Consider the following 55,389-nt stretch of genomic DNA (forward strand, 5'->3'; position numbering starts at 1 on the left):
ACCGGCACGGCGGCACGGGCAAGGCGCGTGTGGGCCAGCTGCCGGTCTGTTACGACCCCGACCGGGAGGCGGCGGTGGAGCGGGCGCACTCGCAGTTCCGCTGGTTCGGCAGCGGCTGGAAGGTGAACGCCGAACTGCCGCACCCGGACTCCTTCGAGGGGGCGACCCAGTTCGTCAGGCCCGACGACGTCTCCGCGGCGATCCCCTGCGGCGACGACCCAGAAGCCTTCGTGGAGGCCGTACGCCCTTACGCGGAGGCCGGGTTCACCGAGGTCGCCCTGGTGCAGATCGGCGGCGACTCGCAGCCGGCGTATTTGGACTGGTCGGAGAAGACGCTGCTGCCGGCGCTGCGCGACGCGTTCGGATGACGTCACCGGCCCCCCGCCGGGACGGGCGGGGGGCCGGACGAGGCTCGTGGCGTCAGTGCTCAGTGCTCAGTGCTCAGTGCTCAGTGCTCAGCGTTCAGCCAGCCCTCGGCGCTCAGCGCGAGGAGTAGCGGTGCCGTGTCCACATCGGCACGCCGAACCAGAACAGCAGGTACCACAGGACCACGGCGCTGACGAGGTAGGGCACGAAGCCGTCGTGGGTCGCCACCCTGAGGATCAGCAGCAGTGACGAGGTCATGGTCGCGAGCAGCAGCACCAGCCCGACGAAGGTCATCCGGGAGGCCCAGGCGACGGCCTGCGGCTTGACCTGACGGCCGGAGACGAGCCGGTGCAGGGAGACCGGGCCTATCAGGGCCCCGGTGGCGCAGGCGCCGAGGACGACCGTCACGATGTAGATCACCTGGTCCGTGTCGGCCAGCTGCGCGTAGCGCGGGGTGAACACGACCGTGAGCAGGAAGCCGAAGAGGATCTGGACGCCGGTCTGGGCGACGCGGACCTCCTGGATCAGCTCCCCCCACTTCCGGTCCGCTCTCTCCTCCTCGGTCTCGTCGCGCCCTCTGCGCCGCTCGACCCCCGCTGCCGTGTCCGTCACCTGTTCCTCCCCGGATGTTCGTATGACCGTTCGGTCTCCTGTCCGGCGAGTACCCCCTGATCGGCGTTTTCTTCCGCCGGGTTCTCCGGCGGCCGGGACGGGGCGCGGTGCGGGGGACGCGACGGTCGCAGCGGGGGCGGCGCGGCTACCAGCGTCCTTCGACGTGCTGCCTGATCCGGCGTTCGTACAGTTCCCGGATCGCCGCGAGCGTCTCGCCGGGGAGATCGGGCAGCTTGGCGGCGGCCGCGTTGGCGCGGGCCTGCTCGGGTGAGCGGGCGCCGGGGATCACGGTGGTCACGCCGGGCTGCTGGACGATCCAGCGCAGGGCCAGCTGGGCCGGAGTCCAGCCGTCGGGGGCGAGGGCGGCGAACTCGGCGGCGGCGCGCACCCCGGTGTCGTAGTCGACGCCGGAGAAGGTCTCGCCCTGGTCGAAGGCCTCGCCGTGCCGGTTGTAGGTGCGGTGGTCGTTCTCCGGGAAGACGGTGGCCTCGGTGTACTTGCCGGACAGCAGCCCGGAGGCGAGCGGGACGCGGGCGACGACGCCGACGCCGGCCTCCCGGGCGGCGGGGAGCACCTCGTACAGGGGCTTCATCCGGAACGGGTTGAGGATGATCTGGACGCTGGCCACGCCCGGGCGGGCGATCGCCGTGAGGGCCTCGGCGCAGGTCTCCACGCTGACGCCGTACGCGGCGACGCGCTCCTCCTCGACGAGGGTGTCGAGGGCGTCGAAGACCTCGTCACGGGAGTAGACGGGGGTGGGCGGGCAGTGCAGTTGGACCAGGTCGACACGGTCGACGCCGAGGTTGCGGCGGGAACGGTCGTTCCAGGCGCGGAAGTTGTCCAGGACGTAGTTCTGGGGGATCTGTTCGACGCGGCGGCCCATCTTCGTGGCGACCAGCACGTGCAGGTCGGGCCGGCCGCTCAGGAAGGCGGCGATGGTCTGCTCGCTGCGTCCGTCGCCGTAGACGTCGGCGGTGTCGAAGAAGGTCACCCCCGACTCGGCCGCCGCCTCCAGAACGGTGAGGGCCTCCTTGTCGTCGACGTCACCCCAGTCGGCGCCGAGCTGCCAGGTGCCGAGACCGACGACGGATGCGTGCTGATGAGACCTGCCGAATTCGCGCTCGTCCATGGCGCAAGTCTGTCACCCGCGCTCCCCCGGCGCGGACCGGCCGCGGCAGGGGGCGCGTACGAGGGGGCGCGTACGGAGGCCGCGTACCCGGAGGTCACTCGCGTGAGGCGAGTTCGCGGGCGTGCGCCGTGCGGGCGAGCCGGGGGCCGAGCCACCGCTTGAGGCGGCGCAGCGACTCCATCTGTCCGGCGGCCCGGTCGAGCCGGTAGTACAGCTGGGGCGGGACGTGGGGCAGCAGGGGCGAATGGCGCTGGCCGAGCAGGGCGAACATCCGCTCCGGGGGGAGGCCGATGTAGCGGTCCAGGTTCTCGTACCACTGGGCGCTGTAGCGGGCCGCGCTCTGCGGGGACAGCAGCTCGGACCGGCGTTCGCGCTCGTACCGGGCGAGGGCGTGCGGGAGGTCGGGGCACTCGCGCAGGGCGGCGGCCAGCGCGAAGGCGTCCTCCAGGGCGAGGGTGGTGCCGGCGCCGATGGAGTAGTGGGTGGTGTGGGCGGCGTCGCCGAGGAGCACGAGGTTGCCGCGGTGCCAGGTGCGGTTGGTGAGCGTGCGGAAGGTCAGCCAGGAGGTGCTGCCGTCGGCGGCCGCGCGTCCGGTCAGGGGGTGGCCGTCGAGGATGTGCGCGAAGAGCTTCTCCAGCCGGGCGAGTCCGTCGGCCTCCGCCCTCCCGCCGGGCTCGCAGGCGCGGTCGAGGCCGAGTCCGGCGAGGGTCTCGGGGCCGCACTCGATGACGCAGGTGCTCCGCTCCTCGCTGAAGGGGTAGCCGTAGCACCAGATCCAGCCGTGGTCGGTCTCGACGAAGGCGAAGGTGAAGGAGTCGAAGACCTTGGTGGTGCCGAGCCAGACGTAGGGGTTGCGGCCGGGCGTGAGTTCGGTGCCGAAGTGCCCGGCGTGGTGGGTGCGCAGGGCGCTGTGGACGCCGTCGGCGGCCACGACGAGGTCGGCGTCGGGGACGTTCGCCGCGGTGATCTCGTGGTCGAACTCCAGGCGTACGCCGAGGGCGCGGGCCCGTTCGGCGAGGATCTCCAGCAGCCTGTGGCGGCCGATGCCGTGCCCGGCGTCACCGGGCTGACGGGTCGACAGTCCCCTTACGTGAGCGACGCCTTGGGTCCAGCGGACGGAGCTCTCCTCGACGGCGCGGGCCGACTCGGGGTCGTGCGCGTGCAGCCGGTCCAGGAGGGCCCGCCAGTAGGTGACGCCCCAACCGTAGGTGGATCCTTCCGGGTTGCGTTCGTAGACGGTGATGTCGTGGGACGGGTCCTGCCGTTTGAGCAGGATCGAGAGATACAGGCCGGCGGGCCCGCCGCCGACACAGGCGACCTTCACGCACACCCCTAGGTATTACCGGACGCGTTCAGTTGACGACGCAGGGTAGCAACGCCCGGGCGGTGCCCTGGAGGGCCCGACTGCCGGATTCCGTCAGTTTCCCCACGTGAGCCACACCACCGCCGGTGCCACGCCGCGCCAAAAGTCCCCCGAAAGAGTGGTGCGGATGGAAAGGAATTGCCCCTTCCGCCCGTCGCCGCAGCCACTCGGCGGCAAGATCATCTTCATTCAAGATTGCACGACATGTGATTGATTGTCCTGATCGCAGCCAACCGATCTTGAGGGATTACCCCGGTTCCAGGACCTGCGGATAGGCATGCGGAGTCCCCACCGCGACACACCTCAGGAGGTCCCGCATGCCCGAACTCAGCCGTCGCCGCGCGCTCACCGCCGCGGCCGCCCTCGCCGCGACCGCCGGCGCCCAGACCGTGGCCCGCGCCGCCACCCCCGCCACGGCGGGCGACGGCCACGCCACAGGATCCGCCTCCGCCGCCGGTTCCCCCGCCGCCTTCGACGAGGTCTACAAGGGCCGCCGGATACAGGGCCGTCCGACGGCCGGGGGCGGTCACCACGGCGGCGGCCACGGCGGCGGTCACCACGACTCCGGTTACGCCGTGTTCGTCGACGGCGTCGAACTGCACGTGATGAGCAACGCCGACGGCAGCTGGATCAGCGTCGTCAGTCACTACGACCCGGTGGCGACCCCGCGCGCCGCCGCCCGGGCCGCCGTGGACGAGCTGCGGGGCGCCCCGCTGCTGCCGTTCCCCGCCAACTGACCGTCCGTCCCGCATCTCTGGAGCCTTCGCACATGACCGTCCGCAAGAACCAGGCGTCCCTCACCGCCGACGAGAAGCGCCGCTTCGTCGCCGCCGTCCTCGAACTCAAGCGCAGCGGCCGCTACGACGCGTTCGTCACCACGCACAACGCCTTCATCGTCGGCGACACCGACAACGGCGAACGCACCGGCCACCGTTCACCGTCGTTCCTGCCCTGGCACCGCAGATTCCTGCTCGAGTTCGAGAGGGCGCTCCAGGCGGTCGACGCCTCGGTCGCCCTGCCCTACTGGGACTGGTCCGCGGACCGCACGGCCCGCGCCTCGCTGTGGGCGCCGGACTTCCTCGGCGGCACCGGGCGCAGCGTCGACGGCCGGGTGACGGACGGGCCGTTCGCCGCGTCCACCGGCGACTGGCCGATCTCGGTGCGGGTCGACGGGCGGACGTATCTGCGGCGCGCGCTGGGGGCCGGCGGGCGCTCCCTGCCCACGCGGGCCGAGGTGGACTCGGTGCTGGCGATGTCGACGTACGACATGGCGCCGTGGAACAGCGGCTCCGACGGCTTCCGCAACCATCTGGAGGGGTGGCGGGGCGTGAACCTGCACAACCGCGTCCATGTGTGGGTCGGCGGGCAGATGGCGACCGGGGTCTCCCCCAACGACCCGGTGTTCTGGCTGCACCACGCCTACATCGACAAGCTGTGGGCGCAGTGGCAGCGCAGGCACCCGGGGTCGTCGTACGTCCCGGCCGCGGGGACGCCGAACGTCGTCGACCTCCACGAGACCATGAAGCCCTGGAACGACACCTCCCCCGCCGACCTCCTCGACCACACCCGGCACTACACCTTCGACACGGACTGACCTTCGACGCGAGGTGATCGCGGACGCGTGGTTTGCCGCGCAGGGCACGGGTACCCGGGCGACACGTACCCGCAAGCGAGCGAAGGAGGAGACGACCGTGACGCAGGTCGAGGAATCCATCGAGGTCAGCGTGCCCGTGCACACGGCCTACAACCAGTGGACGCAGTTCGAGACGTTCCCCGAGTTCATGAGCGGGGTGGAGCGCATCGAGCAGCGCACCGACACGCTCACGCACTGGGTGACGGACGTGAACGGCGTGCACCGCGAGTTCGACGCCGAGATCACCGAGCAGATCCCGGACGAGCGAGTCGCGTGGACCACGGTCGCCGGGGAGTCCCGGCAGGCCGGCGTGGTGACCTTCCACCGCCTCGACGACGAGCACACCAAGGTGATGCTCCAGCTCGACTTCGAGCCGGAGGGCCTGACCGAGACCCTCGGCGACAAGCTGGGCTTCGTCAAGCGGCAGACCAAGGGCGACCTGTCGCGCTTCAAGGAGTACATCGAGGAGCGCGGCCGCGAGTCGGGCGGCTGGCGCGGCGTGGTCAGCTGACCGGCGCCGCGACGCCCACCCGGCGTGCTCAACCCGCGGCAGCGGTACGGCACTCCGGGTGGCCCCAGCCCTGATCGTTCTTCGCGATCGGCTCCCCCGCCGCGTACGCACGCCCGCACATACAGCGGCCGGGGAACTTGGCCTTGATGGTGCGGGCGGACGAACCGCCGGGCCGTCGGGGGGACTTCCCCCCGGCGGCCTTTCGGCGTGCGCCGCCGCCGGCCGCCGGGGTGTCGGGAGAGGGCGGCGGCTCGGGTGAGCCGAGTTCGCTGCCCGCGGCCTGCTGGGCGCTCGCCGCCTGGCTGGCCGCCCGGTCGGCGAAGTCGTTCAGCGGGTCGCCGTCGACCTGGTGGGCGGGCACATAGCGGAAGTCGACGGCGCGGCCGTCGAGCAGTTCGTCGATACGGACGACGAGTTCCTGGTTGGCGACCGGCTTGCCGGCGGAGGTCTTCCAGCCGTTGCGCTTCCAGCCGGGCAGCCAGGTGGTGACGGCCTTCATGGCGTACTGCGAGTCCATCCGGACCTCGAGCGGAACATCCGGGTCGGTCGACGCCAACAGGCGCTCCAGCGCCGTGAGTTCGGCGACGTTGTTGGTGGCCCTGCCGAGCGGGCCCGCCTCCCAGCGGACCGGCGTCCCCGAGTCGTCGGACACCACCCACGCCCACGCCGCCGGTCCAGGGTTCCCCTTCGAAGCCCCGTCGCACGCGGCCACCACACGTTCACGCATGCGCACGATCATGCCATGGTCCGGCGCCCGCCCTCCCCCGCGCCCGGCCCTCAGGACACCTCGGTGGTTCGCGGGGGCTCGCCCTCGGTGGTGGTGACATCGATCACCGACAGGTTCGCGCCCTGCGGGTCGCTGAGGGCGGCGAACCGGCCGAACGGGGTGGTCATCGGGCCGAACCGCAGGACGCCGCCGAGCTTGGTCGCCCTGGCGACGGCGTCGTCGCAGTCGGCGACGGTGAAGTAGACGTTGACGTAGGAGGGGACCTCGGGCGGGAACTCGTCCCCCATCCTCATCCGGCCGAGCAGCGGGCGCTCGCCGAGGTCGTAGAGGCGGAAGTCCATCTCCTCGCCCTCCATGCGCTGTTGCCGGTAGCCGAAGACCGCGGAGAAGAACGCGTCGGCCTTCTCCGGTTCGCGGGTGAAGACCTCGCTCCAGGCGTACGCGCCGGGCGTGGCCATCGACTCGAAGCCCTCGTGGGCGCCCGCCTGCCACACCCCGAAGACGGCGCCGCTGGGCTCGCGGGCCAGGCACATGCTGCCGAACTCGCCGACCCGCATCGGCTCCATCAGCAGCTCCCCGCCGTTCTCACGGATCTTCGCGGCGGTGGCCGTGGCGTCCTCGGCGGCGAGGTAGAGGCACCACTGCGACTGCCCCTCCTGTCCGGGCATGGGCGGGACGACGGCGGCGACCGCCTTGCCGTCGGCGTATGCCTGCGTGTAGTTGCCGTACTCCGACGACGACTCGCCGAAGGTCCAGCCGAGGACCTCGGCGTAGAAGCTCTTGGCTCCTTCGATGTCACTGAACATCGCGTCGGCCCAGCAGGGCGCTCCCTCAGGTTGCACGGCCATGGCGCGGCCCTTCCACGAGGTGGATCGTCTGTTTCCTCACGCTATCCACCCGCCTGCCGCCCCGCGCGCCGAACGGCTGAAGGGTGGGGCGGCGGGCGGCGGGCGGCGGGTCGGCTATCGGCCTTCGTAGGCCTTCTCCAGGGCGGCGATGTCGAGCTTGCCCATGGAGAACATGGCCTTCATGGCGCGGGCGGCCTTCTCGCCGGGGCCGTCGATCATCTCCTGGAGCCGGCGGGGGACGACCTGCCAGGACACGCCGTACTTGTCCTTGAGCCAGCCGCACGGGCCGGGCTCGCCGCCGCCGTCCAGCAGCCTGCTCCAGTAGTGGTCGACCTCCGCCTGGTCGGCGCAGTCGATCTGGAAGGAGACCGCCTCGTTGAACTTGAACTCCGGGCCGCCGTTGAGGGCGACGAACCTCTGGCCGTTCGCGGTGAACTCGACGGTGAGCACGGTGCCGGGGACGCCCGGACCGGCCTCGCTGTAGCGGGTGACGCGGCCGACGCCGGAGTTCTCGAAGATCGACGCGTAGTGGTGGGCCGCTTCCTCGGCCTGGCCGTCGAACCAGAGGCACGTGGTGAATCCGTCGGTGGTCATGGGGTCCTCCTGGAAGGGGGCGGGCGCGGAGCGCGGTCATCAGTGTCGACCGGTCCGCGCGCCGGAACTCATCGGCCGCGCCGCGCGCCGCCCCCGAACGGGTCAGGCGGCCAGGGCGAGCCCCCGGTACGGCGCGGCGCTCGTCGCCGACGGAGCCGACCGCCTCGACGGCGCGGCCGCCGGGCGTGCGGGGCGACAGCGGTGACTGTCGAGGCGGGCCGGCGCCGCGGCGGGCGGCGGCGCCAGTTCGCGCTGCGCCCGGGCCAGGAGGTCGCCGAGGCCGAGGCCCAGGGCGTGGGCGGCGGCCGCGAGGACCTCCGAGGAGGCCTCCTTGCGGCCGCGCTCCACCTCCGACAGATAGGGCACGGAAACGCGGGCCGCGTCGGAGACGTCCTTCAGCGTGCGGCCCTGGGCCCGGCGCTCGCGGCGCAGGACCTCGCCGACGAGGTCACGCCAGAGGGGCTCGGCAGAGGTGCGCAGCGGGATCACACGGTCCGTGTTCGGCGCTTGATTGTTCACCCTCACAGCCTAGAATCGTCTCTCGCCGGGGACAGGTCCCGGCGTTCCGCCCAGAGGGGAAACGGAGCGCGGGCCACCGCCCCGGCCGGTGTTCCGGTCCGTTCCGGAACCAGTTGGGCATGGGTCGGCGAAGTCGGGGTATCCGCTCCGCAAGCAGGCCCTCGGCGTCCCGGCCCCCTCCCGGACCGGGCACAGCACACATCGAACCGTGACTACGTGACATTCGTGGGAGAGGCAATGCACACCGCCGTGATCGGGTCGCAGGCACAGGTCGTCGAGGACACCGCCCAGGCCGGCACGGGCTGTGCGCCGCTCCCGGAGGTCGACGACCCCCGCGCCGTGGCCCCCCGCGACGCGCGGGAGCTCTCCCGCCAGTTCTTCCGCCGGCTGGCGGAGCTGGAGGAGGGCACGCCCGAGCGCCAGTACGCGCGCAACACCCTCATCGAGATGAACATGTCGCTGGTGCGCTTCGCGGCCGGGCGCTTCCGGGGCCGGGGCGACGACATGGAGGACGTCGTCCAGACCGGCATGATCGGCCTGATCAAGGCCATCGACCGGTTCGAGCTCTCCCGTGAGGTGGAGTTCACGTCCTTCGCGCTGCCGTACATCGTCGGCGAGATCAAGCGTTTCTTCCGGGACACCACCTGGGCGGTGCACGTGCCGCGGCGGCTTCAGGAGCTGCGCGTGGAGCTGGCGAAGGCGCGCGACGAGCTCGCCGGCCGCCTGGACCGGGAGCCGACGGTCGCCGAGCTGGCCACGCTGATGAACCTCCCGGAGAAGGAGGTCGTCGAGACGCAGATCGCCTCCAACGGCTACAGCTCTTCCTCTCTGGACGCGGCGCTGACCGGTGACGGCCCCGAGCACGGCGAGGCGGTCCTGGCCGACTTCATCGGCGTGGAGGAGGACGGGCTGCGGCTCGTGGAGGACTTCCAGTCGCTCGCCCCGCTGATGGCGGAGCTCAGCGAGCGGGACCGGGAGATCCTGCACATGCGGTTCGTGGAGGAGGCCACCCAGGCGGAGATCGGCGAGCGGCTCGGCTGCTCCCAGATGCACGTCTCCCGTCTGATCAAGCGGATCATCGCGCGGCTGCGCCGCGGCATGCTCGGCGAGCTGGGCTGCGCCTGAGCGGGGCGGCCGCGGGAGCGGCCGCGAGGGTCACCCGCCGAGCGTGAGCCGGGCGCGTACCCGCTTGCCGACCGGCACCCGTTCGGCGGTGACCTCCGCGGCGACCGCGTGGACGATCTCCAGGCCGTGCTGGCCGATGCGCTGGGGGTCCTTGGGGTAGCGCAGGGGCAGCGCGTCGCTGCTGTCGTAGACGGCCACCGAGACGACGGCGTCCGTGCCCTCCAGCTCCAGGATGTACGGGCCGTTGCTGTGCCGTTCGGCGTTGGTGACGAGTTCGCTGACGACCAGCATGAGTTCGCCGTTGAGCCGCTCGTCGACGGCGGCGCACCATTCCGTGCGGAGCTTGTCGACGAAGTGGGCGGCGAACTCGCGCGCCTCGGCGATGCAACCGGGCTCGCCGGTGTAGTGCGCCGCTCGCCGGAGCGGTTCCACGGGTACGTCGAAACCAGTCGGTATCACTGCCCCGTCCAGGTGCTCGATCATGCGTTTCTCTCTAGGAGGCCGGACTGGCCGGACGCTGCTGCACCACTGCTCGTACCCCGTGCCGTGCGACGCAGTCCACCCGTTCGTGCGGCGCCGGCATGGAGTGGCTCACAGCGTGGGCTCGCCGGTCGCGGAGCCCGGGGGCACTCGGGGAGTCACGCCGTGTTCCGCCGAGGAGGGCGCCGAGTCGCTGGGCGCCTCGGTCTGCGGCGGCGGCTCGGGCTGTGGTTCCTCGGTCTCCGGCGCGCTCTCCGGTGCGCTCTCGGGCTCGCGCGTCACTTCGGTGGACGGGGGCGGCTCGGAGGGCGGCGATTCGGGCTTCTTGGGCGATTCCGATGCGGGGCCGGGCGGGGAGGGGGCGGTGGACGGCGAACCCGGGCCTTCGGACGGGGAGTCGCTCGGCGCGAGGGTGCTCGGTGACGGTTTCGGCGTGGTCGCCGGGGGCTCGGCGGGGCGGTCCTTGTCACCGGTGTCGCCGCGGTCCCGGGTGAACCAGGCGTGGGCGGCGGGGTCGTAGAGCACGAACGCCTCGACGGCCTTCGCCGCCGGTGTGATCACGACGACGTTCGAGGCGTCGTATCCGGGCCAGGGCTCGCCGGTGGTGCGGGGCGTGGTCCGCTGGGCGACGGGCGGGGTGAGCGGGTTGCCGCAGGCGCAGCGCACCCGGGGCACGCCGCGCGCGTCGACGAGGACGGCGGTGCCGCTCTGCAGGACGGCCTGGTAGGGGGTGGCTTCGCCGTCGCGGTAGCCGTGGTTGGTGACGCGGGTGTCCATGCGCAGCCGTACGGGGGTGAGCGAGCGCAGATAGGCGGGGACGGCGGCGGGTCCGACGCCGGCGACGGAGGCGAACGCGCTGTTCTTGGCGGGCTCCGCCTTGAGCGCGTCGATCTGTTTCTCCACGTCGCACGCGGCGACGTTGCGGGTGCCGCCGTACAGGCCCGGGGTCGCGCCGTCGACGCCCCGCAGGGTGTTGGCGGGCGCGGAAGCCTTGCCGGACGGTGGAGCGGAGGCGGTGGGGGCGGGGGTGGGCGAGGAGCTGCCGGTGGCGGTGGACTCGGTGAACGGGTTCGGGCCGGTCTCCCCCGCCGCCTGGAGGAACACCTCGCCCTGGCTCGCGGGGGCGCCGCCGCCACCGCCGCCACCCCGGGTCAGGGTCACCACGAGGGCGACGACCACCGCGACGACGAGGGCGGCGGCGAGCAGGGCGGTGCGCGACGCGGCCTTCCACCAGGGGCGGTGCGGTCCGGGGCCGTCGGCCGACGGGGCGCCGCCCGACGAACCGCCGGGAGGGCCGCCGGGAGGGCCGCCACCGAAGTCGCCGGGCGGGGCGGGCGGGGGCTGGGACGGGCCGGACAGGGGGCCCGACGGCGGGCCGGTGGGGCGGGACCCCGCCCGGCCGTCCGGGGGTTCGACGCTCACGAGCACTCCCCACCCGCGCGGTTGCCCTGCGCGCTGTCTGCGGCGGCACTGTCGTCCATGGCGGCACTGTCGGGCGAAATGCGCCGTTTTGATCCACAACATCCCCATTGTGTGCTCCGGTCGTGCGCCGCCCGCAAGCGGACGGCGCCCCCGGAGGGAGGCCGAGGGGCGCAGACGGCTCTCCTTGACGCGCGCGGGTCCGTCGGCGTGCTTAGCGTGGCAGGGTGAGCCGGCCCACCCCCTCCCACCAGGCAGTCGCCCGTCGTCACGGCTGGCTGCAGGCGCTCGGCGCGGCCCTGGCCACGCTGGCCGTCATGGGCGTCGTGGCCTCGCTCGGGCTGTGGGCGGCGGGGGCGGCGGATCTGCCCGACGGGGCCTTCCCCCGGGTGGTCGCGGCGACCGTCGTGACGGCCGTGGGCGGCACGGTCGAGCTGTCCGGGGACGCGGGCGGCATCGCCGACACGCGGGCGGGCCTGACGGTGATGCCGCTTTCGGTGACGCTCGCCGGGGCGCTGGTGGCGGCCGCCGGGTTTCTGCGGCCCTTGCGTCATCGCGCGGTCGCCGGAGCGGCGGAGTTGGCGGGCTGGGCGGCACGCATCGCCGTGGTGTTCCTGCTCGGTCTGCTGGCGGCGGCCCTCGCCGCCCGGCAGACCTTCGCCGTCCCGCTGGGCGACGACACGCTGACCGACCTGGGCGAGGTGTTCGGCGTGGCCCCGCGCGTCGGCTTCACGACGAACGTGCCGCTGACGCTCGTGGTGGGGCTGCTGTGGCTGGCCGGGGTGCTGGTGCTGGCCCTGCTGGTGTCGAGCGGGGCGCCGCTGCCCGGCCGTCTGCTGCGCCGGCGGGAGACGGTGCGGCCGGCGGCGTTCGCGATGGTGGCGCTGCTGCTCGCGTGCGTGGCGTTGGGCGTGCTGGCCGCCCTCGTCGCAGCGGCGAGTCGCGGCCAGCCGGCGCGGACGGCCGCGGTGGTGCTGCTGGGGCTGCCCAACCTGGTGTGGCCGGCGTTCACGGTCGGGCTCGGCGCGAGCTGGGAGGGCCGGGTGCAGGGGCCGTTCGGGCTGCCGATGCCCCCGGTGCTGGACGAGGTGCTGCGGGGTTCGGACACCGCGACGCTGAGTCTGAGCACGCTCGCCGAGCGGGACGGCCGGGTGTGGTGGCTGGTCGTGCTGGACGCGGTGCTGCTGGTGGGTGCGGCGTCTCTGATGGCGGGCCGTTCGCCGGGGCGGACGCCGGTGTGGCGGCTCGCCGTGCGGATGGGCGTCGCGTCGACGGTGACGGTGCTGGCGATCTGCCTGCTGGGGCGGGTCTCGGCGCACTACGGACTGTCGCTGTTCGGGATCAGCGACCTGGGGGGCGGGGGGCTGTCGGGGGACGTGTTCCTGCGGCCCCGGGTGTGGACGGCGTTGGGGCTGGCTCTGCTGTGGGGGGTGGCCGCGGGGTTCCTGGGCGGCCTGGTGGCCCGGGCGGCGCGCCGGCAAGACGGGGCGAGGGCGGATTGACGTCCGGACGGCGGTGCGGGGCCGTCAGTGGCGGGGGACGTCGATGACCGGGGTGGCCCAGGGTGGCGGCGGGGGCGGGGGGTGCGGGCGGGGCTGGGTCGGGGGGTGGGGCGAGGAACGGGAGGCGCCGGCGGTGCGCAGGGCCGCCACGAAGGTGAGGCAGGTGGGGTGGCGGTCCTCGGCCGCCTTGGCGAGGGCCCGGGCGAAGACCTCGTCGACGGGCGGGGGCAGATCGGGGCGCAGCTCGGTCAGCGGGGTCGGCTCGTCGTACTGGTGGGCCCACAGCAGGGCCATGTCGTCGTCGCGCCGGAAGGGCGGCCGGCCCGCGAGGGTCTCGTAGACCACGCAGGCGAACCCGTAGACGTCGCAGCGGCCGTCGACCGGGCGGCCGGAGATCTGCTCGGGGGCGACGTAGTCGAGGGTGCCGACGAACTGGCCGACGCTGGTGAAGCCGGTGAGGGACAGAGACTTCTTCGTCAGGCCGAAGTCGGTGAGGTAGACGTGCTCGGGATGGTCGCTGTCGGTGCCGCGCGCGACGAGGATGTTGCCGGGCTTGACGTCCCGGTGGACGAGCCCGTGCTCGTGCGCCGCGTCGAGCGCGGAGGCCACCTGGGCGGCGATGCGGACCGCGGACGGCAGCGGCAGCGGGCCCCGGCTGTCGATGAGGTGGCGCAGGTCGCTGCCGGGGACGTAGCGCATGGCGATGTAGAGGACGCCGTCGGTCTCGTCGGCCTCGAACACGGGCACGATGTGCGGGTGGTCGATCGCGGCGGCCACCCGGGACTCGTGGGTGAACCGTCTGCGGAAGGTGTCGTTGCGGGCCAGCTCGGGCGCGAGCAGCTTGAGGGCGACCGTGCGGTCCAGGCGCAGGTCGCGGGCGCGGTAGACGACGGCCATGCCGCCGCGCCCGATCTCGGCCTCGATGCGGTAGCTCGCCACCTCCCGGCCGACCAGTTCGGAGGGCCGGCCGGAGAACAGGCTCGACTCGCGGGTCATCGGGGTCCGTTCTTGGGGGTGACGACCCGGGTGGGGGCGTGCCCGAGGTCCTCGGAGGCGGTTGCGGCGTGTCCGGCGTCCTCGGGCGGGGCGGGCGGTTCGTCGGCGGCGTAGGTGCTCAGTCCGGTGCCGTCGCCGTACGCCCAGCGCTCCTCGGCCGGGTCGTACAGCCACATGGACTCGCCGTCGACGACGACCCCGATGCGCAGTCCGCTGGTGCTGCGGCGGAAGGCCTCCCCGTCGAGGCCGCCGTCGGCGAGTTCCTCGACGGCGGCCCGGTAGCGCGCGAGGGCCTGTTCGGCGCGGCCGAGCAGGGGCCGGGGATCGGCGACGGCGGTGCGGGGGGCGTCCGTGCCGGGCGGGTCCTGGGGTACGGCGATCAGGCGGCGGCCGTCCACCCATGCGGACCAGCCGTTGGCGCACAGCACGTGCCCCCAGTCGCCGCGCCGTTCCGTGAGCCGTACGGGCAGCAGCGCGTCGAGGGAGACGGTCGGCCGGGCGGGGTCGGGGGCCTCCCAGGCGGGCATCCCGTGCGGGGGGACGACATGGGTGGGCAGGAAGCCGGGGGTCGCCATCGCATCGCCTACTTCCGCATCACGGCGGGCTCGTGCCGGCGCAGCAGCCGGGAGACGACGTACCCGAAGACCGCCGACAGGACGACGAGCATGCCGATGTCGAGCAGCCACACGCCCGCGGAGTGCCTGAAGAGCGGGTCGCCGGTCAGGTGGCCGGGGACGATGCGGGCGAGGTCCAGGGTTCCGGCCATGGCGCCGAACGCCCAGCGCGAGGGCACCAGCCACGCGAGCTGCTCCAGGCCCGGCACGCCGTCCAGTTTCAGCAGCGCGCCGCAGAACACCACCTGGACGATGGCGAGCAGCACCAGCAGCGGCATCGTCACCTCTTCTTTGCGCACCAGCGCGGAGACCAGCAGGCCGAGCATCATCGCCGTGAAGGCCAGCAGGGCGACGGCGAGGGTGATCTCGATCAGCGGCGGCATCAGCACGCCTTCACCGCCAGGCGCGTCGAGGTCCGCTCCGAGCAGGGCGACGAGCGTCAGGACGACGGCCTGCACGATCGTGACGGCGCCCAGGACGACGACCTTCGACATCAGGTACATGGATCTGGACAGGCCCACCGCGCGTTCACGCCGGTAGATCGTGCGTTCCTTGACGAGTTCGCGCACGGCGTTGGCCGCGCCGGTGAGGACGCCGCCGACGCACAGGATGAGCAGCGCGTTCATGGCGGTGTCCCGGGTGAGCTGACCGCCGGCGAGGGCGCGGGCCATGGCGCCCATCACGAACGGCAGGGCGATCATGATGATCAGGAAGGTGCGGTCGGCGATCAGCGCGGCCGTGTAGCGGCGGACCAGCGTGCCGAGCTGGGCGATCCGGCTCCGGGGCCGGGGCGGCGGCAGCATGATCACGGGGCCTTCGCGGTCCAGGTGCGGCTGGGCGCTGGAGTTGACGACGTAGTGCCGCCGGAAGGGCGAGTCGCGGTACTCCCCCGCCCAGTCGCGTTCCCGGTCGCGTTCGAAGGCCTCGAACGCCTCGGGCCACTGTGTGAAGCCGAAGAAGGCGAGGGCGTCCTCGGGCGGGCCGTAGTAGGCGACCTTGCCGCCGGGCGCGAGGACGAGGAGCCGGTCGCACACGTCGAGGCTGAGGACGCTGTGGGTGACGACGATGACGGTGCGCCCGTCGTCGGCCAGACCGCGGAGCATGTGCATCACCGAGCGGTCCATGCCCGGGTCGAGTCCCGAGGTCGGCTCGTCGAGGAAGAGCAGCGACGGCTTGGTGAGCAGTTCGAGGGCCACGCTGACGCGTTTGCGCTGGCCGCCGGAGAGACTGTGCACGGGCTGGTCGGCGCGCTGTTCCAACCCGAGTTCGCGCAGGACCTCCTCGACCCGCTCCCGGCGCTCGGCCCTCGCGGTGTCCTGCGGGAAGCGCAGTTCGGCGGCGTAGGCCAGCGCGCTGCGCACGGTCAGCTGGAGGTGCAGGATGTCGTCCTGCGGGACGAGGCCGATGCGCTGGCGCAGTTCGGCGTAGTCGCGGTAGAGGTCGCGGCCGTCGTAGACGACGGTGCCGTGGTCGGCGGGGCGCTGGCCGGTGAGAGCGTTGAGGAGGGTGGACTTGCCGGCGCCGCTGGGGCCGACGACGGCGAGCAGGCACTTCTCCCCCACCGGGAACGACACGTCGTCGAGGAGGACCTTGCGGCCGTGTTCGACGGCGACGGTGAGGTCCTGGACGTCGAGGGAGACCTCGCCGGTGTCGACGTACTCCTGGAGCTCGTCGCCGACCAGGCAGAACGCCCAGTGGCCGATGCCCACGATGTCGCCGGGGCCGATCGGGGCGGCGGTGACGGGCAGGCCGTTGAGGTAGGTGCCGTTGTGGCTCTCGAGGTCGGCTATCTCGTAGCCGCCGTCGGGCAGGGCGTGCAGTTCGGCGTGCCGGCGGGAGACGACCAGGTCGTCGATGACGAGGTCGTTGTCGGGCGCGCGGCCGATGCGGACGGTGCGGGCGGGCAGCGGGCGGACGCTGGTGGGGTGCCGGAAGGTGCCGGTGAGCGCGGGTTCGGACACCGCGGCCGGGCCGGGCGGCTCGGGGGCGGCGGGGGCGGGGTGGCCGGTGAGCAGGACGCTCGGGCCGTCATCGGGGCTGCCGAAGCGCAGGACGCTGCCGGGGCCGATGTCCGAGACGTGGACGCGGTGGCCGTCGGCGTAGGTGCCGTTGGTGCTGTCGGCGTCCTCCACCGTCCAGTGGTCGCCCTCGGGGCGCAGGACCGCGTGGTGCCAGGAGACCCGGGCGTCGTCGAGGACGATGTCGCTGAGCGGGTCGCGGCCGACGTGGTAGTCGCGGCCGGGAAACATCACTGTGGAACCCGTCTCGGTGTTCAGGACGAGTTCGGGAGCCGTCGAGGCGAACGGGCGCTCCACCATGACCGGATTCTATCGATTCGCCACCTGGTGCGCCCATTCGAAGTACGGAATCGAGGCTTTCGTCAGCCGACGGGGAGCACCAGCGCCGGGATGGTGCGCTGCATGCGCAAGGCGTCGACCGACTCGGCGAGCAGTTCGTACTCGGTGGTCTCGTCGCTGACGGCGATCCGCACCAGCCGGCCGCCGGCCAACTCGTCGCCGACCAGTTCCTGCCGGTCCGGATCCGCGCACCAGGCGCGCAGCAGACGGGGCACGTCGGCGACGGTGTCGGCCACCGGGACGAGGGCGCCCGGCGGGAAGGCCTCGTCGTCGGGGCTGGGGTCGAGCCGTTCGGCGATCCAGGAGGCCCGATCCCGCAGCCACCACAGGGCGAGGGCCAGGGTCGGGGCCCGGTAGGTGCCGAGCGGGACGCCGATGCGCCGGCCGGCGCAGACGCCGTATGCGGTGACATGGCACAGGAATTCGTCGTGCACGACCTTCTCCCCCGTCGCTCGCCTGCCGGTGCGGCCTCGCTTTCCGTGCGGCTCCTGTGGGGTGAACTGCCCCTGACCTTCGAGTATGTTCACATCTGAAACACTGTCACCACGACATTCCGGCCAGTCTCCTGGCATATTCCGTGGCGTTCATGGCCGAAAGCGTTTGCCGGTAGCAGACGGGGGAGGTCGTCGGCACCGGGTCGCGCTGCGGGAGTTCGCCGCCGGCCTGCGCGGACGCGCGTGCGGGGCTGGACGGCTGGCCGGGGCGGGGCAGTCGCGGGGGCCGTCGCGGGGCGGAACTTCGTCGACTTCTTACGGCCCCGCGGGCTTGTCAGGACCCGCGGGGCCGTCGGGGGACGCCTGCGACGTCAGCGCACCGTGGCGGCATCGGCGGCGGCGGCGCACTCTGCCGCGGACGGCCGGAGTGGCTCAGCCGTTGATCACCGCGTCGATCCGGGCCAGTTCACCGGCCTCGAAGTCCAGGTTGTCCAGGGCGCCGACGCTGTCCTCGATCTGCCGGGCGCTGCTCGCGCCGACCAGGGCGGAGGTCACGCGCCCGCCGCGCAGGACCCAGGCCAGCGCCATCTGGGCGAGGGACTGGCCACGGGACTTGGCGATCTCGTCCAGGGCGCGCAGCTTGCCGACCAGTTCGCCGGTGAGCTTGTCGGAGTTCAGGAACGGGCTGTCGCTCGCGGCCCGCGAGTCCTCCGGGATGCCGTCGAGATAGCGGCCGGTGAGCACGCCCTGCTCCAGCGGGGAGAAGACGATGGAGCCGATCTGGAGTTCGTCCAGGGCGTCCAGCAGGCCGCCGGTCTCGGGCCGGCGGTCCAGCATCGAGTAGCGCGGCTGGTGGATGAGGAGCGGGGTGCCCAGCTCGCCGAGGATGCGGGCGGCCTCCCGGGTCTGCTCCGCCGAGTAGTTGGACACGCCGACGTAGAGCGCCTTGCCCTGCTGGACGGCGGAGTGCAGCGCGCCCATCGTCTCCTCCAGGGGAGTCTCCGGGTCGGGGCGGTGCGAGTAGAAGACGTCGACGTAGTCCAGGCCCATCCGCTTCAGGCTCTGGTCCAGCGAGGACAGCACGTACTTGCGCGAACCCCACTCGCCGTACGGGCCGGGCCACATCAGGTAGCCGGCCTTGGTGGAGATCACCAGCTCGTCGCGGTAGGCCGCGAAGTCGGACTTCAGGAAGCCGCCCAGCGCGGTCTCGGCGGCGCCGGGCGGCGGGCCGTAGTTGTTGGCGAGGTCGAAGTGCGTCACGCCGAGGTCGAAGGCGCGCCGCAGGATCGCCCGCTGGGTCTCGGCGGACCGGTCCGGGCCGAAGTTGTGCCACAGGCCGAGCGACAGTGCGGGGAGCTTCAGGCCGCTGCGTCCGGTGCGCCGGTAGGGCATGTCCGCGTAGCGGTCGGGGTGTGCGGTGTACAACGCGACTCCAGGAGAGGTTGGCTCGGACGCCGGGCGTGCCGACGGGGTGTCGGCGTGGTGGGTCCGGGTGGTCGGTTCTCGGGAACGCCCCCGTCCACTCTGTCGCGACCTGCGGGTAGTGGTCCAACAGAAGAATCCGATGGTATTCAGCGGATACGCTTCTCAATCATGGAACTGCGCCACCTCCAGCACTTCGTCGCGGTCGCCGAGGACCAGCATTTCACCCGGGCCGCCGAACGCCTCATGGTGTCCCAGTCGGGCCTGTCGGCGTCGATCCGGGCGCTGGAACGGGAGCTGCGGGCGCCGCTGTTCGTGCGCACGACCCGCCGGGTGACGCTGACGGAGGCGGGGCGCGCGCTGCTGGCCGAGGCGCAGCGGATCCTGGCGCAGGTGCGGGCGGCCCACGAGGCGGTGGCCGCGGTGCAGGGCGTGGTGCGGGGCACGCTCGCGGTGGGCACCGAGCAGTGCATCGCGGGCGTGCACGTGGCGGGGCTGCTGGCGGCGTTCCGGCGGCGGCACCCGGACGTGGAGATCCGGCTGAGGCAGTCCGGCTCGGGCGCGCTCGCCGAGGAGGTCGCCGCCGGGCGGCTGGACCTGGCCTTCGCCTACCGCACCCGGGCCGACAGCGACCAGCTGCGCTCCGTCCCCCTGGCCGGCGAGCCGATGTACGTGCTGTGCCACCCCGACCACCGGCTGACCGGCGGCGCGGCGGCGCTGAGCCCGGCCGACGTCGCCGGGGAGGTGTTCGTCGACTTCCACCCGGACTGGGGGCCGCGCCGGGCCACCGACGCCGCCTTCGCCGCGGCCGGTGTCCGCCGGACGGTCGCCCTGGAGGTCAACGACGTGCACAGTCTGCTGGACCTGGTGGACGAGAACCTCGGCATCGCCGTCGTACCGCGCCACTTCCGGCACAAGCGGACGGCGCTCACCGCGCTGCCGCTGAAGGGCGCGGGCGAGGTGGTGTACGAGACGGTCGCGCTGCTGCCGCCCCCGGAGGCGACCAGCCCCGCGGCGCGGGCGTTGATGGCGCTGCTGGAGACGGGAGGCGGCGAACAGGACGGCGACGGGGGCGGGTGAGCCGGGGCGACCGAAAGGGCCGGATCGGGGGCGGGCGCGGGCGGGGTGCGCGATGGTGGACGTATGCATGCGAAGGACATCCTCATCGACGCCTACGACCGCATCCGGGAAGAGGTCCACGCCGCCGTCGAGGGCCTGGACGCCGACGAGCTCAACGCCCTCCCCACCGCCGAGACCAACTCGGTGGCCTGGCTGGTCTGGCATCTCACCCGCGTCCAGGACGACCACATCGCGGACGCCTTCGGGCTCGACCAGGTCTGGACGGCCCAGGACTGGGAGAAACGGTTCGGCCTGGACCTGCCGCGCCTCGACACCGGTTACGGCCACAGCGCCGGGCAGGTCGTCCGGGTGCGGGTCGACTCACCCGGCCTGCTGACCGGATATCACGACGCCGTCCACGCGCAGACGCTCCAGGCGCTGCGCACGCTGACCGCTGCGGACCTCGGGCGGGTCGTGGACGAGAACTGGGACCCGCCGGTGACGCTGGGCGTACGCCTGGTCAGCGTCCTGTCCGACGACCTCCAGCACGTCGGACAGGCCGCCTATGCGCGCGGGCTGCTTCAGAGCGCGGCGGCGTAAGCCGGCAGGACGACGTCCTCGATCAGGGCGTTGCGCTCGTCGAACGGGACGAACGCGCTCTTGAGGGCGTTGACGGTGACCGTGCGCAGGTCCTCGACCGTCCAGCCCGCCTCCTCCACGAGGAGGGACATCTCCCGGGTCATCGTCGTACCGGAGACCAGGCGGTTGTCGGTGTTGAGGGTGACGCGGAAGCCGAGGTCCTTCAGCGCGGTGATCGGGTGCTCTGCGATGGAGGAGGCGGCGCCGGTCTGCAGGTTGGAGGTGGGGCACATCTCCAGCGCGATCCGGCGGTCGCGCACCCAGCCGGCCAGCCGGCCGAGCTTGCCGCCCGCGAGGTCGGGGATGTCGTCGGTGATGCGCACGCCGTGGCCGATGCGCTGGGCGCCGCACACGTGCAGCGCCTGATGGATGCTGGGCAGGCCGTGGGCCTCGCCGGCGTGGATCGTGAACGGCACGTTCTCGCCGCGCAGGTGCTCGAAGGCGTCGAGGTGGTCGGCCGGCGGGAAGCCGTCCTCGGCTCCGGCGATGTCGAAGCCGACGACGCCCGCGTCCCGGAAGGCGACGGCGAGGTCGGCGGTGGCGCGGGTGCGGTCGAACATGCGCATGCCGCAGAGCAGGGTGCCGACGCGGACCGGCGTGCCGGCGGCGGCCGCCCGGGCCATGCCAGCGGCGAGCCCCTCCTGGACGGTCTCGACGACCTCGGCGAGCGTCAGACCGCCCTTGAGCATCAGCTCGGGGGCGTAGCGCACCTCGCCGTAGACGACGCCGTCGGCGGCCAGGTCGAGGACGTACTCCTCGGCGGTGCGCAGCAGCCCTTCGCGGGTCTGCATCACGGCGAGGGTGTGCTCGAAGGTGGCGATGTAGCGGACCAGGTCACCGGAGTTGGCGGCCTCGACGTACCAGGCGGCCAGCTCTTCCGGGTCGGTGGTGGGCAGCGTGTGGCCGACGGCCTCCGCGAGCTCGACGACGGTGGCGGGGCGCAGTCCGCCGTCGAGGTGGTCGTGCAGGACGGCCTTGGGGAGCCGGCGGATCAGGTCGGTGTCTACGCGCGTAGCGGTCATGGTGTGCGGTTCCTCGGACGTGCGGGAGGGAGGTGGAACGGGAGCAGGAAGGGCGCGGGGGGATCAGCCGGCGGGCTGAAGCAGGTCCCAGCGGTTGCCGTACAGGTCCTGGAAGACGGCGACGGACCCGTAGGGCTCATGGCGGGGCTCCTCCAGGAAGGTCACGCCGGCGGCGCGCATCCGGGCGTGGTCGCCGGCGAAGTCGTCGGTGTGCAGGAAGAAGCCGACGCGGCCGCCGGTCTGGTCGCCGACCCTGGCCCGCTGGGCGTCGTCCTTGGCGCGGGCGAGCAGCAGCCCGACGCCGCCCTGACGCCCACCCGGCCGCACGACGACCCACCGCGACCCGTCGGACCGCGGCTCGTCCTCGACGAGCCGGAAGCCGAGGGCCTCGGTGTAGAAGCGGAGCGCGTCGTCATAGTCGTCGACGACGAGGGTGACCAGGGCGATGTCTGCCATCGGGACCTCTCGGAGGGGCGATTGACGGGAGAGGTTATACGTAAAACCCACTGGACGCCAGTCGGTGGTCCGGGCAGGCGGATGGTGCACGGTGCGGCGGCCGGCAGGCGGGTCTCTCCCGCGCACGCGCGTCGAGCGCGGCGGCGACGGCGGGCTGCGCGGCACGGCTGGCGGGCACCACCTGCCCGTGGGCGGGGACGGGCCGCCGGGGGCCGCGCGTCCCGCCGGGCACCGCCGCGCACCGGCCGGACCCGCCCGGGAGCACGGGCGCCGCGACCCCGGCCCACCGAGCGAGCACGGATCACCGGCAACCCGCGGCCCGCCACGCCACGCCCGCCCCGCCGCGCCACGCCACGCCCGCCACGCCAGGCACCGCCGCGCACCGGCCGGACCCGCCCGGCGGCACGGGCGCCCCGCCCCCGGCCCACCGAGCGAGCACGGATCACCGGCAACCCGCGGCCCGCCACGCCACGCCCCAGCGCCGCAAAGGACCGGTGCACGAGGCCGCTTGGGCGGGGAGAACGCAACTCCGACACGGCTCGCGGAGGCGGCTGCCTTCATCCGGTCCTCGGCGGTCGCCCACGGCCGCACAGGAGTTCCCTCAGGCTGAGCCGGCCGCGACGGGATGAGCGCCGTTCGGGGGTTCCGCGGCTTCCGGCCGCCGCGTTCCGCCGGTCCGGCGGGGCCGGTCAGCTCAGGGGCTTGTCGAGGACCGCCTTGCGGTGGCTGAAGGTCTCCAGGGAGTAGCGGCCGTGGTAGTTGCCCGTGCCGCTCTCCCCCACGCCGCCGAACGGGAGGTCGGAGACGGTGAGGTGGGCCAGCGGGAGGCCGTGGCCGAGGCCGCCGGAGGACGTCTCGGCGGCGACGCGGCGGCGGGTGTCCTCCGACTCGCTGAAGACGTACAGGGCGAGGGGCTTGTCGCGGTCGTTGATGAAGGCGATGGCCCCGTCGAGGCCGGAGACGGTCAGGATCGGCAGGACGGGGCCGAAGATCTCCTCCCGCATGACGGGCGACTCGGGGTCGACGTCGGCGAGGACGGTCGGCGCGATGTACTTGGCGGTGCGGTCGCTGTCGCCGCCCACGACCGTGCGGCCCGAGTCGAGCAGGGCAGTGAGCCGGTCGAAGTGGCGCTCGTTGACGATGCGGCCGTACTCCTCGGAGACCTGCGGGTCCTTGCCGTAGAGCGCCTCGACGGCGGCGGCGAGGGCGGGTTCGAGGGCGGCGGCGGTCTCCGGGTCGGTCAGGACGTAGTCGGGGGCGACGCAGGTCTGGCCGGCGTTGAGGAACTTGCCTCGGGCCAGCCGGTCGGCGACGACCGTCAGGTCGGTGTCGCGGTCGACGAACACCGGTGACTTGCCACCGAGTTCGAGGGTGACCGGGGTGAGGTGCTCGGCGGCGGCGCGCATCACGACGCGGCCGACGGCGCCGTTGCCGGTGTAGAAGATGTGGTCGAAGCGCTCGGCCAGCAGCGCCGTGGTCTCGGGGACGCCGCCCTCGACGACCGCGACGGCGTCGGTGTCCAGGTAGGCGGGCAGCAGCCGGGCCAGCGCGGCGGAGGTGGCGGGCGCCAGCTCGCTGGGCTTGGCGACGACCGCGTTGCCCGCGGCCAGGGCGCCGACCATCGGGGAGAGCAGGAGCTGGGCCGGGTAGTTCCAGGGGGCGATGACGAGGACGACGCCGAGCGGGTCGTACTGCGTCCAGGCGGTGGCGTCGGCTCCGAGGTGGGCGGGGACGGGGGCGGGCTCGGGGCGCAGCCAGTCGTCGAGGCGGTCGAGGGTGTGGTCGATCTCGCGGACGGTGAAGTCGATCTCCGTGCGGTAGGCCTCGGTGCGGCTCTTGCCCAGGTCGGCGTGGAGGGCGGCGGCCAGTTCGGGGCCCTGTTCCGTGAGCATCTCGCGCAGCCGGCGCAGCTGCCGCGTGCGCCATTCGACGGGCTTGGTGCGGCCGGTTCGGAAGGCGGCGCGCAGTCGGGCCACGATCGCCGCGGGCTGCTCGGGGGTGTGGTTCATGGGTGCCTCGCTGGGGTGGTGCGGATCCGGGGCCCGTGGGACGGGCTCCGGCTCGTCGTACGGGTCCGGCTCATCAAATGTGCTTGTCGGATGCGTCCGGCTTATTGGATGTAATGGCCAACCATCTCCGCCTGCCCCGCATTCCCGCTTTCACTCACCGGTCTCCAGGGCTCGGCCGCACCACCGCTCCACCGGCGGCCCCGCATCGGGCGGCCCGCGGCAGGCGCCCCGGGCCGCCGACCGGAAGAATCGTCCGCATGACCGACGTCCCGCACCCCCTCGTGACCGCCGCCCGGCGGCTCGCCGACGATCTCCTCGCCCCGCACGCCGAACGCGTCGACCAGGAGGGCGTACCCCTGAGCCATCTCGCGGAGATCCGGCGCTCGGGACTGCTCGGGATCAACGCCCCTGCTCAGGACGGCGGTTCGGCCGCACCCGCGCCCGTCGTGCGGGAGACGGCGGAGATCCTGGCCGGGGCGTGCTGCTCGACGTGGTTCGTGCAGACGCAGCACCACACACCGGTGCTGACGCTGACGAAAGGCGAAGGCCCCGCGCGCGAGCGCCTGTTGGGCCCGCTGGCCCGCGGGGAACTGCTGTCCGGGGTCGCCTACGCCCATCTGCGGGCGTATCCGAGGACGCCCGTCCGGGCGATCCGTGAGCGCGGCGGCTGGCGCTTCGAGGGAACCGTGCCCTGGTACACGGGGTGGGGTCTGAACGACGTGATGCTGCTGGCCGGCGTGACCGACGCCGACGAGGCGCTGTTCGTGTTCGTCGACGCCCGCGAGCAGCCGGGCCTGACCGCCTCGGAGCCGATGCGGCTCGCCGCGCTGACCGCCGCCCGGACCGTGTCCCTGCGCCTGGACGGGCTGCGGGTGCCGCAGGAGGCGGTCGCGCTGCGGACGCCGTACGAGCGGTGGGCAGCGGCGGACCGTCCGAAGACGGTGAGCGCGAACCCGGCCGTCTTCGGTCTGGCGCGGGCCGCCCTCGCGCTGCTCGACGAGGACACCGCCGCTCCCCTGCGCGCGCGCCTGACCGACGTCCGCCGCCGGGCCTACACCCTGGCCGACCACCCGGACCCGCAAGGGCACCCGGCGGAGCGGCTGGAGCTCAGGACGCGGGCGTACGAGATCCTCCAGGCGGCCACCGTCGCCGCCGTGGTGTCGGGCGGCGGCCGCTCGATGCTGCTGACGAACCGGGCCCAACGGCTGGCGCGGGAAGGCCTGTTCCTCCTGGTCCAGGGGCAGACACGGGAGTCACGGGCTTCCCACCTGCGGGCGCTGGCGAACTGACCTCGTACGGAGGTCAGCTCGCGAACGGCACCTGCGCCGAGGGGGCGGTGTCGGCGCGGAAGGGGTGGCGCCACACGCCCTGCTCGGCGAGGATCGGCAGCACGCCCTCCCCGAACCAGTACGCCTCTTCCAGGTGCGGGTACCCGGACAGCACGAACTCCTCGATGCCCAACTCCGCGTACTCCCGGATCCGTTCGGCGACCTCCGCGTGGCTGCCCACCAGCGCGGTGCCCGCGCCGCCCCGGACCAGTCCGATCCCGGCCCACAGATTGGGGTGGATCTCCAGCCCGTCCCGGCCGCCGCCGTGCAGGGCCAGCATTCGCCGCTGCCCCTCGGACTCGCTGCGGGCCAGCCCGGCCTGGACGCTGCGCACGGTCTCGGGGTCGAACCCGTCGAGCAGCCGCCCTGCCTCCGCCCACGCCGCCTGCGAGGTGTCCCGGGTGATGACGTGCAGCCGGATGCCGAACCGCAGCCGGCGCCCCTGCTGCGCCGCGAGCCCCCTGATCCAGGCGATCTTCTCGGCGACCTGGGCCGGCGGCTCGCCCCAGGTGAGGTAGACGTCGACGTGCCGGGCGGCGACCTCCCCCGCGATCGGCGAGGAGCCGCCGAAGTACACCTCGGGCACCGGGTCGGGCACCCGGGCGAGCCGGGCGTCCTCGACCTGGAGGTGCTCACCGTGGAGGTCGACGGTCTTGCCGTCCCACAACTGCCGCACGATGTCGAGGAATTCGCCGGTGCGGCGGTAGCGGCCGTCCTTGTCGAGGAAGTCGCCGTAGGCCCGCTGCTCATGGTTCTCACCGCCGGTGACGACGTTCAGCAGGAGCCGTCCGCCGGACTGCCGCTGGAACGTGGACGCCATCTGCGCGGCCAGCGTCGGGGAGACCGAGCCGGGCCGGAAGGCGACGAGGAACTTCAGCCGCTCGGTGTTCTGGCTGACCATCGCTGTGGTCAGCCACGCGTCCTCGCACCAGGCGCCGGTCGGGGTGAGCGCGCCGACGAAGCCGAGGTCCTCCGCGGCGCCGGCGATCCGGCTCAGGTAGGCGACCGTCGGCGGGCGGTCCCGTCCGGAAGCGGTGGCGGGGGTGCCGTGGCCGCCTCCGACGACATGGCGGCTGTCGCCGTTGGTGGGCAGGAACCAGTGGAAGGTGAGGGACACGTGGGGTCTCCGATCGGGGGGCCCGCCGGCGGGCGGGGCGTGACGGCTGCAGCAGGGGTCGCCTCAGCTCGCCGCGGCAAGGTGGGGAGTGCGGCCCAGGACGCCGGAGAACTGGTCGAGGACCTGGCCGAGGGCCTCTGCGGCGGCCGGGGCGAGAGTGACCGAGCCGTCCTCGTGGGCGGTGATGTCCTTGTCCAGGGTGAACCAGCCCTGCACGATGTGGGCGGCGCCCATGGAGTTCAGGACGGGCCGCAGCGCGTAGTCGATGGCCAGCACATGGGCGACGGAGCCGCCGGTGGCGAGCGGCAGCACGGTCTTGCCGGCGAGCGCGTACTGCGGCATCAGGTCGAGGAGCGCCTTCAGGACGCCGGAGTAGGACGCCTTGTAGACGGGGGTTCCGACGACGATCCCGTCGGCGCGGGCGAACAGTTCGGTGGCCTCGACGATCGCGGGGTGCCGGAAGTCGGCGCCGAGCAGGGCCTCGGCGGGGACGGTGCGCACGTCGAGGGGGATCACCTCGTGGCCCTGGGCGGCGAGCCGCTGGTCGAGGTGGCGCAGCAGACGGCCGGTGCGGGACGAGGCGGAGGGGCTGCCGGAGACGGACAGGACGGTGGCCATGGGCCCTCTTTTCGGGTGTGGTCAGGCGTGGGCGGGGAGGGAGCGCGGACCCCGTGTCTCTTCGTCCGGGAGCGCGGCCTCCGACTCGCGGACGAGGGACGGGACACGCCTGCCGAAGTACTCGACCTCCTCGTGGTGGTGGAGGAGGCCGGGAATGTTTTCGGGCACGCCGAATTCACATGGTGCGCCGTTCACATGACGCGCGGGCGGCGCGGAAAAGCCCGGGCGGGCACAGGAATGCCCGGACGCGCGGAATTCGGGCGGGAAAAGGGAAAAGCGCGGCGGTTCTCGTCGGAGAGGAGGGAATCAGGCCGCGGTGCGACAGGAGGCGCTGGAGACGCGCGCGAGGTCGACGTGGCGTCGCCGCGTGAGGTCCGGTCGCATCTTCATGCCGTAGAGCCTGGCAGCCGTCCGTCCGGGCCGTCAAGGCAAACCCGACCGGTCTCGTATCGCGGACCATCGAACAGGAACTGCGCCTTTCGCAGCCCGCGTTGAGCGGGACCGCGCGCGATCCGGAGTCTGACTTCGGCGTAGACCTGCGGGGGCATCATGCGCACCGGCTGCTCGGCGGCCGGGGCCCGGCCTTCGCCCGCTCCACCGACGGGGCGGAGACGGGCGAGCTCATGGTCGCCGAGGGGCTGCTGATGCCGGGCCGGCCCCTTCAGCGGCCGGCCCGGCCCGTTCACTCCTCGTCGCCCGCCGGCACCACGACGAGGAACGCGTCCGACTTCAGGTCCATGACGACGGTCGCGGGCTCGCCCTCGGCCCGCCGCCGCGCCGCGTACTCCTCCGCCGGCCACGATCCGCGCGGAGCTCCCGCAGGAAAACGCTCCAACACCTTCGCGCCCATAGCGGCAGACACCTCCAGTTCCGACCCCGACGACTCGCTGTCTCCAGACTTCCTGACTCCGCGTGTGCCCGGGATCGACGCGAGCATGTTCAGGTGCGTGCGGCGAGGTCCGGGCCGCCCGCGTCCGTGGGACCGGCCGGTTTGGCGGGTTCGGCGGCGCGGCTGAGCTGTCCGGGCCACCAGGCGCGACGGCCGATGTCGCGCACCAGGGCGGGCACCAGCAGCGAGCGCACGACCAGCGTGTCGAGCAGGACGCCGAAGGCGACGATGAAGGCGATCTGGGCGAGGAAGGCCAGCGGGATCACGCCGAGCGCGGCGAAGGTCGCGGCGAGCACCACGCCGGCGGAGGTGATGACGCCGCCGGTGGTGACCAGCCCGCGCAGGACGCCTTCGCGCACCCCGTGCCGCAGTGACTCCTCGCGGACCCTCGACATCAGGAAGATGTTGTAGTCGACGCCCAGCGCCACCAGGAAGACGAAGCCGTACAGCGGCACGGAGGGATCGGTTGCGGTGAAGCCGAGGACGTGCTGGAAGACGAGGCTCGAGACGCCCAGCGTGGCGAGGAAGTTCAGGGCCACGGTGGCGACGAGGAGGGCGGGCATCAGCAGCGAGCGCAGCAGTGCGGTCAGGATGAGGAAGATGATCGCGAGGACGGCGGGGACGATGAGGGCGCGGTCGCGTTCCGCCGTGCGCAGGGTGTCGTACTGCTGGGCGGTGTAACCCCCGACGAGGGCGTCCGCGTCGGGCACGGAGTGCAGGGCGGTGCGCAGGCGCGCCACGGTGTCCTTGGCCGCGTCGCTGTCGGCGGCGGCGTCGAGGGTGACGTCGACGCGGACGCGGCCGTCGACGACCAGGGGCGTCCCGCCGGGCCGTCCGGACGCGGCGACCGGCGCGGCGGAGGCGACGCCGTCGGTGGCCTCGGCGGCGGTGACCACGCGCTGGGCGCGTGCGGCGTCGGCGATGACGACCGTGGGGTTGCCGGCGCCGCCGGGGAAGTGCCGGGCGAGCGTGTTCTGGGCGGCGACGGACGGGGCGTCGTCCACGAAGGTCTCGTCGAGGGGCACACCCCGGGAGGCGAGGGTCGGGGAGAACGCGGCGCAGGCGAGCAGGCAGGCCAGGGAGATCGCCCACACCTTGCGGGGCGCCCGGTCGACCAGCGCCGCGATCCGCTGCCACACGCCGGCGCCGGCGCCGGCGCTCGGGCGGGCCGGGCGCGGCGTCGCCGGCCAGTAGGCGGCGCGGCCGAGGAGGACCAGGACGGCGGGCAGGAAGGTCAGGGTGCTGACGACGGCGGCGGCGATGCCGATGGCCCCGACCGGTCCGAGGGCCCGGTTGTTGGTGAGGTCGCTGATCAGCAGGGCGAGCAGCCCGAGAGCGACGGTCGCGGCGCTGGCCACGATGGCGCTCCAGGAGCGTCGCAGCGCGGCCCGGGCGGCCGTGAACCGGTCCGTGCGGGCGAGTTCCTCCCGGTAACGGGCGGTGAGCAGCAGGGCGTAGTCGGTGGCGGCGCCGATCACGAGGATGGACAGGATGCCCTGGACCTGTCCGTCGACGCGCACCACGTCGTGGTCGGCCAGCGCGTAGACGACCGCGCAGGCGAGCCCGAGGGAGAACACCGCGCCCAGGATGATCACCAGGGGGAGCAGCAGGCTGCGGTAGACGAGCAGCAGGATGACGAGGACGGTGAAGAGGGCGACCGCGAGGAGCAGTCCGTCGATGCCGGCGAAGGCGTCGGACAGGTCGGCCTGGGTGGCGGCCGGTCCGGCGAGGTGGACGGTGGTGCCCGGGACGCGTTCGGCGGCGGCGCGGACGCGGTCGAGGGCGGGGGCGAGTCCGTCGCCGAGGTCGGGGCGCAGGGGGACGACCCCTTGGACGGCCTTCCCGTCCTGGGAGAGCAGCGCGGGCGAGGCCCGGCCGGTCACGCCGGGGGCGTCCGCGAGGGAGGCGAGGGCCCGGTCGGCGTCCGCGCGCCGGTCGCGGACCGTGCCGCTCCCGTCCGACGTCCATACGACGATCGCGGGGAGCGCCTCGTCCTGCCGGAAGGCCCGCTGCGCGGCGATCACCTCGGTGGACTCGGCGCTGCGGGGCAGGAACGCCGCCTGGTCGTTGGTGGCCACCTCGCCCAGGCGCCCGGCGTAGGGGCCGAGGACGCCGCCGACGCCGAGCCAGACGGCGACGAGGAGCAGCGGGACGAGCCAGCGGGCGCGTCGGGATGTGACGGACATCGTTCTCCCACGGAAGGTGCCTCGACGGCTGACAATCTCAATGATCGAGTTACTTTGCCGGGGCGATCGTAACCGGCACAGGTTCTTCCGCCGACGGGCGGCCCCCGGATGCGGGAGTTCGAAGCCGTTCTAGCGGACGGGTGGCGTGACCTGCGCCAGTTCCTCACTCATCGCCGTCAGGAAACGCAGCACCACCGACAACTCGTCCTCGGTGAAGCGCGTGCGGGCGGCCTCGGTCGCCTGGGCCAGCGGCCTGAAGTAGGTGCGGGCCGCCGACCGCGCGTCGGCCGCGTAGTGCAGATGGACCACACGGCGGTCGGCGCTCTCGCGCACCCTGCGGATGTGCCCCGCGCGCTCCAGCCGGTCGACGCAGGCGGTGACGGCCCCGGAGGTCAGCCCGAGGTGCTCGCGCAGCCGCTTGGGCGTCATCGGCTCCTCGGAGTCGAGGATCGCGGCCAGCGCCTGGACGTCCGTGGCGTGCAGCCCGTGGTCGCCGGCGAAGCCGTGGACCAGCCGGTTGATCTCGCCGTTCATCCGCCGCAGCCGGACGGCGAAGGCGTGCAGGTCGGTCGGCGCCGCGGGCGTGTCGTCGTTCGCTGTGGCCACGCGGTCAGCGTAGTCGCTGACCGGATCACCCGTTCGTGCGCACGGCACCGGGTGGCCGCATCCGCGGACGGCCCCCGGGTGGAAGCGATACCGAGGGGGCCCGTCGACACGGAGGACCGACAACCCATGACCGCAGACGGCCGCGGCGCCGAGGCGCCGCTCTGCCTGGTGACCGGCGCCACGGGGTACATCGGCGGCCGGCTCGTCCCCGAGTTGCTGGCGGCGGGCCACCGGGTGCGCTGCCTGGCCCGCTCACCGGAGCGGCTGCGCGACCACGAGTGGGCCGGCCGGGCCGAGGTGGTGCGCGGGGACGTGACCGACGCGGACTCGGTCGGGGAGGCGATGCGCGGCGTGGACGTCGCGTACTACCTGGTGCACGCGCTGGGCACGGGCACGGACTTCGAGGAGACCGACCGGCGGGCCGCGCGGATCTTCGGGGAGCGGGCCCGCGCCGCCGGAGTGCGCCGGATCGTCTACCTCGGCGGGCTCACCCCGGCGGGAGTGCCCGAGCGTGAGCTGTCGCCGCATCTGCGCTCCCGCGCCGAGGTCGGCCGTATCCTGCTGGGCTGCGGCGTCCCGGCGACCGTGCTGCGGGCTGCGGTCGTCATCGGCTCCGGCTCGGCCTCCTTCGAGATGCTGCGCTACCTCACCGAGCGCCTCCCGGTGATGGTCACCCCGAGCTGGGTGCGCACCCGGATCCAGCCGGTCGCGGTACGGGACGTGCTGCGGGCCCTCGTCGGCAGCGCCGGGATGCCGCCGGACGTCAGCCGGGCCTTCGACATCGGCGGGCCCGACGTCCTCACCTACCGCCAGATGATGGCCCGTTACGCCGCCGTGGCGGGGCTGCCCCGGCGCGTCATCGTGCCCGTGCCGGTGCTCACGCCCCGCCTGTCCAGTCACTGGGTCGGCCTGGTGACGCCGGTGCCCGCCTCGATCGCCCGGCCGCTGACGGAGTCGCTGCGGCACGAGGTGGTCTGCCGCGAACACGACATCGCGCGGTACGTGCCCGACCCGCCGGGCCATCCGGTCGGCTTCGACGAAGCGGTGCGACTGGCCCTGAAGAAGGTGCGCGACGCCCAGGTGACCACCCGCTGGTCCTCCGCGTCCCTGCCCGGCGCGCCCAGCGACCCGCTGCCCACCGACCCCGACTGGGCCGGCGGCAGTCTGTACACCGATGAGCGCGAACTGTCCGTGGACGCCTCGCGGGACTCGCTGTGGCGGGTCATCGAGGGCATCGGCGGCGACAACGGCTGGTACTCCTTCCCGCTCGCGTGGGCGGTTCGGGGCCGGCTGGACCGGCTGGTCGGCGGGGTGGGCCTGCGCCGCGGGCGGCGGGACGCGGCGCGGCTGCGGGTCGGCGACTCGCTCGACTTCTGGCGGGTCGAGGAGATCGAACCCGGGCGGCTGCTGCGGCTGCGCGCCGAGATGCGGCTGCCGGGCCTGGCCTGGCTGGAGATGCGCGCGGAGTCGGACGACGCAGGCCGCACCCGCTACCGGCAGCGCGCGCTGTTCCACCCGCACGGGCTGCTCGGCCAGGCCTACTGGTGGGGCGTGTCGCCGTTCCACGCGGTGGTGTTCGGCGGCATGGCCCGCAACATCGCCCGGACGGCGGCCGCCACGCCTCCCGAGAGGACGCCGGCGACGTGACGGCGGATTCGCACACGGGCTCAACCGCCGTCCCCCCGCACGGGTGGTGTCGTCTCCTTCCGCTCTTCCCGCATCCGTGGGCCGCGCCGGGGCGGAAGCACCGAGCGGCCCGCCCGTCTCACCCGGAGTCAGCGTCATGAACGTCTCGGTCGTCCTGTTCACCTCCGATCTGCGTCTGCACGACCATCCGCCGCTGCGCGCCGCGCTCGACGGAGCCCGTGAGGTGGTGCCGCTGTTCGTGCGCGACCGGGCCGTGGACGCCGCCGGGTTCGCCGTCCCCAACCGGCTGGCGTTCCTCGCGGACTGTCTGCGGGACCTGGACGCGGGCCTGCGCGAGCGGGGCGGGCGGCTCGTCGTGCGCTCGGGGGAACTGGTGGAGCAGGTGTGCCGGGTGGCCGCCGAGGCGGGCGCCGACGAGGTGCACATGTCGGCCGACGTGAGCGCGTACGCGAAGCACCGGGAGGAACGGCTGCGGCGCGTCTTGGAGGCGGACGGCGTGCGGCTGCACGTGCACGACGCGGTGACGACGGCCGTCACCCCCGGTGTGCTCACCCCGTCCGGCGCCGACCACTTCGCCGTCTTCACGCCGTTCTACCGGCACTGGTCGCAGAAACGGCTGCGGGATCCGCTCGGCGCGCCCCGGAGCGTGCGCGTGCCGGACGGCGTCGGCTCGCAGGAGTTGCCCTCGGACAAGGGGACCTCGCCGGGGCTGGCGCCGGGCGGTGAGAGCGAGGCCCGCCGACGGCTGACGGCCTGGCTGCGCAAGGGAATCACCGGGTACGAGGACCGGCATGACGACCTGGCCGGCGATGCGACCTCACGGCTCTCGCCGCACCTGCACTTCGGCGCCCTCTCCCCCGTGGAACTCGTGCACCAGGCGCGCGCGGTGGGCGGCCCGGGCGCGGGGGCGTTCGTACGGCAGGTCGCCTGGCGCGACTTCCACCGCCAGCTGCTGGCGGCCCGCCCGGACACCTCCACGGCCGACTACCGCACCCGGCACGACCGTTGGCGTACGGAGCGCACCGCGCGGGAGGACATCGAGGCATGGCGGGAGGGCCGTACCGGCTATCCGGTGGTGGACGCGGCGATGCGGCAGCTGCGGCACGAGGGCTGGATGCACAACCGGGGCCGGCTGCTGACCGCGAGCTTCCTCACCAAGACGCTGTACGTGGACTGGCGCATCGGCGCGCGGCACTTCCTGGAGCTGCTGGTCGACGGGGACGTGGCGAACAACCAGCTCAACTGGCAGTGGGTGGCGGGCACCGGCACGGACACCCGCCCCAACCGGGTCCTCAACCCGGTGCTCCAGGCCAGGCGTTACGACCCGGACGGCACGTACGTACGCCGCTGGGTGCCCGAACTGGCCGGGATCGACGGCCCGTCGGTGCACGAGCCGTGGAGGCTCCCCGCGCGGGAACGGGCCGCGCTCGACTACCCGGACCCGCTGGTCGAGCTGTCCGAGGGGCTGGCCCGCTTCCGCAAGGCGCGGGAACGGGACTGACGCGGGCGGCAGTTCAGGCTCGGCAGGGTCCTGATCCGGCCGGGAACCCGATGCGGCCAGGACCTTCACACGCCGGGCGGGACGGTCGGTGATCCCGGTCGGGCTCCCGTGAGCAGGTTCAGGGCCTCGCGCAGCCCTGCCGGCCGGGGCATGCCCGGGATGGGGCGTCCCGCCCAGCCGGGGCCGCCGAGCACCACCGTGGGGCTGCGCCGGGCGCCGCTGACGCCCCAGCGGGTGTCCGCGAGGTGCCGGGCGAGGGCGGTGCTCGCCGTGGACCGGGACTGCGCCCACAGCACCACCGCGGCCGGGCCCAGCCTGCGGACCGCCGCCGTCAGCGCCTCCGCGGGCACCGCGGCGCCGAACATCCGCGCCGGGACGCCGAGTCGGGCCAGCCCGGCGTTGAGCGCCTCCAGCGGCAGCGTGTGCTGTTCGCCGGGCACGCAGGCCAGCATCACCGCGCCGGGTGCGGCGAGCGGCTCCGTGAGCGGCCGGGCGGCGCGGCGCAGCACGGTGGAGACGTGCCAGGACAGCAGGTGCTCGACCTCGACGTAACGGTCGTCGGACGACGCCCACTTGCGGCCCACGGCGTGCAGGGTCGGCACCATCACCTCCTGCCAGGCGACGGTCAGCCCGTGCCGTTCGACGGCCTCGCCCAGCTGGTCCTCGACGGCGGGCGCGTCGAGGCGTACGGCGGCGCGGGCCAGCCCCCGGCACTCCTGGCGCACGTCCCGTCCCAGCGGGAGCGCCCCGGCCGCGCGCGAGCGGCCGACGGGCCGGGGGGGCTCGGGGTGCTCGGGGGGCTCGGGGTGCTCGGGACGGTCGGGGTGCTCGTCGGTCCGGCCGGTGGACGCCGTCGTGCCGTCCGTCGGATCTCCGCCCGTCGTGCCCGCCTTCGCCGCCCTCGCCGCCTCGGCGGGCGGCACGCCCGCCGAGGTGAGCCGGCACATCGCCTCCAGGACGGCCACGTCGTCCGGCCGCCAGCGGCGGTGCCGGCCGTCGGCGCGGACGGCGGGGCCGATGCCGTAACGGCGGTCCCAGGAGCGCAGCGTGGTGGGCGCGACGCCCAGCCGGCGGGCCAGCGCGCCGGTCGTCAGGCCCGCGCCCTCGGAGGGAGGGGCGGTGCTCGACGGGGTGGTGCCGGAAGGGGCGGCCTCGGAAGGGATGGCCTCGGAAGGGGCGGTGCTCATACCTCGACGATACGACGCAAGAACGATGCATGTTGAGTGACCGACGCACCGCTTCGCACGATGACGCCACCGGGGCCCGCCCCGGCGGACGTCCGCACCGGCCTCGCGACAGGCCGCCCGATGTGTCAGGAGCCGTCGCCATGAGCCAGCTCGCCATGATCGCGCAGCCGAACACCCCGGCCGCTCCGCGGCCCCTCGCCGAGGACTCGCTGCCCGACGAGGAGGTGGCCCGGCGTCTCGGCGCCGGGGAAGAGGCCTGCCTGGCCGTCGCGTACCGACGCTGGTCCGCCTTGGTCCACACGCTGGCTCTGCGTTCGCTGGGAGACGCGAAGGAGGCCGAGGACGTCACCCAACTGGTGTTCCTGGGCGTCTGGCGCGGCCGCGCGGGATACCGCCCCGAGCGCGGCGCGTTCGGCGCCTGGATCGTCGGCATCACCCGCCGCAAGATCGCCGACGCGCTCTCCGCGCGGACCCGCCGCCGCGATCTGGTCGCCTCGGCGGGCTCCGACCTCGCCCTCGCCGACCCCGCCCGCGACCGCCCCGAGACCTCTCTCGACCGCGTCCTGCTCCACAGCGAGCTCGCCCGGCTCCCCGCGCCCCAGCGGTGCGTGCTGCGGCTGACCTTCTACGAGGACCTCACCCAGACGCAGATCGCGGCGCGCACCGGCTGGCCCCTGGGCACGGTCAAGAGTCACGCCCGGCGCGGCATCCACCAGCTGCGTCGGCGCCTGGATCCGGACGCGTGGGACTGAGAACGCATCGTGTGCCGACCTCTACACATAAAGACCGAATAAGCGCAGAATGAACCTGCGCGGCGCTTACCGCACACCGCACCAGACGCGGTCGGCCAGCAAGTCAAAGGAGACGAGTCATGGCCAACGTCTCGCCCACGAGAGGCGACATGTCGACTCACCCGGATGTCTCAGAGATGCGGACGAGGTACGACCGCATGCTCGGCGGCCGTGATGTGGCGCTCGTCGACGGACCGGTGTTCCTGCTCGGTCTGTACTGCGCCGTATCCCCGTGGATCGTGCACTACAGCGCCGGCCAGCCCGCGCTCATGACGCACAACCTGATCGTCGGCACAGCGATCGGCGTGCTGGCGCTCGGGTTCACGGCGGCTCCCGCCCGGATGTACGGGCTGAGCTGGGCCATGTGCGCGCTGGGCATCTGGATGATCATCGCCCCGTGGGTCGTCGGATCCAGCCCCGACGCCGGTGTCGTCGTGAACAACATCATCATCGGCGCCCTGGCCCTGATCCTCGGGCTGATGTGCGCCGGCACGGCGGCGAAGAGCGTCCCCAGGTCGTAAGCGGCCCTCGGGCCTCAGGCCCTCTGTGGTCCCCAGGGGATCACACCCGCACAGGAGGAAGGGCGGCTCGGCCGGTCCGCCGTGGCGCGGGCCGGCCCGGTCGCGTCAGGGCCTGACCGGTGGACAGGCCCTACCGGCGCGCCTGCGGCTGGTGGACGTACGGCGTCGTCGTGGTCAGGGCGGCGAAGCCGAGGCGTTCCAGGATCGGGCGGCTCTGGTCGGAGGCGTCGACCTGGAGGTAGCGGTAGCCGCGGTCGGCGGCGATCCGGGCGCGGTGGGCCACCAGGGCGCGGTAGACGCCGCGGCCGCGCCAGGCGGGGGCGGTGCCGCCGCCCCACAGGCCGGCGAAGCTCGTGCCCGGGATCAGTTCCATGCGCGCCGAGCTCACCGGCTCGTCGCCCGCGAGGGCGACCACGGCGACGGTCTCGTCCGGGGCGATGTCGAGCCGGGCGAGCATCCGGTCCCGCAGCCACGATCCGTCCCTGCCGAACGCCTTCTCGTTCGCCTCGACCATGAGGTCGACGCCGGCCCGGTCGGTGACGGGGACGATGCGCATCCCCTCGGGCGGCTCGGCGGCGGCGAGCTGTGTCTCCGTCTCGGCGATCATCAGCGTCTCCTCCGGCTCGGCGGTGAACCCCGCCGCCGCGAGTCGTCGTCCGAGGTCGGCCGGGCGGTCGTGACCGTAGAGCTTCCACTCGAACTCGTGCCCGAGACCGCTGAAGCACGCGATCTGCTCGGCGATCGCGGCGTCGACGTCCGCCGGGTCCAGACCGTCGAGGCCGGACCAGAGGACGCCGTTCCAGCCGTCGGCGGCGGCGATCTGCCGGACCACGCTCCCGGCGCGCTCCACACGGGCGTCGGGGCTGTCGGGGCGGGCGCCTTCGCGCATGTCCCGGTCGTACAGGGCGAGTGTCGCTGCATGATCCATGCGGGTACTTCAGCAGGCCGGCCCGGCTGCCTCAACGCAATTACCGTGCGGGCGGGGCGAGAAGGAGCCGGCGGTCAGTCAGGGATGCGGATCCTGCCGAGCCGGCCGGCCACGGCCGGGTCGCGGTGGTCGAAGAACTGGGACACTCCGGTGTCCAGAGCGGCGATGGACGCCATCTGCTCGTCGGTGAGCTCGAAGTCGAACACGTCGATGTTCTCCCGCATGCGGTCCGCGCGGACCGACTTGGGGATGACGACGACCTCCCGCCGCACGAGCCAGCGCAGCACGACCTGCGCCACGGACCTGCCGTGCTCGCCGGCGATCCCGCTCAGCACGGGGTGGGTGAAGAGATCGTTGCGGCCCTCGGCGAACGGCGCCCAGGACTCGATGCGCACGCCACGCTCCCGCATGAGCTCCTGCTCGGCCGTGCGCTGGAAGAACGGGTGGGTCTCGACCTGGTCGACCGCGGGCGGGATCTCGTTGTGGTCGATCAGGTCGACGAGCCGGTCGGGGTAGAAGTTGGACACCCCGACGGCCCTGGCGCGCCCCTCGCGGTGGATCTCCTCCAGGGCGCGCCACTCGCCGTACACGTCGCCATAGGGCTGGTGGATCAGACAGAGGTCGACGTGGTCCAGGCCGAGCTTGTCCAGCGAGACGCCGAAGGCGCGCCGGGCGTTCTCCTCGGCGGGCGCGTCCTGGATCCACAGCTTGGTGGTGACGAAGAGTTCCTCGCGTGGGATGCCGCTCCTCCTGACGGCCCGGCCGACGGCTTCCTCGTTCTGGTAGGCGGCGGCGGTGTCGATCGAGCGGTAGCCGACGGCGAGAGCCTCGGTGACGGCCTGCTCGGTCCGCTCCGGAGGGATCTGATAGACGCCGAAGCCGAGGATCGGCATCTCCACGCCGCTGTCGAGGGTGACGGTCTGCATGGCGCTGCCCTCCGTCCTGGACCCGCACAGGGCACGGTCGCCGGCGGGTGGAACGCCACCCGGGTTCCACGAGCCACGCGATTCAGACGCGCCGACGGGCACCGCCCCCCGTCCGCTCGACGGCGGTGGGCCGGGTCATTCCGGGTGGGCCACCGCGTCCTTGTGGAGTGTCGCCGCTGCCAGGAGGGACAGGGTCGGTTCTGCCTGACGCAGGGCCTTCACCGCCGCTGTCGAGTCGATGGGGCCGGTGAAGCCGACGGCTGCCAGGCGGGTGCGCACCCAGTGGGCTCGCAGGCGGGGCTCCGAGGCGGCCGCGGTGGACTCGACGAGGGCCGCGGCGCGTTCCAGGCCGGGCCGGTCCTCGGGTGAGGCGTCGGCCAGGGCTTTGCGCAGGGTGTCGGCGATCAGGTCGGAGTCCCGGAGGACCAGGACGACGTCGTGTTTCTTGTTCGGTCCCAGCAGGGGTGTCATGGGCGCCATCGTGGACATCATGTGGCGGGATCGGCAAGGGACTTGAGGGTTTTCAGAGGCCTGCGCGACCGCCGGGTCCTCCGTACGCCCCCGCTCCGGGGACGTACGGCGCGGTTTCGTCGCGGGCCTCGCGGTAAACGGGAAACGCATGTCCGAAACGCCACACGGCAGTCACGCCAAGCCGCCGACGCCCGCGGAGCGACGGGCTCGGCTCAAGGAGTCGCCGTTGCTGCCGGCGGCCGTGCTCGTGCTGATCCTCACCGCCGCGGCGGCCCTGTTCGCGGGTTCGTACACCTACTCGATGGCGAATCCGACCCCCCACTCCGTGCCCCTGGCGGTGACCGGATCGTACGAGGAGCCCCTCGGCCGGAAGTTCGTCGGCGGCATGGAGGAGGCGCTGAACGCGGGCGTGAAGGTCCACCTCTACGACACGCCCGCCACGGCCCGGACCGCCGTGGAGCAGCAGCGCGACTTCGCGCTCCTCGACGTGCGCGACCAGGGACGCTCCGTCGTGCTGGACCTGTCCTCGGCGTCCGGCGCCTCGGTGGCGGAGGTGCTGGCCAAGGCTGCTCCGGCGGTGGGTGAGAAGACGGGGGTCGCGGTCACCGTCCGGGACGTCAACCCGCTCCAGGAGGGCGATCCGCGCGGGCTGGCGATCTTCTACGTCTCCCTCGCCGCCGTGATCATCGGCTTCGTCGGAGCGATCCAGCTCAGCGTGCACGCCCGGGCCCTCACCCCGGTCGAACGCATCGCCTGCACCGTCGTGTACGCGCTGCTCGGCGGGTTCGCCATCGCCGCGACCGTGGACTGGCTGCTCGGCGCGCTGGACCTGCCGTTCGTCGAGTCGTGGCTGATCCTAGCGTTCACGATGTTCACCAGCGGCATGGTCTTCACCATGTTCAACACGCTCGTGGGCCGCTGGGCGATGCTGCCGACCTGGGGCCTGATGGTCCTGCTGGGCAACCCCTCCTCGGGCGGGGCGGTGTCCTGGCCGCTGCTGCCGTCCCCGCTGGGCGTGATCGGCCGGTGGCTGCCGCCGGGCGCCTCGGTGAACGCCCAGCACACGGCGGTGTACTTCGCCGGGCACCAGCACGTCTTCCCGTTCCTGGTGCTGGCCGGGTGGGCGCTGGTGTCGTGCGCGGTGTTCTGGATCTGGCGGCACCGCCACCCCGGCGGCCGGGAGACGGCGCCCGCGCACGCCGCCCCCTGAGAAGCGGCGCACGCCGCCCCGCGTTCCGTGGCCCGAACGCCGAGTGACGTGCGCTCTCGTGGGGAACCCGGTCGCCGTCTTTGTCGTGCCGGTCAATCTGTCTGGAGAGGACCATGAGTGTGCTGCGTCTGGTCGGTCGTCCCCTGCTCGCCTCGATGTTCGTCTCGGGCGGCCTGGGCTCCCTGCGGGCGCCCGAGCAGGTCGCCCCGGCCGCCGAGCCCGTCGTACGGCCCGTCACCGACAGGGTGACGGCTCTGCCCGACCGCACCGAGGAGGTCGTACGGCTGAGCGGGGCCGTACAGGTGGCCGGCGGGCTGCTGCTGGCCACCGGGCGTGTCCCGAGGGTGGCCGCGCTCGCGCTCGCCGCGACCCTCGTGCCGACGACCCTTGCGGCGCACCGGTTCTGGGAGGCGGAGGACCCCGACGAGCGCGCCCGGCAGCGCATCCACTTCCTGAAGAACGCGTCCATGCTGGGCGGTCTGCTGATCGCGGCCGCGGACACGGCCGGCAACCCGTCCCTCGCCTGGCGGGGCCGGCACGCCGCCCGGGACGTACGGCGGGAGGCGCGGCTGGTGCGCCGGTCGGTGCGGGCCGCCGCCCGTCCCGCGGCCAGGGCCGGCGCGGCCCGCGCACGGCTCCCCCACTGACCCGGCGGGCAGCGAACCGAACGGCCTGCGGCCCCTGACCACGCGAGACGTGGTGAGGGGCCGCAGGCCGTCGCGCGCTGTCTGTGCGTCAGGCAGCGGTGGTGTGAACGGCGGTGGCGGTGCCGAGACCGAGGCCCTCCGCCGAAGCGACGGACAGGACGTCGGCGCACACGCCCACGAGCGGCGTCTCCAGCTGGAGACCGCCGGACCCGACGGCGGTGAAGCCGGCGTCGGCACCGGCGCCGGCGAGGCCGTCCAGGTCGGAGTCGGACAGCTCGACGGTGTCCACCTGAGCGGGGAGGTTCATCACGCGCGGTTCCCTTCACACGGTTCTTCCATGGCAGGAGTCCGCCGGACATCCCAGGTGGGACGGCTCCCGGCGACTCCAGGACGCGAGGATCCAAACACGCCGGACGGAGCGGGGACCAGCCGTTCGGCGGCCCGCCCGGGCGTGTCGCCCCGCCCGCCTCCACGGGTGTGACCGCCCGGTGAGCGAATACCGCGCCACCTTCACAGAGCCTCCCGCCGGGGCCGCCGTACGACGCTCTCCCGGAGGTGGGCCGGCCGGTGCGCGCAACCCTTGCCGCCGGTCTCGACAGGGTCGTCACGAGCGGTCCAGGTCTTGTCCGCCGATGCGACCGCGGTGTGGGGGGTTCCCGGATTTTCCGCCGCCATCGGGTGCGCACACCCCGGCCGGCGCCGCCCGGGGCAGGATGCTCCCGTGCACCTGACTTTCCGGATCGATGAACGATCCCGCACCGGGACCCCCGCTCGCACCCGCTGGGCGGCCGCCACGGCCGCGCTGGGAACCGTCGGCGCGGGGCTCGGGCTGCGGGCCGTCGCGGCGGGCGAGGTGGCCAAGTACGGCGGGGACGCGCTCTACACCGTCCTGATCCTCACCCTCGTCGTCCTCGCCGTGCCGCGGGCGACGCCCCTCGCGTCGGCGGGCGCCGCCCTGGCCGTCAGCTGGGCGGTGGAGTTCCTCCAGCTCAGCGAGGTCCCCTACGAGCTCTCCCGCCGCAGCGCACTCGCCCGCCTCGTGCTCGGCTCCACCTTCAACCCGCCCGACCTGCTCTGGTACGCGATCGGCGCCGCAGCGGGGTGGCTCGCCCACACCGCACTGCTCCGGACGACGGCAGCGGCCCGACGGCGGCGGGGAGCATGAGGGCCGCCGCCGTCTCGCGGTCGTCAGCGTCGTCCGTGTCGTCGGCGTCGTCGGCGTCCACACGGCCGCGTCGGCAGGCCGGGCGATGTCACACCCCCGTGCCACACTGCGCCCCATGTCCCTCGCTGATCTCACCCTCGCCCGGTGGCGGACCCTCGACCCGTCCGCCGCGCTCCGCACGGGCCGCCGGGCCGCCGATCTCGTGGGCGGGCGGGTGAGCGGTGTGGAGACCGTCGAGCACCTCGGCGCCCCGCTGCACCGCGTGCGGATCGAGCGGAACGGACAGGAGTTCGCTCTCGTCCCCGGCGGCACGGTGCGTCTCGGCTTCGATCCGGACGCCTGGCGGCCGACGCCCGAGCAGGCCGCCGACTACGCGGAGAGCCTGGAGCAGGGTTTCTGCGACGCGCCCGATCCGCGGGGACATCTCGCCGAGACGCTGAGCGCGCCCCGTACGGCCGAACTGCCCGCGGTGCTCATGGCCGTCGAGGACGAGCGGCTGACCGAGGCCCCCGCCGACATGCCCGCCGTCCTGGCGTCCCGCGGGCTGCGCATGCCGACGTCGGACGAGTGGGAGCACGCCTGCGGCGCGGGCGCGCGCACCCTCTTCCGCTGGGGGGACGACTGCCCGCTCGACCTCGACCCCTACGGCGACCGCGCCGGTCCTCGCAACGAGCTGAACGCCTTCGGCCTGCGCATCGCCTACGACACGTACCGCGCGGAGCTGACGAGCGACGGCGCCGCCGTCCACGGTGGGGACGGCGGCGAGTCGGTGTGCGGCGGTTACGGTCGTCTGCTGGCGTGGCTGCCGCTGGCCACCGCCCAGCGCAATCCCGCCATGGCCGAGTTCGTGTACGGCCCCGAGGGCGAGGACATGTACGACGACTTCTCCACCCGGCCGGTGCTGACGCTCTGAACCGGTCGGCGGCGCGGGGAGTTCCGGGTCAGTGTCGGCTGAACTGGGCTGCCGTGGGCTGCAGGACGTCGGGGCGGACCGGCAGGGCGTCGATCTCCAGTCGTTCGCCGTAGATGTCGGTGACGCGCAGGGACTTGCCGCAGCCGACGCCCTGTTCGGACAGGAAGTAGTTGAAGTCGGCGCGGGGCAGGGCGCGCCAGCCGCCGTCGGCGGCGACCTCCAGCTCGGCCACGGGGTTGCGGTGGCCGACGACCTGGATGCCGCACCAGTACGCGCTGGACCCTGTCTTGTAGCGGACGGAGATCTTGTCGGAGGTGCTGGGGCTCACCAGGCTCCAGGTGACGGAGAGCCGGCCGGCGGAGAGGTCGGCGAGCTTGGCGAACGCCTGCTTGCTGAGGTCGACCTGTCCGGGAGCACAGGGCAGCGGGCACTCGTTGGTGACGCGGACCGTGACGGACGCGCCGGCGGCCGTGCGGACGACGATGTACGCGCCGCACGCCTTCGCCGACTCGTAGTCGGTGTGGTTCATCGCCGCGATCATGAGGTCGTCGGTCGGGCCGTACAGGCACGCCCCGTTGCCGTCCCCGGCGTCGTAGTGCGTGGCGAGCCCACGGTATTCGACGCCGGGGCGGATCCGGCCGGCCGAGGGCGTGCCGGCGGCCGTCGCCCGGGAGGCGGCCCTGGCCGACGCGCGAGCCGTGGGTGACGCCGACGGGGTCGGGGAGGCCGTCCTGCTCGGGGTCGCCCTCGTGGAGGGGGACGCGGACGGGGACGGTGTGGCCGACGCGGTCGTGGACGGCGGCGCGGGCCGGGAGGCGGCGGTGGCGACGGCGGCCCGGCCGGCGGCGCCCGCCCGGGATCCGGCCGCGGCGTCCGTGTGGGCGCCGGGGCCGGATCGTACGGTGATCACCAGGTAGACGAGCACGCCCAGGGCTGCCAGCGCCGCGGTCGTCGTGGTCCACAGTCCGCGCCTGCCGGGGCGGCGTCGCGCGGCGTGTCTCGTAGCCTTCATGTCCGTCCGTTCGGAAGTGCGTGTAGACGTCTCGTCGGTCAGTCGCCACCCGGGGCGAGAAGGTTGCCGCGTCCTCGAAACTTTTCGGGCCCGCCCGGCGACACCCACCTCGGGCGGCGCGGTCGTCGGCATCACGTCGGCTCTCGGAGCGCGGGGCCGCGCGCGACGCCGGGGAGTCCGCGACACTGGGTGGACTCAGCGGTCCTCGCGTGGGCGTGGGCGCGTGGAGAGGAGCGCTCATGGTGAAGCGGCCCTCGCTGCCCGAGTCCCGCAGGGCCGGGCGGCGCGCCGCCCGGGTCACGGCGGCCGCGGCGGCCGGGTTCTACCCGGCGCTGTACCTGCTGGACCAGCCGGTCATGGCGATCTACGCCCTGTTCGCGCCCATCTCCTTCGGTGTGCTGTCGCCGGTGCCGGGCTCCGGCCGCCGGCGCGCCCGCACGCTGCTTCGCGCCTTACCGGCCGCCGCCCTCCTGACCGCCCTCGGCACGGCGCTCGCCGTGGCGACCTGGCCGGCCGTCGCCGGCATGCTGTTCGTGGGCTTCGCGCTGACCTTCGCGGCGGCCTGCGGCCCGCGCCTCGCGGGCACCGCCCCCGGACTCCAGCTCTTCTACATCCTCGCCTGCTTCCCGCCGTACGCCCCGGACACCCTGCCCCAGCGGCTCATCGGGCTCACCGCCGGGACGGTGCTGCTCGCGCTCGGCGAGGTGCTGCTGTTCCCGGAGCCGGCGCAACCGTCGTACCGCGTCCGGCTCGCCGACGCCCTGGACCTGGCGGCCCACGCGGCCGGCTCGTTCGCGGGCGCCGGCCGCAGAAAGGGAACGGACGTCGGCCTCGCCGCCCGGCTCAGGGCGACCGGGCGGAGCCTGCGCTTCTCCCAGCAGCCGCCCGGCGCGCGCCCGACCGGCGCCGGACGCACCGACCGCGCGCTCGCCCAGGCCGGCTCCGCGACCCGGCGACTGCTGGACCAACTGGCCGGGCTCGCGGGGCCGGCCCCCGACCCCGCCGACTCCGCCTCGAGCGACCTGCTGCGCGGCGTCGCGTCGACGTGCGCCGCGACGGCGGGCGCCCTGCGCGGGGCCGGGCCCGTGGCCGGGCCCGAACTGATCGAGGAGATGACCGCCCAGTTCCTGGCCGCGCGCGGCGCCGCTCCCGACGCCCGCGCCGCCCCCTCGCGGGCGTTGCTGCTGCGGCAGTCGACGGTGCTGACCTCGGCGGTGTCGGCCGTGACCGTGCGCGCGGCCGTCGTCCTCGCGCTCGGCGGGCCCCGGCCGCTGTTCGGGCTGCCCCGGGCGCAGTTCTGGTACGCCGCGACGCCGACGGTCCGCCTGTGGGCGCTGCGGATCTTCGGCAATGTCACGCCCCGCTCCGTCGTCTTCCAGAACGCCGTCCGCACCGCGCTCGGGTTGGGTCTCGCCCGTCTGGTGGCGGGCTCGCTCGATCTGACGCACGGCTTCTGGGTGCTGCTGGCGGTGCTGACCCTGGGGCGCACCACGGCGGGCGCCACCTGGTCCGTCGTCCGCTCGGCCGTCGCCGGCACCCTGGTCGGCGCACTCGCCGCCGGCGGGCTCCTCGTGGGGGCGGGCGACGCCACCGACGTGTACGCCGCGCTGCTCGCCCCGGTGATGCTGCTGGCGTTCACCGTGGGGCCGCTGGGCGGGCCGGCCTGGGCGCAGGGGCTGTTCACCCTGGTGGTCTCCACGGCGTTCGCCCAGCTCGCGCCGGTGACCTGGCGGCTCGCGGAGGCGCGGATCGTCGACGTACTGACGGGAAGCGCGGTGGGACTGCTGTGCGGGGTGCTCGCGTGGCCGTCCGGGGCGCGGGCGGAGATCCGGCGCAGTGTGGCGGCGCTGTTCCGGTCCACCGCGCCGCTGGTGCGGGCCACCGTCGCGGCAGCCGCGGGCGAGGACGGCGTGCCCGGCCCCCGACACGGGAACACGGCGCAGGAGGTGCGCGCGGCGCAGCGTCGGCTGCGCATCGCCGAAGCGGTGTACGCGCAGTACCGCGGCGAGTTCTCGCCGCGGCCCGCGGGTGAGGGGCCGGACTGGCTCGCCGCCCTCAACTTCGGGTCGCGGGTGCTGGTGGGGGCCCACTGGCTGCCCCGCACCGACAGCATGCGGGATCTGCCGCCCGCCGCTCTGCGCTGGCTGCGGGCGGCCACGGACGAGGTGGAGGCGGCGACCGTCCGGGCGGCCGGCTTCCCGGCGGACGGTCTCCGCATCCGCCTGACGCCCCTGCCGCCCGATGTCGCGGCCCGCACTCCGTGGGGCGTGCTGCCCCTGCTGACGGACATGGAGGTCTGGTTCGAGGCACTCGCCACGGACCTCGAGGCCACCACGGAACACCGTCCGACGCCGACGCCCGAACCGGCCGGACATCCAGGGGGCGTCACCTCTTCAGGTTCGCACCCACCGCGGCAGCCGCCACGCGATCCCGCTCGGCGCGGGTGAACAGCCCCTCGGACAGCCAGCCGTCGGCGAGGGCGCGCACGGCCCGCACGAAGCGCCCGGAGCTCGTGAACGGGGCCTGCCGCCACAGCACGTCGAGGAAGGTCAGTCCGTCGGCGCGGGCGCGGTTCGGCACGCCCGAGTCGGCCGTGCCGAACACGACGACGGGTTCGGAGCGCTTGAAGTAGGCGTGGTAGCGGGTGTCGTCCGCGATGTGGAACGGCGCGAGGGTCAGGCCGTGCGTGGTGAAGTGCTGCGGCCGGCCCTCGGGGCGGATCACGTCGGCGAGGTCGCCCCGCAGCGTGAAGTCCTTGTAGAAGGAGAACGTGCGGAACCCCGTTTCCGGGCTGCGGGCGACCAGCAGCACGGGCCCGTGGAACACCGACTGGACGGTGGGATCGTCCAGGGCCCGCTCGACGCGCAGCCGGTACGGCGCGGAGATCCTCACCTGGTCGCCGCGCCGCCAGCTCCTGCTCAGGGTGAGGTAGCTGCCCGGTGTCGCCGCCGCGCTCTGCCGGACCCCGTTGACGGTGACGGTGAAGCCTCCCGTGGCCCAGGACGGCACCCGCAGCAGCAGGTCGAGCGGCCCGCCGCCCTCCCGGAACGTCAGGGTGCGCACCCCCTCGGCCGGGTAGTCGCCGGTCTGCTCGACGACGAGACCCCGCTCCGGCCAGCGCAGCGTCGAGGCGAGGTAGAGGTTGACGTAGAGCGCTCCGCCGTCGGCGGAGCGGGAGTACACCGAGTCCTGGTACTTGGTGTGGTTCTCCATGCCGGTGCCGCCGCAGCAGGTGCCGGTGTTGTCGTACTCGCGTACCACTCCGGGCCCCATGCCCACGAAGTAGGTGACCTCCGGGCTGGTCGTGCTCGGGGTGTCCCGGCGGGAGGCGAGGATGTGGTTGGTGAGCCCCCGCTCGTAGTGGTCCATGTAGTCGGCGTCGGGCCGGCGGAAGAACAACTCCCGGCTCAGCTTGAGCAGGTTGTACGTCGCGCAGGTCTCGGCGTTGTCGTCGCCGAGGGTGGCGGCGACGGCTCCCCTGGCGCGGAACATCTCGCCCTGGCCGGTGCCGCCCAGGCTGTACATGCGCGGGTCGACGACCATGCCCCAGAAGTTGCGGGCGGCCGCGGCGTACCTCTCCTCCCCCGTGTGGTCGAACAACCGCACATAGCCGGTGAACTGGGGGATGTGCTGGTTGGCGTGCCGGCCGTCGAGGACGTCCCGGTTCTCGGCGCAGGCGTCCAGCAGCGCGGTGTTGTCGAAGCAGCGCGCGGCGGCGAGGTGTTCCGCCTTTCCGGTGAGGGTGTACAGGTCGGCCAGCACCTCGTTCATCCCGCCGTACTCACCGGCGATGTAGATCGACCACATGCGCTCCAGCTGGGCCTTGGGCAGCTTGCCCAGGCGGCTGTGCACCCAGTCGCCCATCGTCGAGGCGATGGTCAGGGCCTGCGCGTTCCCGGCGAGGGTGTACGCGTCGAGGAGGCCGCGCATGATCTTGTGGCAGGTGTAGTACGGCGCCCAGATGGTGGGGTATGTCGTGTAGCTCTCCAGCAGGACGAACTGGGTCTCCGGGTACGCCGCGAGGAACCCGGGGTGGCTCGGTCTCGGCGAGCCGCGCTCGGCCAGGGCCCGCTGGCACTCGCCCAGCGCGGTGACCAGGTAATCGAGCTTGGCCTTGAGCGCGGGTTCCCGGGTGTCGGCGTAGGCCTGGGCGATCAGGGTGAGGAAATGCCCGCCGAAGTGGCCGCGCAGGTTGCCGTCGGCGGTCTCCCAGCCGCCGGGCGGCCGTGCGCCGCGGGCGTCGAGTCCGGCGTTGGCCCGGAACACGGCGAGGATGCGGTCGGCCGGGTAGGACCTGGCGTAGTCGAGCATCAGGTCCCGCTTGCGGCGGAACACCCCTTCGCCGAGGGTCACTTGGGAGAGGGGGAAGGGCAGTGCCGCCCGGGTCGGCACTGCGGCGGGGGTCGCGCCGGGGTCGGCCGGGGCGGCGGCGTGGGCCGGGGCGGCCGTGTGCGCAAGGGGTACGGCGGCCGCCGTGGCGGCGGCGAGGCTCAGCGCACGGCGGCGGGTGGGGGGTCGGGGCATGCTCGGTCTCCGATCGTCGATCGTCGGTCGTCGGCGGGCACGGGTCGGCAGGGAGCGGGTGGTCATGAGGGAGTTCTCCCGCGGGGGCGGTCCTCGCCCGGGCCGGGTTCATGACTCCCTCCCCGGAGACGGGGGCTCGGCCGTCGGCAGCCACACCCGCATCGTCGAGGGGCCGCGGCCGGCCCAGGAGTGGTAGGGGACGAGGGTGATGTCCGCACGGTCGGCGTCCGGGACGGCAGCGGGAGGCCCGCCGGGCGTCCGGTAGGGCCACGCGGCGTCGTGCTCCGGCGCCGGGGCGGAGAGCCGGCCGGGGACGACGACGGTGTCGTCCGGTCCGTCCGCGGGCTCGCCGGAGGGATCCACCCGTACGGCGTCGACCTCGTGCCCGGCGGGCAGGTCCACGGACTCGGCGCAGTACACCAGCGGCCCCCGCTGGACGGCCAGCGTGCCGCGCACCGCGTCGACGCGCGGGTCGGCCGCGATCCAGCGCGGTGTCACGGGCAGTTCGAGCCGCAGCTCGTCCCCGGGCCGGAAGACACGGGTGACCTCGGCCGTGCCCGGCGCCACTGCCCGGCGCGCGCCGTCCGGTCCGACCAGCCACGTGGTGGCGCCCCGCGTCCAGGCGGGGACGCGCAGGGACAGGGTCCACGGATGGTCCGGGGCGCGGTCGATCCGCACGGCCACTCCGCCGCCGGAGGGGTAGTCGGTGCGGACGGTCAGGGCGACGGCCCGGCGGCCGGCGAGCGCGGTGGTGATCTCCGCGTCCGCGTACTGGTGCAGCTGGATGCCGGCGTCGTCCGTCGTCGCCAGGTAGGCGGGCAGCGCGGCCAGCGTCCGGGCCACGTTGGTCGGGCAGCAGGACACCGCGAACCACGGGGCGCGCAGGCTCGACTCGGCGCGGGGGCTGTCACGGTCCGCCGGCGGCACGGCGCCCCGGCGGCGCCGGTGCAGGGTGTTGGCGTAGAAGAAGGCGCGTCCGTCGTCGGACGGGGAGGTCGCGACCACGTTGAACAGGGTGCGCTCGGCCAGGTCGGCGTAGCGCGGGTCGCCGGTGGCGAGCAGCAGCCGCCAGCTGAGCATCACGGAGGCGACGCCGGCGCAGGTCTCCGAGTAGGCGCGGTCGGGCGGCAGCACGAAATCGTCGCCGAAGGACTCGTCGCGGTGGTGGGAGCCCATCCCGCCGGTGAGGTAGGTGCGGCGGGCGACGGTCGCGTCCCACTGCCGTATGACCGCGGCGAGCAGGTCCTCGTCGCCGGTCTCCACGGCCACGTCGACGGCGCCGGACGCGAGGTACAGGGCGCGGACGGCGTGCCCGCGCAGGACGTCGGCCTCCAGGACCGGCATGTCGTCCTGGAAGTAGGCGCGGCCGAACTCGGTGTCGGCGAGCCTGCCGTGTCCGCGCCGCTCGAGGAAGAGCGCGGCTTGGGCGAGGTAGCGCTCCTCTCCGGTCGCCCTGGCCAGTTCGACCAGGGCTGTCTCGATCCCCGGGTGTCCGCAGACGCCGTCGATGCCGTGCGGCCCGAAGGCGGCACAGACGTGGTCGGCGGCCCGGCGGGCGGTCTTCGCGAGCTCGCCCTCGCCGCCCGCCCGCATCTGCGCCACGCCCGCCTGGATCAGGTGGCCGTAGCAGTACAGCTCGTGCCCCCATGCGAGGTCGCTGTAGCGGGGCTGCTGTCCGGGGCGGCCGAAGGCGGTGTTGAGGTAGCCGTCGGGTTCCTGGGCGGAGGCGACGAGGTCGGTGAACGCGGCCGTCTCCGAGTCGTGCGGGTCCCGCGTCCAGCCCATCGCTTCGAGCAGTTTGTACATCTCGGAGTCGGCGAACTCCCGGCCCCGCCGGTCGCGGTGGACGCGGCCCTCGGCGGCGGCCCTGAAGTTGCCGGTCCAGCCGGCGCGTGCCATCCGGTCGAGGCAGTGGCCGATCGTGGCGGTGGCGTTGGTGTGCCGGCGCCGGCCCCAGAAGCCCCCGGTGATCTTGACCTCGTCCAGACCGAGCGGCCGCAGCCGTCCCCGGTTCGGCGCCACCGGCAGGATGGACGAGCGCGCCGTGTTCTCTCTCACCGGTTCATGCCTTCGGTACGTCCTTTCGGGGGGTGTCCGTGGAGACGGGAGCGCTTCAGCCTTTGAGCGCGCCCGACATGAAGCCCCGTACGTAGTGCCGTTGCAGCAGCAGGAAGAGCAGGAGGCAGGGCATGGCGAGGACCACCACACCGGCCTCGGTGGCGCCGTAGTCGACGGCGCCCATGCTCTGCTGCCGCAGGTTGGCGACGGCGAGCGGCAGCGGCGCCTTCTCGCTGTCGGAGATGAGGATCAGGGGGGCGATGAAGTCGTTCCAGGCGGCGAGGAAGGCGAACAGGCCGACGGTGATCAGCCCCGGTCGCACCGCCGGGAGGAGGATGCGGCGCAGCGCGCCGGCGGTGCCGCAGCCGTCGACGAGAGCCGACTCCTCCAGTTCGCGCGGGACCGACTCGAAGGAGATCCGCATCATGAAGGTGGCGAACGGCAGTTGGAACATGGCCAGCACCAGGCTCAGCCCGATCAGCGAGTTCTGCAGGTGGAGTCTGCCGAGCAGGACGTAGAGCGGGATGAGGAGTGTGGCGTAGGGGACCATGAGGATGGCCAGGGTGAGCAGGAACAGCAGGTTCTTGCCGGGGAAGTCGAAGCGGGCGAACGCGTAGCCGCCGAGCAGGGACACCGTGAGGGTCAGGGCGACGGTGAGCGCCGAGACGAGGGTGCTGTTGAGGAGGTAGCGCCACAGGCCGGCGTCGTAATCCAGCAGTGTCCTGTAGTTGCCGAGGCCGTAGCCCGACTCCTGCGCGGTGCCGGGCTGCGCGCTGACGGAGGCCCAGGCGTTCCACAGCAGCGGGAAGAGGAAGACGACGGCCAGACCGCCGGCGACGACGTGGTACGGCGTCCGGCCGAGGGCGCGGGTGAGCACCGGGATGTCCCTTCGTGGGGTGGCGGAGTTCATGACGCGTCGTCGCGGCGCAGACCGCGGAACTGCACGATGTTGAGCAGGAGCAGGGCGGCGAGCACGATGATCGACAGGGCGGCGGCGGTGCCGAGGTTCAGTTTCTGGAACGCCTCCCGGTAGATCAGCTGCACCACGGTGACGGTGCTGTTGTCGGGCCCGCCCTTGGTGAGGACGAAGAACTGGTCGAACGCGAGCAGGGATCCGGTCACGCACAGCAGCAGGGACAGCGCGAGCGAGGGCCGCAGCAGGGGCAGGGTGATGGAGCGGAAGGTCTGGGCCCGGCTCGCGCCGTCCATCCGCGCCGCCTCGTAGACCTCGTGGGGGATGCGCTGGAGGCCCACGAGGAGGATCAGCATGTAGAAGCCGGCGAACTTCCACACGACGAGGAACACCGTGGACAGCAGGGCCGAGGTCGGGGTGCCCAGGAAGGACACCGGGTCGCTGACGAGGCCGAGCTTCTCGAGGATCTTGCTGAGCGGGCCGGTGGTGGGGCTGTACAGGCCCCAGAACAGCAGGGACGCGGAGGCCAGGCCCAGGGCGCCGGGCAGGAAGTAGACGGTGCGGAAGAAGCCGGCGCCCGGGCGGGACTCCTGCACCAGCAGGGCGAGCCCGAGCGCGAGGCCGAGGAGGACGACGGTGACGACCACGGTGTAGAGGAGGGTGAAGCGGACGGCGGGCCAGAAGAGGGGGCTGTCGCTGATGTCGGTGTAGTTCTCGGGGGCGTTGCCGCCGCGGTCGCCGGCGAGCAGGGGCCAGTCGTGGAGGGACATCTGCCCGACGAGCAGCAGGGGCAGCAGGAAGAAGACCGCGACGAACAGGGCCGTGGGGGCCGCGTAGCCGAGGCCCTGGAGTGTGCGGGACCGCCGCCACCGGGCCGCGGTGGCGGCGGGGCGGCCTGGCGGGCGTCGTGGTGGGGCCTGCTGCTCGGCGGCCGCCCGGTCGGGCGCCTTCACCTGCATGGCTCTCCTCTGCCGGGTGATGTGGAGGAACTCGCGGGGCTCGCAAGGGCGGCGCTCTACTCGGCCAGCGACGCGCTGACCGCCTTGTTGTCCTTCTCCACGGACGCCCCGTCGCCGAAGACGGCGTCGCGCATCAGGGTCAGCCAGGGCCCGTTGGGGTCGTTGAAGGTCTGCCCGAACTTCAGCGCGTAGGGGGTGCGGCCGTCGGCGACGAGCTGGTTGACGGCGACCAGACGCGGGTCGGCGTCGGAGTACTTGTTGGAGGCCAGGTCGGTGCGCGCCACCACGTCCTTGTGGGCCGCGACCACCTCGACCTGCGCCTCGTCACCCAGGGACCAGGCGAGGAAGTTCCAGGCCTGGTCGGCCTTCTTGCTGGTGGCGGCGATGCCGACGGCGTCGCCGCCGACGAAGGTGGACTTGCCGCCGTCGGGGCCGGGGATGGGCGCGACGCCGAGGTCGAGGCTCTTGGGCATCAGGCCCAGGGTGGTCGACGGCATGGGCATCACGCCGACCTTGCCCTTGGGGAAGACGCCGGTCCAGGTCGCGCCCGTCTCGTCGCGGGCGCCGGGGGCGACGATGCCGTCCTTCACCCAGCCGCGGTAGGTGTCGTAGACCTTCTTCGCGGTGGCGGAGTCGAGCTCGGCCTCGGTGCCGTTGTCGTTCATGACCTCGTCGCCCGCGGCCCAGATGGACGGCCACCAGGTGAAGACGCCGCAGCCACCGCAGTTGCCGCCGAAGAAGGTGCCGCTGACGTCCCCGCCGAGCGCGTCGACGGCCCGTGCCTGCCGGTCCCATTCGGCCAGGGTGGTGGGCGGCTTCGCAGGGTCGAGCCCGGCCTTCTTGTAGAGCGCCTTGTTGTAGAAGAGCACCGAGAGGTCGAGAGTGTGCGGGACGACGTACTTCTTGCCCTCGTACGTGCCGGCTTCGATGTGCGACCGGGCCAGCTTGCCGGCGAAGGGCAGCGCGTCGACGCGGTCGGTGAGATCGGCGAAGAGCCCGCTGGAGGTGTAGTTGGGGACGAAGACCACGTCGGAGGCGAAGAGGTCGGGGAGGTCGTGGGAGCCGGCCGCGGCTCCGACCTTGGCCTGGTAGTCGTCGGTGGGGACGACGGTGAGCTCGACCTTGTTCTTGTGGTGGGCGTTGTACGCCTTGACCAGCGCCTCGCTCTGGGGTCTGGTCGCGGCCCGCGTCCACATCGTCAGCGTGGCGCCGTCGTCCACGCCGTTCGCGTCCGAGGCCTTGTCCCCCGCCCCGCTCCGCGAACCGCCGTCGCCCGACCCGCAGGCGGTGATGAGGCTCCCCGCGGTGAGCAACGCGGCCGCGCCGAGGGCGAGTCGGCGCATCCGTCCGCGTGGTCCGGTCGTTCTCCCCATGACTTCCCCCTCGACAGAAACGAACCGAAAAGAAACGGACCGAAAAGGCTTTCTGAAAGCTAGGACCCCGCTCACCGCCCGTCAATCCCCTTGCACGGAGCGTCTTGACCGGCCTCGCCGAAACCCGCGAAAGCGCACTCGACGCACTGGTCCGAAACTTCTCGCGTACGGTTTCACGGACGCGACGCGTGACAGGAGAACCCTCATGACGCAGGCCACCGGCCCCTCTCGTTCGCATCCCGCCACGCTCGGCGACGTCGCCCGACTCGCGGGCGTGTCCATCGCCACCGCGTCCAAGGCGCTCAACGGCCGCAGCCAGGTGCGTGCGGAGACCCGGCAGCGGGTGGTCGAGGCGGCCGAGCGGCTGTCGTTCCGGCCCAACCAGCTGGCCCGCGGCCTGCTCGCCGGGCGGACCGGCACCGTCGGCCTGCTCACCAGCGACCTGGAGGGCCGCTTCAGCATCCCGATCCTCATGGGCGCCGAGGACGCCTTCGGCGCGGGCGAGGTCGCGGTGTTCCTGTGCGACGCCCGCGGTGACGCGATCCGCGAGCAGCATCACGTGCGGGCGCTGCTGGGACGGCGGGTCGACGGCCTCATCGTGGTCGGCAGCCGGACCGACCCCCGGCCGTCGCTGGGCCGCGAGCTGCCCGTGCCCGTCGTGTACGCGTACGCGCCCTCGGACGATCCGGCGGACCTGTCCATCGTCCCCGACAACGTCGACGCCGGCCGGATCGCCGTGGATCACCTGCTGGCCTGCGGCCGGACCCGGATCGCGCACATCAGCGGCGACCCCGGCTACCTCGCCGCACGGGACCGGGCCGAGGGGGCGCGGGCCGCGCTCGCCGACGCCGGTCTCGCCCTGGTCGGCGAACCGCGGTTCGGCGCGTGGTCGGAGGGCTGGGGGCGGGCGGCCACCGCGCTGCTGCTGGACCGGCACCCGGACGTCGACGCGGTGCTGTGCGGCAGCGACCAGATAGCCCGAGGCGTCATGGACGTGCTGCGCGAGCGCGGGCACCGGGTGCCGGAGGACGTGGCGGTCATGGGCTTCGACGACTGGCAGGTCCTGACGTCGTCCTCGCGCCCACCGCTGACCAGTGTCGACATGAACCTGGAGCAGGTCGGGCGGGCGGCCGCGCACGCCCTGTTCACCGCGATCTCGGGAGTGCGGCGCTCGGGGATCGAGTCGCTGCCCTGCCGGGTGGTGATCAGGGGTTCGACGGCGCCGCTCTCCTGAGGGGCGGGCGGCGCGCCAAGTCCGCTGCCGCCCGCCCCCCTTGACACCTCCCCGGCCCGCTCCTACGTTGCGAAAACCTTTTAGGTCGGTTTCCCCGCACACGTGTCAGGCGCATGACATGTCCGCATGCCGTCAACCGGAGAGGGAGCACCGCATGAAGCGCCTCCTCGTCGCCCTCGTGCTCGTCATCGGCTCCGTCTGTTCCATCACCCCGGCCTCCGCCGCGCAGACCATCGGGTTTCCCACGTTCAGCGGCCCCGCGATCCCGGCCCCGCCCGTCGCCCACACGACGGGCGACATGATGAAGGCCATCTACGACGCGGAGAGTTCGGGCACTGACTTCTGGATGGACCGCCTGCTCGCCCGCTCCGGCGACGACCCGGCCGGCCCCTGGCTGATGAGCCGGGGCCGGGCCGTTTTCATGAAGGAGCACGACCCGTCGAAACTCGGTTTCGGCGGCAAGGTGGCCTACTGGGAGAGCATCAACGACAACAGCGCCTACACGGTCGCGATCAGCCCGGGCGCCTTCACCGAGCAGGTCGGCCGGCGCCGCCAGACGCCCAGCCACTGGAAGAGCGTGCACACCAGCGGCTCGATCACGGTCGACCAGACCAAGTTCATCACCGACAACAACGTCGCGGTGACCAACCTGGCGATCAAGAACAACGGTTCGAGTTCCACCACACTGCACCTGCGGGCGACTTCCCCGTACGCCACCACGGGCACCGGCAGTGAACTCACCGGGCAGGTCGGCGCCAAGAACAACCTCACCACCCTCCGCCCCCGGCTCACCGGCGACGGCTTCACCGTCACCGGCGGCGGCCTCGAC

54 protein-coding genes and 1 pseudogene (2 of these 55 running past the window's edge) are annotated in these 55,389 nt (G+C 73.3%); 20 read left to right on the top strand and 35 right to left on the bottom strand.

Features of this window, described 5'->3' with window-relative positions; genetic code table 11:
• Positions 1-368, top strand: partial view of an LLM class F420-dependent oxidoreductase gene (locus ACIRS4_RS09150; protein WP_404192244.1) — the final stretch only. Its footprint begins 604 nt before the window's first position; the window shows 368 of its 972 coding nt (coding positions 605-972); the start codon falls outside the window, past its left edge; the stop codon is at positions 366-368.
• Positions 369-480: 112 nt separating this feature from the next.
• Here ACIRS4_RS09150 and ACIRS4_RS09155 read toward each other — a convergent pair whose 3' ends face one another.
• The 3 genes from ACIRS4_RS09155 to ACIRS4_RS09165 form a co-directional block, all read right to left on the bottom strand.
• Positions 481-978 (bottom strand): DUF6328 family protein, encoded by a 498-nt coding sequence (locus ACIRS4_RS09155; protein ID WP_404192246.1) that lies wholly within the window; start codon positions 976-978, stop codon positions 481-483.
• 145 nt (positions 979-1,123) lie between these two features.
• Positions 1,124-2,107, bottom strand: coding sequence for an aldo/keto reductase (locus ACIRS4_RS09160; protein WP_404192248.1), 984 nt, complete (start codon positions 2,105-2,107; stop codon positions 1,124-1,126).
• Between the two features lie 94 nt (positions 2,108-2,201).
• The gene (locus ACIRS4_RS09165) at positions 2,202-3,437 is read right to left on the bottom strand and encodes an FAD-dependent monooxygenase (RefSeq protein ID WP_404192250.1); all 1,236 of its coding nucleotides are present in this window, start codon (positions 3,435-3,437) and stop codon (positions 2,202-2,204) included.
• 350 nt (positions 3,438-3,787) lie between these two features.
• On the opposite strand from ACIRS4_RS09165, the gene ACIRS4_RS09170 reads away from it, so the two are divergent.
• From ACIRS4_RS09170 to ACIRS4_RS09180, 3 genes are all read left to right on the top strand, one after another.
• A complete protein-coding gene (locus tag ACIRS4_RS09170) occupies positions 3,788-4,207 on the top strand; it encodes a tyrosinase cofactor (protein ID WP_404192253.1) in 420 nt (139 codons plus the stop codon).
• Positions 4,208-4,239: 32 nt separating this feature from the next.
• Positions 4,240-5,064 (top strand): tyrosinase family protein, encoded by an 825-nt coding sequence (locus ACIRS4_RS09175; RefSeq protein ID WP_404192255.1) that lies wholly within the window; start codon positions 4,240-4,242, stop codon positions 5,062-5,064.
• Between the two features lie 97 nt (positions 5,065-5,161).
• Positions 5,162-5,614 carry an SRPBCC family protein gene (locus ACIRS4_RS09180; protein ID WP_404192258.1) on the top strand — a complete coding sequence of 151 codons (453 nt, stop codon included), beginning with the start codon at positions 5,162-5,164 and terminating at the stop codon, positions 5,612-5,614.
• Positions 5,615-5,642: 28 nt separating this feature from the next.
• Here the strand turns inward: ACIRS4_RS09180 and ACIRS4_RS09185 are convergent, their stop codons facing one another.
• From ACIRS4_RS09185 to ACIRS4_RS09200, 4 genes are all read right to left on the bottom strand, one after another.
• The gene (locus ACIRS4_RS09185) at positions 5,643-6,353 is read right to left on the bottom strand and encodes a ribonuclease H (protein WP_404192261.1); all 711 of its coding nucleotides are present in this window, start codon (positions 6,351-6,353) and stop codon (positions 5,643-5,645) included.
• Between the two features lie 38 nt (positions 6,354-6,391).
• Positions 6,392-7,189, bottom strand: coding sequence for a VOC family protein (locus ACIRS4_RS09190; RefSeq protein ID WP_404192264.1), 798 nt, complete (start codon positions 7,187-7,189; stop codon positions 6,392-6,394).
• Positions 7,190-7,303: 114 nt separating this feature from the next.
• A complete protein-coding gene (locus ACIRS4_RS09195) occupies positions 7,304-7,783 on the bottom strand; it encodes a VOC family protein (RefSeq protein ID WP_404192266.1) in 480 nt (159 codons plus the stop codon).
• Between the two features lie 102 nt (positions 7,784-7,885).
• A complete protein-coding gene (locus ACIRS4_RS09200) occupies positions 7,886-8,302 on the bottom strand; it encodes a helix-turn-helix domain-containing protein (protein ID WP_404192269.1) in 417 nt (138 codons plus the stop codon).
• 237 nt (positions 8,303-8,539) lie between these two features.
• On the opposite strand from ACIRS4_RS09200, the gene ACIRS4_RS09205 reads away from it, so the two are divergent.
• Positions 8,540-9,427, top strand: coding sequence for an RNA polymerase sigma factor SigF (locus ACIRS4_RS09205; RefSeq protein ID WP_404192272.1), 888 nt, complete (start codon positions 8,540-8,542; stop codon positions 9,425-9,427).
• A 30-nt stretch (positions 9,428-9,457) separates the two neighbouring features.
• Here ACIRS4_RS09205 and ACIRS4_RS09210 read toward each other — a convergent pair whose 3' ends face one another.
• Positions 9,458-9,910: an ATP-binding protein gene (locus ACIRS4_RS09210; RefSeq protein ID WP_404192275.1), complete on the bottom strand. Its 453-nt coding sequence runs from the start codon at positions 9,908-9,910 to the stop codon at positions 9,458-9,460.
• Between the two features lie 108 nt (positions 9,911-10,018).
• Positions 10,019-11,329: a DUF6777 domain-containing protein gene (locus ACIRS4_RS09215; protein ID WP_404192277.1), complete on the bottom strand. Its 1,311-nt coding sequence runs from the start codon at positions 11,327-11,329 to the stop codon at positions 10,019-10,021.
• Between the two features lie 224 nt (positions 11,330-11,553).
• Between ACIRS4_RS09215 and ACIRS4_RS09220 the strand changes: the two genes are divergently transcribed.
• Positions 11,554-12,828 carry a streptophobe family protein gene (locus ACIRS4_RS09220; RefSeq protein WP_404192279.1) on the top strand — a complete coding sequence of 425 codons (1,275 nt, stop codon included), beginning with the start codon at positions 11,554-11,556 and terminating at the stop codon, positions 12,826-12,828.
• 24 nt (positions 12,829-12,852) lie between these two features.
• Here the strand turns inward: ACIRS4_RS09220 and ACIRS4_RS09225 are convergent, their stop codons facing one another.
• The 5 genes from ACIRS4_RS09225 to mgrA form a co-directional block, all read right to left on the bottom strand.
• Complete coding sequence (locus tag ACIRS4_RS09225; RefSeq protein WP_404192282.1) at positions 12,853-13,824, bottom strand: serine/threonine-protein kinase; 972 nt, start codon at positions 13,822-13,824, stop codon at positions 12,853-12,855.
• The gene (locus tag ACIRS4_RS09230; protein WP_404192284.1) at positions 13,821-14,399 is read right to left on the bottom strand and encodes a hypothetical protein; all 579 of its coding nucleotides are present in this window, start codon (positions 14,397-14,399) and stop codon (positions 13,821-13,823) included. The genes ACIRS4_RS09225 and ACIRS4_RS09230 overlap by 4 nt, the downstream gene beginning before the upstream one ends.
• 8 nt (positions 14,400-14,407) lie before the next feature.
• Positions 14,408-16,756, bottom strand: coding sequence for an FHA domain-containing protein (locus ACIRS4_RS09235; RefSeq protein WP_404192286.1), 2,349 nt, complete (start codon positions 16,754-16,756; stop codon positions 14,408-14,410).
• Between the two features lie 62 nt (positions 16,757-16,818).
• Entirely contained in the window at positions 16,819-17,229 is a 411-nt protein-coding gene (locus ACIRS4_RS09240) for a hypothetical protein (protein ID WP_404192289.1), read from the bottom strand.
• Positions 17,230-17,661: 432 nt separating this feature from the next.
• A complete protein-coding gene (mgrA, locus tag ACIRS4_RS09245; protein WP_404192292.1) occupies positions 17,662-18,654 on the bottom strand; it encodes an L-glyceraldehyde 3-phosphate reductase in 993 nt (330 codons plus the stop codon).
• A 168-nt stretch (positions 18,655-18,822) separates the two neighbouring features.
• On the opposite strand from mgrA, the gene ACIRS4_RS09250 reads away from it, so the two are divergent.
• A complete protein-coding gene (locus tag ACIRS4_RS09250; protein ID WP_404192294.1) occupies positions 18,823-19,731 on the top strand; it encodes a LysR family transcriptional regulator in 909 nt (302 codons plus the stop codon).
• Between the two features lie 63 nt (positions 19,732-19,794).
• Entirely contained in the window at positions 19,795-20,310 is a 516-nt protein-coding gene (locus ACIRS4_RS09255) for a DinB family protein (protein WP_404192297.1), read from the top strand.
• Here ACIRS4_RS09255 and ACIRS4_RS09260 read toward each other — a convergent pair.
• The 3 genes from ACIRS4_RS09260 to ACIRS4_RS09270 form a co-directional block, all read right to left on the bottom strand.
• Positions 20,292-21,371, bottom strand: a complete 1,080-nt coding sequence (locus ACIRS4_RS09260; RefSeq protein WP_404192299.1) for an adenosine deaminase — start codon at positions 21,369-21,371, stop codon at positions 20,292-20,294. The genes ACIRS4_RS09255 and ACIRS4_RS09260 overlap by 19 nt on opposite strands.
• A 63-nt stretch (positions 21,372-21,434) precedes the next feature.
• A complete protein-coding gene (locus ACIRS4_RS09265; RefSeq protein ID WP_404192301.1) occupies positions 21,435-21,827 on the bottom strand; it encodes a VOC family protein in 393 nt (130 codons plus the stop codon).
• A gap of 689 nt (positions 21,828-22,516) precedes the next feature.
• Entirely contained in the window at positions 22,517-23,836 is a 1,320-nt protein-coding gene (locus ACIRS4_RS09270) for an aldehyde dehydrogenase family protein (RefSeq protein ID WP_404192304.1), read from the bottom strand.
• Between the two features lie 257 nt (positions 23,837-24,093).
• On the opposite strand from ACIRS4_RS09270, the gene ACIRS4_RS09275 reads away from it, so the two are divergent.
• Positions 24,094-25,125: an acyl-CoA dehydrogenase family protein gene (locus ACIRS4_RS09275; protein ID WP_404192306.1), complete on the top strand. Its 1,032-nt coding sequence runs from the start codon at positions 24,094-24,096 to the stop codon at positions 25,123-25,125.
• A 13-nt stretch (positions 25,126-25,138) separates the two neighbouring features.
• Here the strand turns inward: ACIRS4_RS09275 and ACIRS4_RS09280 are convergent, their stop codons facing one another.
• The 7 genes and pseudogenes from ACIRS4_RS09280 to ACIRS4_RS09310 all read right to left on the bottom strand — a co-directional run bounded on the left by ACIRS4_RS09280 (position 25,139) and on the right by ACIRS4_RS09310 (position 30,580).
• Positions 25,139-26,281 carry an LLM class flavin-dependent oxidoreductase gene (locus ACIRS4_RS09280; protein ID WP_404192309.1) on the bottom strand — a complete coding sequence of 381 codons (1,143 nt, stop codon included), beginning with the start codon at positions 26,279-26,281 and terminating at the stop codon, positions 25,139-25,141.
• Between the two features lie 63 nt (positions 26,282-26,344).
• Positions 26,345-26,899, bottom strand: a complete 555-nt coding sequence (ssuE, locus tag ACIRS4_RS09285) for an NADPH-dependent FMN reductase (protein WP_352251822.1) — start codon at positions 26,897-26,899, stop codon at positions 26,345-26,347.
• 21 nt (positions 26,900-26,920) lie between these two features.
• Positions 26,921-27,049: pseudogene (locus ACIRS4_RS09290) on the bottom strand (dimethyl sulfone monooxygenase SfnG); the annotation flags it as partial.
• A gap of 156 nt (positions 27,050-27,205) precedes the next feature.
• A complete protein-coding gene (locus tag ACIRS4_RS09295; RefSeq protein WP_404193063.1) occupies positions 27,206-27,289 on the bottom strand; it encodes a putative leader peptide in 84 nt (27 codons plus the stop codon).
• A 292-nt stretch (positions 27,290-27,581) separates the two neighbouring features.
• The gene (locus tag ACIRS4_RS09300; protein WP_404192312.1) at positions 27,582-27,749 is read right to left on the bottom strand and encodes a hypothetical protein; all 168 of its coding nucleotides are present in this window, start codon (positions 27,747-27,749) and stop codon (positions 27,582-27,584) included.
• 89 nt (positions 27,750-27,838) lie between these two features.
• Positions 27,839-29,974: an MMPL family transporter gene (locus tag ACIRS4_RS09305; protein WP_404192315.1), complete on the bottom strand. Its 2,136-nt coding sequence runs from the start codon at positions 29,972-29,974 to the stop codon at positions 27,839-27,841.
• 129 nt (positions 29,975-30,103) lie between these two features.
• Positions 30,104-30,580, bottom strand: coding sequence for a MarR family winged helix-turn-helix transcriptional regulator (locus ACIRS4_RS09310; RefSeq protein ID WP_404192317.1), 477 nt, complete (start codon positions 30,578-30,580; stop codon positions 30,104-30,106).
• Positions 30,581-30,706: 126 nt separating this feature from the next.
• On the opposite strand from ACIRS4_RS09310, the gene ACIRS4_RS09315 reads away from it, so the two are divergent.
• Positions 30,707-32,227, top strand: coding sequence for an SDR family oxidoreductase (locus ACIRS4_RS09315; protein WP_404192319.1), 1,521 nt, complete (start codon positions 30,707-30,709; stop codon positions 32,225-32,227).
• A 136-nt stretch (positions 32,228-32,363) separates the two neighbouring features.
• Positions 32,364-33,728 carry a cryptochrome/photolyase family protein gene (locus ACIRS4_RS09320; protein WP_404192321.1) on the top strand — a complete coding sequence of 455 codons (1,365 nt, stop codon included), beginning with the start codon at positions 32,364-32,366 and terminating at the stop codon, positions 33,726-33,728.
• A gap of 65 nt (positions 33,729-33,793) precedes the next feature.
• On the opposite strand, the gene ACIRS4_RS09325 is transcribed toward ACIRS4_RS09320, so the two are convergent.
• Positions 33,794-34,915: a MerR family transcriptional regulator gene (locus ACIRS4_RS09325; protein WP_404192324.1), complete on the bottom strand. Its 1,122-nt coding sequence runs from the start codon at positions 34,913-34,915 to the stop codon at positions 33,794-33,796.
• Positions 34,916-35,055: 140 nt separating this feature from the next.
• On the opposite strand from ACIRS4_RS09325, the gene ACIRS4_RS09330 reads away from it, so the two are divergent.
• The gene (locus ACIRS4_RS09330) at positions 35,056-35,667 is read left to right on the top strand and encodes a sigma-70 family RNA polymerase sigma factor (RefSeq protein ID WP_404192327.1); all 612 of its coding nucleotides are present in this window, start codon (positions 35,056-35,058) and stop codon (positions 35,665-35,667) included.
• A gap of 119 nt (positions 35,668-35,786) precedes the next feature.
• Positions 35,787-36,227 (top strand): SPW repeat protein, encoded by a 441-nt coding sequence (locus tag ACIRS4_RS09335; RefSeq protein ID WP_404192330.1) that lies wholly within the window; start codon positions 35,787-35,789, stop codon positions 36,225-36,227.
• A gap of 130 nt (positions 36,228-36,357) precedes the next feature.
• Here ACIRS4_RS09335 and ACIRS4_RS09340 read toward each other — a convergent pair whose 3' ends face one another.
• The 3 genes from ACIRS4_RS09340 to ACIRS4_RS09350 all read right to left on the bottom strand — a co-directional run bounded on the left by ACIRS4_RS09340 (position 36,358) and on the right by ACIRS4_RS09350 (position 38,552).
• A complete protein-coding gene (locus ACIRS4_RS09340) occupies positions 36,358-37,155 on the bottom strand; it encodes a GNAT family N-acetyltransferase (RefSeq protein WP_404192333.1) in 798 nt (265 codons plus the stop codon).
• A 74-nt stretch (positions 37,156-37,229) separates the two neighbouring features.
• Entirely contained in the window at positions 37,230-38,081 is an 852-nt protein-coding gene (locus tag ACIRS4_RS09345) for an aldo/keto reductase (RefSeq protein WP_404192335.1), read from the bottom strand.
• Between the two features lie 135 nt (positions 38,082-38,216).
• Positions 38,217-38,552 (bottom strand): hypothetical protein, encoded by a 336-nt coding sequence (locus ACIRS4_RS09350; protein ID WP_404192338.1) that lies wholly within the window; start codon positions 38,550-38,552, stop codon positions 38,217-38,219.
• Between the two features lie 148 nt (positions 38,553-38,700).
• On the opposite strand from ACIRS4_RS09350, the gene ACIRS4_RS09355 reads away from it, so the two are divergent.
• Positions 38,701-39,762, top strand: coding sequence for an ABC transporter permease (locus tag ACIRS4_RS09355; protein ID WP_404192340.1), 1,062 nt, complete (start codon positions 38,701-38,703; stop codon positions 39,760-39,762).
• A gap of 113 nt (positions 39,763-39,875) precedes the next feature.
• The gene (locus tag ACIRS4_RS09360; RefSeq protein WP_404192342.1) at positions 39,876-40,409 is read left to right on the top strand and encodes a DoxX family protein; all 534 of its coding nucleotides are present in this window, start codon (positions 39,876-39,878) and stop codon (positions 40,407-40,409) included.
• A gap of 88 nt (positions 40,410-40,497) precedes the next feature.
• Here ACIRS4_RS09360 and ACIRS4_RS09365 read toward each other — a convergent pair whose 3' ends face one another.
• Positions 40,498-40,716 (bottom strand): hypothetical protein, encoded by a 219-nt coding sequence (locus tag ACIRS4_RS09365; RefSeq protein ID WP_404192344.1) that lies wholly within the window; start codon positions 40,714-40,716, stop codon positions 40,498-40,500.
• Positions 40,717-41,136: 420 nt separating this feature from the next.
• Between ACIRS4_RS09365 and ACIRS4_RS09370 the strand changes: the two genes are divergently transcribed.
• Positions 41,137-41,574: a DUF2809 domain-containing protein gene (locus ACIRS4_RS09370; protein WP_404193066.1), complete on the top strand. Its 438-nt coding sequence runs from the start codon at positions 41,137-41,139 to the stop codon at positions 41,572-41,574.
• Between the two features lie 115 nt (positions 41,575-41,689).
• A complete protein-coding gene (locus ACIRS4_RS09375; RefSeq protein ID WP_404192347.1) occupies positions 41,690-42,487 on the top strand; it encodes a hypothetical protein in 798 nt (265 codons plus the stop codon).
• 28 nt (positions 42,488-42,515) lie between these two features.
• Here the strand turns inward: ACIRS4_RS09375 and ACIRS4_RS09380 are convergent, their stop codons facing one another.
• On the bottom strand, positions 42,516-43,499 hold the full coding sequence (locus tag ACIRS4_RS09380; protein WP_404192350.1) for an expansin EXLX1 family cellulose-binding protein: 984 nt from the start codon (positions 43,497-43,499) through the stop codon (positions 42,516-42,518).
• A gap of 239 nt (positions 43,500-43,738) precedes the next feature.
• Between ACIRS4_RS09380 and ACIRS4_RS09385 the strand changes: the two genes are divergently transcribed.
• Positions 43,739-45,946 carry an FUSC family protein gene (locus ACIRS4_RS09385; RefSeq protein ID WP_404192353.1) on the top strand — a complete coding sequence of 736 codons (2,208 nt, stop codon included), beginning with the start codon at positions 43,739-43,741 and terminating at the stop codon, positions 45,944-45,946.
• Here ACIRS4_RS09385 and ACIRS4_RS09390 read toward each other — a convergent pair.
• From ACIRS4_RS09390 to ACIRS4_RS09410, 5 genes are all read right to left on the bottom strand, one after another.
• On the bottom strand, positions 45,885-48,023 hold the full coding sequence (locus ACIRS4_RS09390; protein WP_404192356.1) for a glycoside hydrolase family 127 protein: 2,139 nt from the start codon (positions 48,021-48,023) through the stop codon (positions 45,885-45,887). The two genes, ACIRS4_RS09385 and ACIRS4_RS09390, sit on opposite strands and share 62 nt — an antisense overlap.
• A gap of 108 nt (positions 48,024-48,131) precedes the next feature.
• Positions 48,132-50,081 (bottom strand): glycoside hydrolase family 127 protein, encoded by a 1,950-nt coding sequence (locus ACIRS4_RS09395; protein ID WP_404192360.1) that lies wholly within the window; start codon positions 50,079-50,081, stop codon positions 48,132-48,134.
• 55 nt (positions 50,082-50,136) lie between these two features.
• Positions 50,137-50,958, bottom strand: a complete 822-nt coding sequence (locus ACIRS4_RS09400) for a carbohydrate ABC transporter permease (RefSeq protein WP_404193069.1) — start codon at positions 50,956-50,958, stop codon at positions 50,137-50,139.
• Positions 50,959-50,987: 29 nt separating this feature from the next.
• Positions 50,988-51,953 carry a carbohydrate ABC transporter permease gene (locus ACIRS4_RS09405; protein ID WP_404192363.1) on the bottom strand — a complete coding sequence of 322 codons (966 nt, stop codon included), beginning with the start codon at positions 51,951-51,953 and terminating at the stop codon, positions 50,988-50,990.
• Between the two features lie 56 nt (positions 51,954-52,009).
• On the bottom strand, positions 52,010-53,326 hold the full coding sequence (locus ACIRS4_RS09410) for an ABC transporter substrate-binding protein (protein ID WP_404192366.1): 1,317 nt from the start codon (positions 53,324-53,326) through the stop codon (positions 52,010-52,012).
• 205 nt (positions 53,327-53,531) lie between these two features.
• Between ACIRS4_RS09410 and ACIRS4_RS09415 the strand changes: the two genes are divergently transcribed.
• A complete protein-coding gene (locus ACIRS4_RS09415) occupies positions 53,532-54,560 on the top strand; it encodes a LacI family DNA-binding transcriptional regulator (protein ID WP_404192369.1) in 1,029 nt (342 codons plus the stop codon).
• Positions 54,561-54,714: 154 nt separating this feature from the next.
• Positions 54,715-55,389 carry the start of a discoidin domain-containing protein gene (locus ACIRS4_RS09420; RefSeq protein ID WP_404192372.1) on the top strand. The gene runs 2,577 nt beyond the window's last position, so only the first 675 of its 3,252 coding nucleotides appear in the window; the start codon lies at positions 54,715-54,717; its stop codon lies beyond the right edge, outside the window.

The sequence above is a fragment of the Streptomyces sp. NPDC101166 genome (assembly GCF_044768125.1).
Classification (GTDB): Bacteria; Actinomycetota; Actinomycetes; order Streptomycetales; family Streptomycetaceae; genus Streptomyces.

Bases quoted from the DNA above. Each gene is read 5' to 3' on its own strand.
- ACIRS4_RS09160 (WP_404192248.1), bottom strand. From the start codon at position 2,107: ATGGACGAGCGCGAATTCGGCAGGTCTCATCAGCACGCATCCGTCGTC.
- ACIRS4_RS09170 (WP_404192253.1), top strand. From the start codon at position 3,788: ATGCCCGAACTCAGCCGTCGCCGCGCGCTCACCGCCGCGGCCGCCCTC.
- ACIRS4_RS09175 (WP_404192255.1), top strand. From the start codon at position 4,240: ATGACCGTCCGCAAGAACCAGGCGTCCCTCACCGCCGACGAGAAGCGC.
- ACIRS4_RS09185 (WP_404192261.1), bottom strand. From the start codon at position 6,353: ATGATCGTGCGCATGCGTGAACGTGTGGTGGCCGCGTGCGACGGGGCT.
- ACIRS4_RS09190 (WP_404192264.1), bottom strand. From the start codon at position 7,189: ATGGCCGTGCAACCTGAGGGAGCGCCCTGCTGGGCCGACGCGATGTTC.
- ACIRS4_RS09195 (WP_404192266.1), bottom strand. From the start codon at position 7,783: ATGACCACCGACGGATTCACCACGTGCCTCTGGTTCGACGGCCAGGCC.
- ACIRS4_RS09205 (WP_404192272.1), top strand. From the start codon at position 8,540: ATGCACACCGCCGTGATCGGGTCGCAGGCACAGGTCGTCGAGGACACC.
- ACIRS4_RS09210 (WP_404192275.1), bottom strand. From the start codon at position 9,910: ATGATCGAGCACCTGGACGGGGCAGTGATACCGACTGGTTTCGACGTA.
- ACIRS4_RS09225 (WP_404192282.1), bottom strand. From the start codon at position 13,824: ATGACCCGCGAGTCGAGCCTGTTCTCCGGCCGGCCCTCCGAACTGGTC.
- ACIRS4_RS09230 (WP_404192284.1), bottom strand. From the start codon at position 14,399: ATGGCGACCCCCGGCTTCCTGCCCACCCATGTCGTCCCCCCGCACGGG.
- ACIRS4_RS09235 (WP_404192286.1), bottom strand. From the start codon at position 16,756: ATGGTGGAGCGCCCGTTCGCCTCGACGGCTCCCGAACTCGTCCTGAAC.
- ACIRS4_RS09250 (WP_404192294.1), top strand. From the start codon at position 18,823: ATGGAACTGCGCCACCTCCAGCACTTCGTCGCGGTCGCCGAGGACCAG.
- ACIRS4_RS09255 (WP_404192297.1), top strand. From the start codon at position 19,795: ATGCATGCGAAGGACATCCTCATCGACGCCTACGACCGCATCCGGGAA.
- ACIRS4_RS09260 (WP_404192299.1), bottom strand. From the start codon at position 21,371: ATGACCGCTACGCGCGTAGACACCGACCTGATCCGCCGGCTCCCCAAG.
- ACIRS4_RS09265 (WP_404192301.1), bottom strand. From the start codon at position 21,827: ATGGCAGACATCGCCCTGGTCACCCTCGTCGTCGACGACTATGACGAC.
- ACIRS4_RS09270 (WP_404192304.1), bottom strand. From the start codon at position 23,836: ATGAACCACACCCCCGAGCAGCCCGCGGCGATCGTGGCCCGACTGCGC.
- ACIRS4_RS09275 (WP_404192306.1), top strand. From the start codon at position 24,094: ATGACCGACGTCCCGCACCCCCTCGTGACCGCCGCCCGGCGGCTCGCC.
- ssuE (WP_352251822.1), bottom strand. From the start codon at position 26,899: ATGGCCACCGTCCTGTCCGTCTCCGGCAGCCCCTCCGCCTCGTCCCGC.
- ACIRS4_RS09295 (WP_404193063.1), bottom strand. From the start codon at position 27,289: ATGAAGATGCGACCGGACCTCACGCGGCGACGCCACGTCGACCTCGCG.
- ACIRS4_RS09300 (WP_404192312.1), bottom strand. From the start codon at position 27,749: ATGGGCGCGAAGGTGTTGGAGCGTTTTCCTGCGGGAGCTCCGCGCGGA.
- ACIRS4_RS09305 (WP_404192315.1), bottom strand. From the start codon at position 29,974: ATGTCCGTCACATCCCGACGCGCCCGCTGGCTCGTCCCGCTGCTCCTC.
- ACIRS4_RS09315 (WP_404192319.1), top strand. From the start codon at position 30,707: ATGACCGCAGACGGCCGCGGCGCCGAGGCGCCGCTCTGCCTGGTGACC.
- ACIRS4_RS09320 (WP_404192321.1), top strand. From the start codon at position 32,364: ATGAACGTCTCGGTCGTCCTGTTCACCTCCGATCTGCGTCTGCACGAC.
- ACIRS4_RS09325 (WP_404192324.1), bottom strand. From the start codon at position 34,915: ATGAGCACCGCCCCTTCCGAGGCCATCCCTTCCGAGGCCGCCCCTTCC.
- ACIRS4_RS09330 (WP_404192327.1), top strand. From the start codon at position 35,056: ATGAGCCAGCTCGCCATGATCGCGCAGCCGAACACCCCGGCCGCTCCG.
- ACIRS4_RS09335 (WP_404192330.1), top strand. From the start codon at position 35,787: ATGGCCAACGTCTCGCCCACGAGAGGCGACATGTCGACTCACCCGGAT.
- ACIRS4_RS09340 (WP_404192333.1), bottom strand. From the start codon at position 37,155: ATGGATCATGCAGCGACACTCGCCCTGTACGACCGGGACATGCGCGAA.
- ACIRS4_RS09345 (WP_404192335.1), bottom strand. From the start codon at position 38,081: ATGCAGACCGTCACCCTCGACAGCGGCGTGGAGATGCCGATCCTCGGC.
- ACIRS4_RS09350 (WP_404192338.1), bottom strand. From the start codon at position 38,552: ATGACACCCCTGCTGGGACCGAACAAGAAACACGACGTCGTCCTGGTC.
- ACIRS4_RS09355 (WP_404192340.1), top strand. From the start codon at position 38,701: ATGTCCGAAACGCCACACGGCAGTCACGCCAAGCCGCCGACGCCCGCG.
- ACIRS4_RS09360 (WP_404192342.1), top strand. From the start codon at position 39,876: ATGAGTGTGCTGCGTCTGGTCGGTCGTCCCCTGCTCGCCTCGATGTTC.
- ACIRS4_RS09365 (WP_404192344.1), bottom strand. From the start codon at position 40,716: ATGAACCTCCCCGCTCAGGTGGACACCGTCGAGCTGTCCGACTCCGAC.
- ACIRS4_RS09375 (WP_404192347.1), top strand. From the start codon at position 41,690: ATGTCCCTCGCTGATCTCACCCTCGCCCGGTGGCGGACCCTCGACCCG.
- ACIRS4_RS09380 (WP_404192350.1), bottom strand. From the start codon at position 43,499: ATGAAGGCTACGAGACACGCCGCGCGACGCCGCCCCGGCAGGCGCGGA.
- ACIRS4_RS09385 (WP_404192353.1), top strand. From the start codon at position 43,739: ATGGTGAAGCGGCCCTCGCTGCCCGAGTCCCGCAGGGCCGGGCGGCGC.
- ACIRS4_RS09390 (WP_404192356.1), bottom strand. From the start codon at position 48,023: ATGCCCCGACCCCCCACCCGCCGCCGTGCGCTGAGCCTCGCCGCCGCC.
- ACIRS4_RS09405 (WP_404192363.1), bottom strand. From the start codon at position 51,953: ATGCAGGTGAAGGCGCCCGACCGGGCGGCCGCCGAGCAGCAGGCCCCA.
- ACIRS4_RS09410 (WP_404192366.1), bottom strand. From the start codon at position 53,326: ATGGGGAGAACGACCGGACCACGCGGACGGATGCGCCGACTCGCCCTC.
- ACIRS4_RS09415 (WP_404192369.1), top strand. From the start codon at position 53,532: ATGACGCAGGCCACCGGCCCCTCTCGTTCGCATCCCGCCACGCTCGGC.